The following is a 57671-nucleotide window of genomic DNA, read 5'->3' on the forward strand; positions in this document are numbered from 1 at the left end:
GACAAATCGAGATCGCACATACCTTCGGAAACATATATTCACGACCATTCGCAAATACTGAACTCTCTTTCGTCATGACAATTTCTCCTTGTTCTCCGCCACGGGCGGATCGTTGTCGGTTTCCATTCGCGGCAATTGTGGGTGGTTATTTGGCCCGGTTGACGGCGCTACGCAGCCAGCCCGAGATGAATTCGGCAATCAGTACCATTGCGATGATCGACAGGATGATTGCACCAACACGCAGGTTTTCAAGTTGCTGGACGTTGCGTTTGAGATACCAGCCCATGCCGCCACCACCGAAGAAGCCCACAACCGTTGCCGCCCGGAAGGCGACATCCCAGGTGTAGATCGCGATGCCCGTGAAGGCGACGCGCACCTGCGGCACGACCGCGTAGAGGAACACCTGAAACGGGTTGGCGCCGGCGGCCCGCATCGCATCGACCGGTCCCATGTCGATGGCCTCGATCTCGTCCGAGAAAAGTTTGCCCGCGAAGCCGATGCAGAACATGGTCAGCGCGCTGACACCGGCCAGCATGCCAAAGCCGAGCACCGAGACAAAGAGGATGGTCCAGATTGTTTCATGAATGGCCCGGCAGGAGATCACGCCAAACCGTCCGAGCGGGAAGAATAATCTGCGGTTCGGCGTCACGTTCCAGGCCGAAAACCAGGCCAGCGGAATGGCCAGAAACACCCCGGCGATGCCGCCCAGAAACGACATTTGCAATGTATCCAGGATCGAAGCCAGGTAGCCGGGATCGGTGATATAGGCCAGATCCGGCGGGTAGAAACGGTCGGCGACCACACCGACAAGCTTGCCCAGGGCGCCCAGCATCATCAGCACGTCGATGTTGAGGAAATAGAGAGAATAGGTCAGGAACACGAGCACGGCGAGCAGTGTGCCAAAGCTCCAGAGGGATTCAGGAAAGCTGTAGCGCGACCATGTTCTGAGCGGTTTTTGCGGGGAGAGGGATGTCTGTTCACTCATCGTCATCTCCTCAGATCACGGCTTTGCGCAGGTAGTGTGAAATCACCTCACCCAGCACGATCAGCAGCAGGATTGCCAGAATGACCATGGTGACGCCGCCGTAGTTGAAACTGTTCATCTGCCGGAAGAACAAAAGGCCAAGCCCGCCAGCCCCCACCAGCCCCATCACCGCCGAGCGGCGGATGTTGATGTCCCACTCGAAGATGACAGTGGCCAGCACGACCGGGTAAATCTGCGGCAGGATGCCGTAATACATCACCTGAAACTCGTTGCCGCCGGTGGCGCGAATGGCCTCGACCGGTTTGGCGTCGATATTTTCGATCGCTTCGGCGGTGATTTTCGAAATGAAGCCGACCGATCGCATCGCGATCGCCAATATCCCCGGCAGAGCGCCCAGGCCCACGGCGCTGACAAAAATCAGCGCCCAGACGATTTCATGTACGCTGCGGCTGAGAACCATCAAGAAACGGCCCACGGGGTAGAGGATCGTCTTGCTGGGGGTGACGTTTGCCGCGCCCAGCCAGGCGACCGGCAGCGAGAAGAAACAGCCCAGGACCGTGCCAACCGATGCCATCATGAAGGTTTCAATCGTCGGCACCAGCAATTCGGGCAAAAGGCCCCAGTCGATCTGGATATAACGGCCGATCGAAGCCCAGACACCGCTGCGCCCACCAATACGGGACCAATCGGTGTCTTCGATGATCGTGCCCTGAACGCACCATGCGGCGAAGGCCAGAAATACCCCCCAGAACAGCAGCATCTTAAACTGGCGCTTTCGGCGCAGCTCGGTCTGAACGGACAGGCTGGCGATATGGGTGTCAGAGACAGCCATGCTCAGAGCACCTCCATCGCGTAGATGTCTTCGAGATCGCTGTCGCGGAGCGTTTTTGTGTCGCCGTCAAACTTTTTGTACCCGTCCTGAAGGCCGATGATCCGGTTGCAGAACTCCTTGGCCAGTTGCACATCGTGGATATTGCAAAGTGCGGGCACGCCAAGTTCCTTTGCGATGCTCATGATCAGGGCCATCACTTCGCGTGAGATCTTGGGATCGAGGGCTGACGTGGGTTCATCCAGCAGCAAAAGCTTGGGCTGCTGCATCAGGGCGCGGGCAATGCCGACCCTTTGTCGCTGCCCGCCGGACAGTTCATCCGCGCGTTTGTTGACATGATCGCTCAGGCCGACCCGGTCGAGATAGTCGAGTGCGCGGTGAACATCTTCCTTGGGAAAATGACGAAACAGGCTGCGTATATTGCCGGTATACCCAAGGCGCCCCGACAGCACGTTATCCATGACGGACATGCGGTTGATCAGGTTGAATTCCTGAAAAATCATACCGACATTGCGGCGCAGTCCGCGCAATTCCCGTGCGCTGAGGGTCCGCACGTCCTGACCCAGAAGCGTAATCTGCCCATCTGTCGGTTCTACCAGCCGGTTCACGCAGCGGATCAGGGTGGATTTACCCGCACCGCTGGGGCCGATCATGGCGAGGAAATCATCGCTTTCGACGTCGAAGTCGATCCCTTTCAGGATTTCCGGCCCCTTGGCCGAATAGCGTACTCTCAGGTTTCTTACGGAAAGGACGGACATCGAAATACTCTCCCTTTGCGCTTGCCCTCGCTTTCACGAAGGCAAGTCGCGTTGGACGCTATTACTTCTTGGCGTCTTTGGCAGCTTTGAGGTCACGAATGATGTCGTAATCTGCATCGGTCATTGCCACGAACTTGCTGGCGTTGACGTTCTCCAGATACTGTCTGCCTTCCTCGCTTTCGCTCAGATTAAGGAATGCATTTTGGATCTGGTCAATGATCTCGGGGCAGAGGCGACCATTCACCACGAACGGGTCCTGCGGGATCACCGGCGATGACCACAAAACGGTATAGTCTTCCATCTTGGCGATACCGCGATCCAGCACGTTGTCCAGACGGTGAGTGGCGACAAAGGCCGCATCTACCTGGCCTTCAAACACGGCAACCGCCGACAGATCGTGCCCGCCTGTGTAGACAACGCGCGAGAAGTAATCCTCTAGCTCGGCGCCAATCACCTTGGTGAAGGACACGCGCGGCAGGAGGTTGCCCGAGGTGCTGGCCGGGTCCGTCAATCCGATGACGACACCCTTCAGGTCCTCAACGGATTTGTAACCAGAGTCGGCCCGCGCCACCAGCACGGCCTTGTAACCGGGGCCTTCTTCCTGAAAGTGACCCTTGTGTTTGGCGTAGGTTGCCACCACCCGCAATTCAGGATCCTTGTCCTGGGCAATGACATAGGAGTAGGGGCCGTGCATGCCCAGATCGACAAACCCGCCCAGCATCGCCTCGACGACCGAGGCATAGGATGTTGGCAGGAAAAACTCGACGTTCTTGCCGGTGGCTGATTTGATCTCATTGACCAGTGGTTCGTAGAGCGTAAGCTCTTGCGTTGTTTCCTCGGTCGGGATCATCGAGAAGCGGATAACCTCGGGGTCTTTGCATTCCTGTGCCTGCGCCGCCCCCATGAGTGACAGAGACCCAAGCAGTGCTGCGCCTATTGTTCTTGTTGTTTTAGTCCAGATTTTCATGTCGTTCCTCCGTTGGTAAATTGAATACACCCCAATGTATTCACAGCCTTATTTGTTATGCAGGTGACAGGCTGATGACGCCTGACCGGGTGGCTGCTTCTAAGAAGTTCTCTTTTGTGCCGACAAAATTCTTGCCGCGTTCACCCGCGAATGCCTCGTCTATGATGGTCTTGCAGGCGGCGTCGGGCACGCCGTGGTCGGTAAACTTGCTGCCAACGCCAAGCTCGCCCAGAAACGCAGTTAGCTCGTCCGCGCCCTTGTTCAGATCGTCGCCGAAAATCTGTTTCAGCGCGGTCTCTCGGAACCCGCCCAGCCCTGCGACAGACCGCAATACTGTTGGCAATGTGAACGAACAGGCGATGCCGTGCTGAACACCCCAGCCCAGCGTGATCGGATAGGACAGGTTATGTGCGATGGCAGTTTTCGTGTTTGAAAAGGCAAGGCCCGCGTTCAGCGACGCCTCGGCAATCCGGCTGCGCCGATCAAGATCGCCAAGATTGCGCAAAAGGCCTGGTAAATCGGCAAGGATGGCGCGTGCCGAGGCGACCGCGTGGCGGGCGGAAACCGGATTTGCGTTGACGTTCCAGATGCTTTCGACCGAATGCGACAGAGCATCAAGCCCGGTTGCAAGGGTCAGCCCATAGGGCTTTTCTAGCATCAGCATCGGGTCGACTACGGCGGTTTCGGGATAAAGGTTTTCCCGCGCCAGTGAGTATTTACGCCCGCTTTCTTCGTCCCAGACCGTGGCCCAGCAGGTGACCTCGCTGCCCGTGCCCGCGGTCGTTGGCACCGCGATGATCGGAATGGCGGAAAGTGCGGCCTCGCCTTCCTTGGTTTCAAGAAAACGCCTGACTTTGCTGAAATCACCGGCGGCGGCGGCAAAGACCTTTGCGGAATCGATGACTGACCCGCCACCCAACGCGACGATGACCTCGGGTTGCGCGGTCAGGGTGGCAAAGCGGGCGGCCTGGCCATCCAGCAACCGGCAATCGGGATTGGGTGCGATATCTTCAATGACCAGAAGCGGCGCTCCTGCCGCCTCGATCAGCTTTTGGGACAATGCCTGAAACGGCGCGTCCGGGTAGGTAACAAGCGCATAGGAACGACCTGCAATCAGCGCCGCAAGGGATGCAAAACGGCCATTGCCGAATAGAATTCTGACGGGATTTTTATATTCCCACATGCCGGTACCCCCTCCAACTCCATTGGACCAGTCGTTATCGGTCAGATCATGTGGTAGAGATTTCCATATAACAAATTGATTATTTAGATCATATCTATAGGCTGTATGAATGCTTTCTACTGCTCTGCGCTCTTTCCATGCTGTTGCGCGTCATGGTGGTTTCTCTGCCGCTGCCCGCGCCCTGAACATCAGCCAGCCAACGCTTTCAACTCAGGTCAAGGCGTTGGAATCTCGCTATGACGTCGAGTTGTTCAACCGCATCGGGCGGCAGGTTCGCCTTACGCTTGCCGGGGCGGAGCTTTACAAGGCAACGATGCGGTTGCACCAAAGCGAGACCGAAGCGGAGGATCTGCTGAATGCTTTCAAGGGGCTGCATTCCGGGTCCCTCAAAATCGCGGCGGTCGGACCGTTTCACGCAACGGACATGATCGTCGCGTTCAAATCGCGCCACCCGAAGATCGATATCAGCGTCCAGTTCGGCAATTCGCAGCGCAGCTTTGAACGGCTGCTGGCCTATGAGGCGGATGTCGGTCTGATTGCCGAAGTGAATGCCGATCCAAGGGTGATCACAGAGCCCTACAGTACCCATGATGTCGTGGTTTTCGCCAATGCCCGGCATCCGTTTTTCAATCGCAAGAGCATTTCGATCACCGAACTACAGGGCCAGAAGGTGGTGCAACGCGAAAGCGGGTCGACCACCCGCACCGCGATGGAACAGGCGCTGGCACGGTACGACATTTCCATTGATGTTGTTCTTGATATTGGCAGCCGCGAAGGCATCTGGAAAGCGGTCGAGCAGGGGTTGGGCATCGGTTTCGTCGCTGATTTCGAGTTTGTCCCACATCCGAACCTACGCGCTGTCCCGATCCGGGACGCAACCGTGAGCACACAATACTATCTTGCGTATCTTGAAGAGCGAAAACATTCCCGGCTGGTGCGTGCCTTTTGCGATGTCGCCCATACGCCCAAGAATGAGTTTGAGTGACAACTGATCGAGCATTCCCAACCGCCTTTTTTGAAAGCAACCGATCCTTTGGCTGACCTATTTTGCGGTCGCGATAGCGCGGATCAGCCGGTCAATATCGTCATCGCTTGTCGACCAGTTTGATACGCTTATCCGAAACCCGGAATGCCCTTGCCAGGTGGCTGCGCCGAACCAGGCTGCACCAGAGGTTTGAATTTTCTGGACGATCGCGGCAGCCCGGTCACCACCCTCGGGTAGGGTTGCAAACACCTGGTTGAAATGAATTTCGTGGGGCACGAGAAAGCCCATGTCCTGAAGCTCTTGCGAAATTCGGATGGCGTGATGATGAAAACGGTCTACCAGATCACGAACACCGCTTCCTCCCAGCGACAAAAGCGCGGCCCAGGTTTCTGCGCCACGGGCCGAACGGCTAAATTCTGGCGCAAAGTCTGCCGGGCTGGGATCAGTTGCGGGCAGATAGGAGGCCCCGATCGCCATCGACGCGCGGAATTCATCGGGATGGCGACAAAGGGCCAGCCCGGAATCGTAGGGGGCGTTCAGCGTCTTGTGCGCGTCCACGACCCAACTGTCGGCTAATTCAATTCCCTTGGTGGCCCGGGACGTTTCTGTTCCTGCCCGCATCCATAATCCGAATGCCCCGTCGACGTGAAGCCACGCTCCGGCCTCTTTGCTTCGACGCGCGATTTCGCCAATGGGATCGACCGCACCGGTGCATACATTTCCGGCCTGCGCGATCACCAATGTACGTTGGTCGAGTGTAGGCACATCATCAAGTCGCATCCGGCCCTGACCGTCGGTGTCGACATATTCGATGTTGGCCGTTCCCAGACCAGCCATCCTGAGCGATTTAAGCACGGTGGCATGTATTTCCTTGCTGGCGACCACCCTGATGGGTGGCGCGCCGATCAGGCCAAGACCTCGTGCATGACCTTGCCTTTCAAGAAGTACGTCACGCGCTGTTACCAGAAGTGACATGTTCGCCATTGTCGCGCCACTTGTGAAAGCGCCCTGGGTTTCATCCGGCAGGTTCAGAAGGTCCACGACCCACCGGATGGCGACGTCCTCTAACTTGAGGACGGACGGGCCTGTCAACGCATCGGCAACTTGGTCCCAGGCCGATAACATCGCCCGCGCGCCCGACGCTGCCGGAAGCGCCCCACCTATGACATACCCGAAATACCGCCCGGCAGCAGAAGCAACAGTCGCGTCGCGCCCGGCGTCGTCCAGCAATTCCAGAACGTCTGATGCGCTAAGGCCAGTATCAGGCAACGGGAAATCCAGATCCCCCAACTTATTGGTGTTTGCATGGACATTTCGGCTGGACAGCGATCTTAAATAATCCGCACCTCTTTTTGCGCCCGCTTCAAAGGCTTCACTCTGGATATGCAGGGGATCGGAAGGTATTGTCATGACAGGGTCCATATAGAAGAGAATCTATATAGATGATTGACAATATAGATGAAGAGTCAAGTGTGCCCGCATTGGTCGCGCTTGCCAGCCCCGTCAGGTTGCGCATTTTGATGTGGTTGCTTGATCCGAGGGCCCATTTCTCCGAGCAACGGGATGGCGATCTGGTCGATGATGGTGTGTGCGTGGGGTTCATTACGGAGAAGGCGGGGCTGAGCCAGCCGACAATCAGTTCGCATATGAAGAAATTATCCGATGCGGGATTGGTCCGTGGTAAGCGGATCGGGAATTGGATGTTCTACAAACCGGTCCGCGAGGTGCTTGCCTCGGTCGGTGAGGGGCTTGCGTCTGTGGCGCGCATCGAACCTTCGCAACCTTCGAACCCAGAGGTCTGATCAACCCGGCTGAGTATGGGCCAATTCGAAATTTACGACCTAAAAAATTGCCCTTATCCTGAAAGGCACTTTTGGCGGCCCGAACCGCGCAAAACGATGGGCCAGGCCAGTGGGTGCGTCCAAGGTTTTGATTTGTTCTCTGGCGAAGAACGTCGGGCATTTGGACCTGTGTGGTCGAACACCGGCTTTGGGCGGTCGACCACTGGACGTTTTTCATCGTGTATAACTCAGCCGTGCGATTTTTCGGGCACGGTGTTATGCCTCGCGACGCAGCGCCTGGGCCATGCAATGAATGCCGCCGCCGGTCTTCGAGATTTCGGCAGTGTCGACGGCGGCGACTTCGAAGCCACGGGCGCGGAGTTGGTCGATCAGGACCGTGGACGACGATGGTGCGATCACCTTGTCGTTGCCCAGCGACATCATGTTGCAGCCAAGCGCCATCGTGTCCTGGAACGGCACGTCGATGATCTCGTGGCCTTTCGCGCGCAGCCAGTCGACGATCGCGGGGTCGGTACAGGCCAGGCAGACCGCCGTCAGCTTGTCGGCCACGGGCACGACCATCAGGTCGATATGCACGTAATATTCGTCGATATAGGCGATACGCACCTCCCAGCCCTCGGCCTCGAACCAGCCGGCGACCTGCCTGGCGCCGGCCTCGTTGGTGCGGGCCTCGCCGCAGCCGATCAGCACGCAGCCTTCCTCGATCACGTTGAAATCGCCACCTTCGAAGGTGCCGGCGGTGACCATGTCATAGATCGGGATGCCCAGCTTCTCGTAGGCGCGGATGGCGGCGTAATTCTCGCCGCGCCGCCACCATTGCGACATGGCGGTGATGAAGGCGCCATAGGGGGTCATGCAGGAGCTGTCGCGGGAATAGACCTGCATGGTCAATTCCGGCTCGGCCTCTAGCATGTGAACCTTGACGTTGAAATGGCGGTAGGCATCGACCAGTTCGGCGTGCTGGGCCTGGGCGGTCTGGATGTTGCAGGGGGCTTCGCGCAGGTGTTTGCGCGACAGGCTTGACGTGGCGCGGTGAAAAAGATGCGCGGGCGAGCCGAGCAGAACATCGGTCAGCGGGTCGGTTTCATTGCGAAAGCCCCAACCGGTCAGCGGCGCGGTGCCGCCCTTGGGGTTGCGGCGTTGCAGGGTGAAGGAGTCGGTCGATTTATCAAGAGCCATGGAGGGGGTCCTTTCAGTTTCAGGCGCCGGGCAGGGCGGAGGGAATCCACCAGTCGCGCCCACGGGGTGTGGTTACATATTCCGGCCAGCGGAAATGGATTGGTGGGTCGTAATCGCAGAGCGGTGGGATCATCGCCTCCTCTGCGGCTCGGGTCTTGAATTCCGTCATTGCGGCCGCGCGGGCGGCTTCATCCTCGAGCAGGCGCAGGGCCGAGGCGGCGAGGGTCTTGGCGGCGCAGCGGATCATCGGGTCGATGGTGGCGGGGATGCCGCCAAGCGCGTTCATCACCCAAGGCGGATAGGGGCCACCGCGCAGGGCCGGGCGGGCGATGTAGAACCGCGCCGTGGGGGCGTGCCAGCACATGTCGGTATAGTCGTCCGAAGTGGAATTGAGCTGGCTGGACGGCAGGTCGCGGCGCAGGATTTCTTCGGCCTCCTGCGGCGGGACCAGCCGGGTGAGTTCATCGATAAAGGGCTTTTCCATCGGCTCGGTGCCCGCATTGCGCTGGATCTCGCGGGCGATGTTGTCTGCCGCCTCGTCCCAGTGCGGCGCGCCGACCGCCTGCAGCGCGTCCCAGACCACGTTCGCCATGGCATGATTGGCAAGGCCGGGGCGGGATTTGCAGACCCAGTGACGTTCCACCCGGCAGCCGGTCATCGCGGCGGCGGCCTCGGCATTGCGATCGAGAACGGCGGTGATCCGGTCGGACATCGCAAGGGTCGGCACGCGCATCATGTACTGGATTTCGGCCAGACCGGCGGGCAGGTTGTCGGCGGTGGCCTGCCCGGCGGTCAGGATCGCCTCGGAGATCGACCAGCCGCCCTGATGCGGCAGCATGGCTTCGCGCAGCGCCTTGGACGATTGGTACATTGTCATCAGCGCGTCATTGGCGCCGGGCGCGCGCACGTCGGAATGGCTTTGCGGAATGGGCGCGTTATCGGTGGCGCCCCAGGTCTCGGGCGCATCGCAGATGAACCGGTAGATCATCGCGTAGGCCGCACCGCAATGGGTGTTCCAGCGGACGGTATTGCACATCGGCAGCATGTAGAAAGGGTGGAAGGACAGCATCGCCGCCAGCCCGTCATAGTAGCCTTTGGCGGCATGAATCGGCTTGGAACCACGCACCTTCTCGGCCGGTTCGCCGGTATAGCGCAGCCCGCCCTTTATCCCATGTTTTTCCATCGCGGCCTTGGTGGCCAACAGCCCGCCCAGGGTGCTGATGCCCAGCCCCGAATGCGGGTCGGTATGGCCGCCGGCCTGAAACCCAAGGCCCTTGCGCGGTTCGCGCCGGGTGCCGGCCGCCTGGCAGTTTCCGGGCACCGCGTCATATTCGGCATACATGCCGATCACCGGCCCGTCGCCATTGGACCATTCCGCGCAGAAGGCGGTGGGCATGCCGCCGGAGCCTTCTTCGACGGTGAACCCCTCGGCGCGCAGGCGGGATACATACCATTCCGCCGAGCGGTATTCGCGCCAGGCGGTTTCACCAAAGTCGAAGATGGTCGAACACCAGACCGAAAGCTCGGGCATCCGGGCATCGACGATGTTCAGCGCATCGGACTGGGCGTTTGTCAGCGGCATCAGGGTCTCCTTGGCGGATATTTAGACAGTGCAGGGCGTGCCGGGAAAGTGAAACATTTTCTTTTGCTTGGGTAATTTCCTTCACCTTTTGCCGGAATTGCGCAAAACTGGCTGCGACAAGGGTATCTGAAGGGAGCCGGGGCTGATGTCGCGCATTCCGACAACGCAGGCGCTGCGCGCGCTGGAGAGCTTTGCGCGCCACGGGGTCGTGTGGAAAGCGGCGGAGGAGCTGAACCTGACGCGCAGTGCGGTCAGCCATCAATTGCGCCTGCTGGAACGCGACCTGGGGTTCACGCTGTTCAACCGCGTCGGCACGGGGATCGAGCTGACCAGCCGGGGCCGGGCTTATGCGGGTGACGTGCGTGAGGCGTTGTCCGTGATCAGCCGGTCGGCCTCGCGCCATGCGGGGGGCGGGCTAACGGGGCAGCTGATTGTCAGCGCGACGCCGGGTTTCGCGGCCAATTGGTTGAACACCAAGATCTCGCGTTTCCGGGCGATGTGCCCGGATGTCGCGCTGTCGGTCGTGCTGCCGGCGGCGCTGGATGATATGTCGAACCCCGAGGTCGATGTGTTTATTTCCTTTGGCGATCCGGCGCAGATCGGTGCCGGGGTCGAGGTGCTGCGCGAGGTCGAGTTCACGCCGCTGGTCAGCCCGGTGCTGCTGAATCGGTTGGGCGGGCTGACCCGGCCCGAGGACGTACTGCAGGGGGACCTGCTGCATCTGGCGGATCGCTGCGACTGGTCGGCGTGGCTGCGCCAGGCCGGGGTGAGGGATGTGCCCGAGGCCACCGGGATCGTCTATGCGGATATGACGCTGGTCTATTCGGCGGCGATCAACGCGCAAGGGATCGCCATGGGGGACGAGTTCATCTGCCATGACGCGATGGCGGCGGGCCACCTGATCCGGCCCTTCGACCTTGCGGTCAAACCGGCAAAATCCTACTATCTGTGGGTGCCGCCCGCAAAGCAGGACATGGCCAGCGTAACGGCCTTCCGGAACTGGATTCTGGCCGAGCTGCCCAGCCCGGCATCGCCACGCGCCGGGTGATTGGCAAATCTTATTTGTCTAATTGGCAAGAATAATTCCATTGTTGCCGCGCAATTGACCCTCTTAAGTTGAAGCGCGAGTGTCACCTGCTGTTGGTCAGAACCATAGCGGCGGGCGCGATCCACTTGCAGCAACGTGGGAGGAAGAAATGAACGTCTTTGATATCGAACAGCTGAAAATGAGGTTTGCCGGTGGCGGCATGAGCCGGCGCGGGTTCATGCGATCTTTGCTGGCCACGGGGATGACGGCCTCGGCGGCGACCATGATCGCGGATCAGGCGCGCGCGGCGACGCCCAATCGCGGCGGCACGCTACGGCTGGGCAAGGGCCACGGCCAGACCACCGACACGATGAACCCGGGCACCGCCGAAAATGGCTATATGGTCAACCTGCTGCAATCGTTCCACGGCTACATGACCGAAGTGGCGCCCGATGGCAGCCTTGCTGCCGGGGTTGCCGAAAGCTGGGACGCGTCGCCAGATGGCAAGACCTGGAGCTTTAACCTGCGCCAAGGTGTCACGTTCCATGACGGCAAGCCGCTGACGCCTGAGGATGTGATCGCGTCGATCAATCATCACCGGGGCGATGACTCGACCTCGGCCGCGAAACCGCTTCTGGCGGCCATCATGGACGTCAAGGCCGACGGCACGAATGCCGTGGTGTTCGAGCTGGACGCGGGCAATGCTGATTTCCCGTTCACGCTGAGCGATTATCACATTCCCATCGGGGCTTCGGCGGACGGCGCGGTGGACTGGACCACGGGCAATGGCTGTGGCGCCTACCGACTGGACAATTTCGAACCCGGTGTGCGCGCGGACCTGTCGCGCAATGACGGCCACTGGGACCTGGCCAACCGCGCGTTTTTCGACAGCGCGGAAATGCTGGCGATCACCGATACCAATGCGCGCACATCGGCGATGGTGGCGGGCGATCTGGATGCAATCGACCGGCTGGACCTGAAAACCGTCGAGCGAATCAAGCAGGTGCCGGGCATCAACGTGCATTCGATCCCCGGCACGCAGCATTTCACCTTTGAAATGATGTGCGACACCGACCCTTACACCGACCTGAACCTGCGGCTGGCGCTGAAATACGCGATTGACCGGCAAGAGTTGGTCGACAAGATCCTATTCGGCTATGGCGTCATCGGCAACGATCACCCGATCGGGCAGGGGCAGCGCTATTTCAACAAGGACCTACCGCAGCGCGAGTATGATCCGGACAAGGCCAAGTTCCACCTGAAAGAGGCCGGGTTCGAGTCGATTGACATCGACCTGTCGGCGGCAGATGCGGCCTTTGCCGGATCGGTGGACGCGGCGGTCCTCTATCAGAATTCGGCGTCCAAGGCCGGGATCAACATCAAGCCGATCCGCGAGCCGAATGACGGCTACTGGACCGATGTGTGGAACGTCAAACCCTTTGTCGCTGTCTATTGGGGCGGGCGACCCGTCGAAGACCAGATGTTTTCGACCGCATATCAGAGCGGTGTGCCCTGGAATGGCACGAAATGGTCCAATGCGCGGTTTGACGAACTGCTGATCAAAGCCCGGGCCGAGCTGCAAGACGACAAGCGCCGGGCGATGTATTACGAGATGCAGGAAATTCTGAGCAACGATGGCGGGCTGATCGCGCCGATGTTTGCCTCGTACGTGTTTGGCACCCGCGACAATGTGGTGACCCCGGCGCAGATGGGATCGAACTGGGATATGGATGGCGAACGCTGCATCGAGCGCTGGTGGTTCGCGTAAAACCGGTCACGCCCTGAAACGAAAAAAAGCCCTGCGCCGGTGATTGCGCAGGGCTTTTTACAATGCGGTGCCGATCAGGGCAGTGACCGACGCAAATACCTTAGTGGTAGATGCCGATACGGTCGATGTCGCTGCGACTCAGCCCGATATCGTCCAGCTCGCGGTCGCTGAGCTGCGACAGGGCCCTGCGGGTGGCGCGGGCTTCGAACCATGCGGTGACTGCGGCGCCGATTTTCGCCACGGTGTGACCAATGAAGCCGGTTGCGGCATGGGAGCGGGTGGTGTCGATGACGGCCATGATATTCTTCCTTCTTTCCGGGGTGTTGGCCCGGCTTTGTAACAGTTCTGTGTCTGTGGCTCAGGTAGTCCTGCGGCGGCAAAACGACAAGCAGCGAAAACTGCATATTCCCTATGCAAAAATTGCATGGGTGCAGCTTGAATGCTCGGCTGCGAAGGGGTGCATGACACCCGCCGGTCGCCTCTGCCGTGCAGGCCCCGCGGGTCCGGCCGGAACCTTGGGAGTGGTCGCCTGCATTGGTCTTGCCGGGGGCGATGCGATCAGGATGGGCCGTGATTTGCGCGGCATATCTGCGCATTCCGCTTGGTGTTTGTTCTCGTTTCGTGCTAATGCTTGGCAAAACAGAAAAGAGCAGGGCAGAATTCATGCGTGTATTGGGTATCGACCCCGGGTTGCGGAACCTCGGATGGGGCGTGATTGACGTGGATGGCAGCCGGCTGAGCCATGTGGCCAATGGCGTATGCAAATCGCGTGGCGATGACATGGCGGCGCGGCTTTTGTCGCTGCATCAACAACTTACCGCGGTGTTTACCGCCTATGCGCCGGATACGGCGGCGGTGGAGCAGACTTTCGTCAACAAGGACGGGGCGGGGACGCTGAAGCTGGGCCAGGCGCGGGGCATTGCGGTGCTGGTGCCGGCGCAGTTCGGGCTGAGCGTCGGAGAATACGCGCCGAACCGGGTGAAAAAGACGGTTGTGGGCGTGGGCCATGCCGACAAGGCGCAGATCGGACATATGGTGAAAGTGCAGTTGCCGGGCTGTGATCCTACCGGCCCGGATGCGGCGGATGCGCTGGCGATCGCGATCTGTCATGCGCATCACGCGCGGTCGGCGCAGGTCATGGTGGAAAAGGTGCGCGCATGATCGGGCGGATCGCAGGCCGGGTGGATTACCGCGCCGAGGATCACGTGCTGATCGACGTGCGCGGCGTGGGTTATCTGGTCTATTGCAATGATCGCACCCTGCAGGCGCTGCCCGCTGTGGGCGAACATACGGCACTTTATACCGACCTGCTGGTGCGCGAGGATAATCTGCAGCTTTTCGGTTTTACCTCGCTGGTGGAAAAGGAGTGGCACCGCCTGCTGATGAGCGTTCAGGGGGTCGGGGCCAAGGCGTCGATGGCGATCCTTGGCACGCTGGGGCCCGATGGCGCGGGCCGTGCGATTGCGCTGGGCGACTGGAATTCGGTGAAGGCGGCCAAGGGGATCGGCCCCAAGACGGCGCAGCGGGTGGTGAACGAGTTGAAAGACAAGGCGCCGCAGGTGATGGCGATGGGCGCGAGCCCGGCCCCGGTTGTTGATCTCGGTGGCGATGAGGTGATCGAGGCAACTGTGCCTGCCGCCCCCGTGGCCGGGTCCGGCGCGCAGGCCGAGGCGCTGTCGGCCCTGAGCAATCTGGGGTATGCCCCGGGCGAGGCGGCCGGCGCCGTGGCGCAGGCGGCAGGCGACGCGCCCGAGGCGGAGACGCCCGCATTGATCCGCGCCGCGCTAAAATTGCTGGCACCGAAAGGGTAGGCACAGATGGCTTTGCATCTTTGCATGTTGCTGAAGGCCGAAGGACTGGATCCGGCAGATGTCTCGCTGGTATTCCACAAGACTAAATTACAGCCGTTTCGTCGGATGCTGCCGTGGCTGGTCCGGCAAAGGGCAGATCTTTTCGAAGCGTATCAGGCGGTTCATTCGACACCGGCGGAGAATACGCTGAAGAAGCGCCGGTTCTGTGCGAGTTTCGTGCCGTTGGATGAACATTTGATGATGTTCGTGGGTGTGTACTGCATCGCCGGGTTTAAGGAATTACCCACCTCGTTCATCTATGCCGATCGGCGTTACAGCGAACTTGAAGAAACCTACGGCGCTACCGATACAGGACCAACAGCCAATCTTGCGCGACAGGCCACACAACTTCGCTTCGATCTCGAATGCTCGGGATATCTTGCGGATTTCTGCGGGCGGCTCATCGTGAAATCCCCGATGGGGCGGGCCTATATTCGCCGGGCCGATAAACTGAATCCTGAAATTTCGGAGCTCTTGGCCGAGCCACAGTTTGAGCCGACTTGTCCGGACTGGCGGGAACTTGTGCTGGATGGGCTGGAAGTGCGGAATCTGCCGGAGAGCTGGAGGGCACGGCTCAGGGAATGGCGCGGGATTTACCTGATCATCGACCGCGCCGGTGGCGCGCGCTATGTTGGGTCCGCCTATGGCCTGGAGAATATTCTTGGCCGTTGGCTTGCGCATGTTGCCGGCGATGTTGGCGTGACGCGCGAGCTGAAAAAACGCAGCGCCAAGGATTTTCGCTTCTCGATTCTGGAGAGGGTTTCTCCGGATGAGGTTGTTGAAGAGGTTGTCGCGTTGGAACATGGTTGGATGAATCGATTGGGCACGAGGGAATGGGGTCTGAATGCATGAGTGAGCCTGATCCCAACCTGCGCCCCGAGCAACTGCCCGACGATCAGGACCGGTCGCTCAGGCCGCAGGCGCTGAGCGAGTTCATTGGTCAAGCCGAGGCGCGGGCCAATTTGCGCGTCTTCATCCAGTCCGCCCGGCAGCGCGGCGAGGCCATGGACCATACGCTGTTTCATGGCCCCCCCGGTCTGGGCAAGACGACGCTGGCGCAGATCCTGTCGAAGGAGCTGGGCGTCGGGTTCCGGATGACATCGGGCCCGGTGCTGGCCAAGGCGGGGGATCTGGCGGCGATCCTGACCAATCTGGAGCGCAACGATGTGCTCTTCATCGACGAAATTCACCGACTGAACCCGGCGGTGGAAGAAGTGCTCTATCCCGCGCTGGAAGATTTCGAACTGGACCTGGTGATCGGCGAAGGACCGGCGGCGCGCACGGTGCGGATCGAATTGCAGCCTTTTACGCTGGTGGGCGCGACGACCCGGTTGGGGTTGCTGACCACGCCGCTGCGCGATCGTTTCGGCATCCCGGTGCGGTTGCAGTTCTATACTGAGGACGAACTGTACGAGATTGTCCGCCGCAATGCCGATCTGCTGGGCGCACCGGCGGATGCCGACGGCGCGCGCGAGATTGCCCGCCGGGCGCGCGGTACGCCCCGGATCGCCGGGCGACTGTTGCGCCGGGTGGTGGATTTTGCGCTGGTCGAGGGCGATGGGCATGTGACCCGCGCGCTGGCAGATCATGCGCTGACCCGCCTGGGCGTGGATCAGCTGGGCTGTGACGGGGCTGACCGGCGGTATCTGACGCTGATCGCCGAGGCCTATCAGGGCGGGCCGGTGGGGATCGAGACGATCAGCGCGGCGCTGTCGGAATCCCGCGATGCGCTGGAAGAGGTGATCGAGCCGTTCCTGCTGCAGCAGGGGCTGATCCAGCGCACCCCGCGCGGGCGCATGCTGGCGCAGCGGGGGTGGCGGCATCTGGGGCTGGCTGTGCCCGAGGGCAAGGCGCAATCCGATCTCTTCGGGAAATAGCCCAGCGTCGTGCAATGTGAGTATTTTGACCAAGAAGAAGGGGCGCGCGCGTTGACCCCCGGCAGGGTTTTGGTATGTCGGGCCGGGGTTTGAGCAAAAGGACCGTTGGCGATGCAACCGGACGAGATTGAGGCGCATTTCACCCGCAGCGACGGGTCGTTTCTCTTTGCCCGCTGGGGCCGGCCGATCGTGCCAATTGTGTTTGGCGTCGACGACGCCACGCTGGCGGTGGTCAAGGGCGCGGTCGAGGCGGTTGTCGCCCTGGCCGGCCACGAGATGGCCGAGACCGATCCGGAACTGGGCGCCAACCTGATGTTCTTTTTCTTCCGTGACTGGGATGAACTGCCGCAGGTGCCCGACCTGGACCGGATGGTTCCCGATCTGGAGCCTTTGGTGGAGCGTCTCAAGGCGACGGATGCCAACCAGTACCGCATCTTTCGGTTCGACGAAGATGGCGCGATCCGGGCGAGTTTCGTGTTCCTGCGGATGGATGACAACCTGAGCACCGTTCCGGCCGAGACACTGGCGCTGAGCCAAATGGTGCAGACCATCCTGCTGTGGTCGGACGAGGCCTTTACCGAGCGGTCGCCGCTGGCAGTCATGCCCGACAGCGACGCGGTGATCCTGCGGCCCGAGATCGGCGATCTGATCCGGGTGAGCTATGACCCGGTGCTGCCGCCGGTTTCGCATGACAGCAGCCATGCCCTGCGGCTGAGCGCGCGATTGCAAGCGAGTGGGGCACTGTCACATTGAGGGCGCTTGCGCGCACGCTTGATCTCTCGTCATCCGCTTCCGGCGTCTTTCTCAAGCCGCCTGTGGCACGCGGTGCGCACTTACTGCGCGCGGGGGTTTGGGGTTTAACCCCAAGGGCTTCGTGCCCTGAACGAAGACTAAAATGCGTGAGCGGTAGCGAACTCTTTTTGGGAGCGGTTGCCTGTGAGAAAAGCAAGTCTTAGGGTCCGCTGCATGAGCCATACATTCCCGATCCGCGTCTATTATGAAGATACCGACATGGGCGGGATCGTCTATTATGCCAACTACCTGAAATTTATCGAACGGGCCCGCAGTGACTGGGTGAGAGAGATTGGTATCGACCAGAACGTGATGCGCGATGGTGACGGTGTTGTCTTTGCGGTGCGGCGGGTGGAGGCCGAGTATCTGGCGCCTGCGCGGTTCGACGATTATCTGCAGGTTGAAACAATCACCCAGGCGGTGACCGGCGCGCGGCTGGTGCTGGAGCAGAAAGTCAGCCGTGGCGACGACCTGCTGTTCACCGCAAACGTGACCATTGTCTGTATCAACGAGGCTGGGCAACCCGCGCGCCTTCCGGCGAATATCCGCTTGATGCTGCACTGAACCCTGAAAATTTCCGCCTTTGACGCGTTGTGATTGGCATTCCCCTTTAAAATCGGCTAGCTTGCCCCTCAATAAGGCCGGAACAACCGGGCCGTATAAAAAAGAGCAGGCAGATGGAAGCAGAAACCCTGGCAATGGCACAGGAGATTGATTTCTCCATGTGGGCGCTATTCGCACGCGCAACCTTTATCGTAAAAGTCGTCATGCTGATGCTGATCGTGGCCTCGTTCTGGGCGTGGTCGATCATCATCCAGAAACATATCATGTACCGCCAGGCGCATCGCGAGGCTGACGTGTTCGACCGCCGTTTCTGGTCGGGTGAGCCGCTGGATCAGCTGTTTGACGAGATCGGCGCTGAACCTGCCGGGCAGTCGGAGAAGATCTTTGCCGCCGGGATGATGGAATGGCGGCGCAGTCATCGCAATGATGGCGGGCTGATCGCCGGGGCCACGGCGCGGATCGACCGCAGCATGGATGTGGCGATCGCCAAGGAAAGCGAGGGCCTGCAGAGCGGGTTACCGGTGCTGGCCACGGTGGGGTCGACGGCGCCGTTCGTAGGGTTGTTTGGCACCGTTTGGGGCATCATGAACGCCTTTATAGAGATTGCCGAGCAGCAAAGCACCAACCTGGCCGTGGTGGCGCCGGGGATCGCCGAGGCGCTTCTGGCCACGGGCCTTGGCCTGCTGGCGGCGATTCCGGCGGTGGTTTTCTACAACAAGCTGAGCGCCGACAGTGACCGGATCGTTGCAGGATACGAGGCGTTTGCCGATGAGTTCGCCACCATCCTCAGCCGCCAGCTGGACAGCTGAGCGATGGCGGGTGGCGTAATCCAGAAAACCGGAGATGGCGGGCGCAGGCGGCGGGGTCGGGGGCGGTCTCGTCCGATGTCCGAGATCAACGTGACGCCCTTTGTCGACGTGATGCTGGTGCTATTGATCATCTTCATGGTGGCAGCACCGCTGATGACCGTCGGCGTGCCGGTGGAACTGCCCAAGACCGCCGCCGCCGCCCTGCCGGGCGAGCAGGAGGAACCCTTGACCGTGACCGTCACCGCCGAGGGGGTGGTGATGATCCAGACCACCGAGGTCAACCGCGAGGAACTGGTGGCGAAGCTGCTGGCCATAGCCGCCGAACGCGACAGTACGCGGATTTACCTGCGGGCCGATGGCGCGGTGCCTTATGCGGATGTCGTTCAAGTGATGGGTGCGCTTAATCGTGGCGGGTTCAACGATATCGGGTTGGTGACGGATACCGGCGGTCCGACGCTGGACGGCCGGGACGGCTGACGCAGAGAGATGAATACCGGGCAGATCATATCCGGGGCGGGGCATCTGGCTCTGATCGGCTGGGCCTTGCTGGGGGGCGTGTTCAAATCCGAACCGCTGCCCTTTGAGGTGACCGAGGTAACGGCGATTTCCGGGGAGGAATACGCCGCCCTGATCGCCCCGCAGGAGGCCCCCGAGACCGCGATGGACGTGACCACGCCCGAGGCCCCGGAGGTCGAGGACACGGCGCCTGATCTGGGGTCCGAGGCCGATGCCTCGCCCGAGGTCAGCCAGCCCGATGTGGCCGAGACGACCTCGCCCGATGAAAGCCCGGAGGTGACCGAGGTCATGCCCCCCGCCGAGGCGGAGGTGAGCGATGAAGCGCCCGAGCTGACGCCGCCGTCGGAAGATGTTGCCGTGATGGTGCCGGAGCCGGCTGAGAAACCCAAGCCGCGCCCGGTCGAGCGGGTGGCGCCGGAGCCGGTGGCGCAGCCCGAGCCCGATACCCAAGTTGATGATGTCGCCCAGCCCGAAACCGTGCCGGACGAGACCTCCGAGACCCCGCGTGAGGAAACCGACGCCACCGCGCCCGAAGAGGCCGCGACCGAAATCGTGACGGAGGCAGACGAACCTGAACAGGCCGCCCCTAGCACATCGCGGCGTCCGAAATCACGCCCGCCACGTTCGGAACCGGTAGAAACAGTTGACACCGCACAAGAAGAGCCAGCGCCCCAAGAGCCTAAGACCGATAACAGTTCGGTCAATGATGCGCTGGCCGAAGCCTTGGGCGGGGGCGGTACGGGGGCTGCGGCGCCCAGCGGGCCACCCATGACCCGCGGCGAGAAGGATGCCCTGCGCGTGGCGGTCAAACAGTGCTGGAACGTGGGCAGCCTGAGCACCGATGCGTTGCAGGTCACGGTGGTGGTGACCGTCAAAATGGGTGAGGATGGCAAGCCTATCTCGGTCAATCAGCTAAGTGCTACGGGTGGGTCGGGCGCTGCCGTGAACAAAGCCTACGAAGCAGCGCGCCGGGCCGTCTTGCGTTGTGGTGCCAAAGGTTTTGATTTGCCACGCGACAAATACGATCACTGGCGTGATATTGAAATGACGTTTAATCCGGAGAAAATGAGGATCAAATGATGAAACAGTTTCTGACCCTCCTGATGGCCCTTGCGATATGGGCTGGACCGCTGAGCGCACAAAGCACAGGGCCACTTCGGATCGAGATTGATGAGGGGGTGATAGAACCCTTGCCCTACGCGGTGCCGGATTTCGTCTCGGAGAATGGCGCGGGGGCTGAATTTGGCCGCAACCTGGCCCGGGTTATCGCGGCGGATCTGAGCGGTACGGGCCTGTTTCGCGAACTCCCACAAGAGGCGTTCATCAGCCAGATCACCAGCTTTGCCAGTCCGGTACAGTTTGCCGATTGGAAGGCAATCAATGCGCAGGCGCTGATCACCGGGTCAGTCAGCGTGGATGCGCAGGGCAAGCTGGTGGTGCGTTTTCGGGTCTACGACGTGTTCGCCGGGCAGGAACTGGGGCAGGGGCAACAACTGGTCGGTACCCAGGAAGGCTGGCGCCGGATGGCCCACAAGATCGCTGATCAGGTGTATAGCCGGATCACCGGTGAAGGCGGGTATTTCGACAGCCGGGTAGTTTTCGTTTCAGAAACCGGCCCCAAGGACCAACGCGCCAAGCGGTTGGCGATCATGGACTATGACGGGGCTAATCTGAAATACCTGACCGACAGTTCGGCCATTGTGCTGGCACCGCGCTTTTCGCCCACGGGTGACCGCATTCTTTACACCAGCTACGAAACCGGCGAGCCGCGTATCTATGTGTTGGACATCGCCAGTGTTGGCCGCCGCGTGCTGGAAAGCCAGGCAGGCACGATGAGTTTTGCGCCCCGTTTCGGCCCGGATGGGCAGACTGTGGTTTATTCACAATCGCAAGGGGGTAACACTGACCTATTCGCGATGAATATCGGAACTGGCGCCAGTAACCGGCTGACCAGCGCTCCCTCGATCGAGACTGCGCCCAGTTTCAGCCCCGATGGCAGCCAGATCGTTTTCGAAAGTGACCGGTCGGGAACGCCGCAACTATATATTATGCCTGCCAGCGGTGGAGAACCGCGGCGGATCAGCTTTGGTCAGGGGCGGTACGGTACACCGGTTTGGTCGCCACGCGGTGATTTGGTGGCCTTTACCAAGCAATCGAAGGGGCGGTTTCATATCGGTGTGATGCGAACCGATGGCAGTGAAGAACGTTTGCTTACAGCGTCGTTTTTAGATGAAGGGCCGACATGGGCCCCGAACGGTCGGGTGATTATGTTTACCCGTGAAACCCAGGGCGCAGCAGGCAAGGCAAGTCTCTACTCCGTCGATATCAGTGGCCGGAACCTGAAGCCGGTTATGACGGATAGCGGGGCCAGTGATCCGGCCTGGTCGCCGCTGCAAAACTAGGAATATCACGCGCGTTTTCATGCCGTGCGGGCTGTGGTAGAAGACATAAGGGCAATGAAACAAATGAATGGGGCAGAGCAATGACCTATCTGAGCAAGACGATAATACTGTGCGCCGGTCTGGCGCTGACGGCCTGTACCAATGCGGACAGGTTTGGTGGTGCTGGCGCTGATGGTGCCGGTGGTGCTGGCAGCGGGGCCTATGCCGAAGGCAGCGCGCAAGATCCCAGATCGCCGCTTTATTTCCAGCAAACGGTCGGTGACCGGGTGCTGTTCGTGGTCGATCAGTCGACACTTTCACCCGAGGCGCAGACCACCTTGGACGGTCAAGCGCAGTGGCTGATGGCGAACCCCGAATTCAATGCCACGATCGAAGGCCATGCCGACGAGCAGGGAACGCGTGAATACAACGTTGCGCTTGGTGCGCGTCGGTCGAACTCGGTTCAGGAATACCTGGTCAGCCGGGGCGTGGCTGCGAACCGGTTGAAGGTCGTGAGCTTTGGCAAGGAGCGCCCGATCGAGATTTGCAGTGAAGAAGCCTGTTATGCCAAGAACCGTCGGGCGGTGACCGTTGTTTCGGTCGTGCCTGTGAGCTAAGCGCGGAGGAAAATATGCGCCGATTTGTTGCTGTTCTGGCCTTGGTGGCCGTTGTTTGCCCTGCCGGGGCGTGGGCGCAGAATGATGAGACCCTGGCGGATATCCGTCAGGAATTGTCGATTCTATACGTGGAAATTCAGCGGCTTAAGCGAGAGTTGAGCACCACTGGCGCGACCGGCGACGCGACTGTCGGCGGTTCGGCCTTGGACCGGCTGGGCGCGATTGAAAGCGAATTGCAGCGTCTGACCTCAAAAACCGAGCAACTGGAGTTTCGTATCGACAAGGTGGTGACCGATGGCACCAACCGTGTGGGTGATCTTGAATTCCGCCTGTGCGAGTTGGAAAGCGGTTGCGATGTCGCAACGCTGGAACCCGGCAGCACGCTGGGTGGGATTGCACTCTCTACCAACACGGGCACTGACGCAACGCTTGATCCGGTCGAGGATGGACCGGAACTGGCTGTGGGTGAAAAGGCTGATTTCGACGCGGCAGAGGCGGCGATGACTTCTGGCAACTATGCCGATGCTGCTGCGCGTTTTGAGGCGTTTCAACAGGCCTATCCGGGCAGTCCTTTGTCTGACAAGGTGGGGCTGATGCGCGGCGAGGCGCTTGAAAAATCTGGCGATCTGAAACAGGCGGGCCGCGCGTATCTTGATCTCTTCAGCACCAATGAGGCCGGACCGGCCGCGCCCGAAGCACTTTACCGCGTGGGTTCAATTCTGGGTCAGCTTGGGCAGAACGATCAGGCCTGCGTGACCTTGGGCGAAGTTGGTGTGCGGTTTCCGCAGGATGCAGCGGTCGCTCAGGCCCAAACGAAGATGGCGCAACTGGGCTGTCAGTGAATTCCGGACCCAACAAGCTGTTATGCCAGCGGATTGCTGGCGAGTTTTTACCGAATCCTCCGAAGCAATTGGGTGTAGCGGTCTCGGGCGGAAGCGATTCGCTGGCCCTGATGTATCTTTTGCGGGTCTGGGCCGATCACGGTGGCCCCAAATTGCACGCTGTGACGGTCGATCATGGGTTGCGCGTGGAATCAGCAGAGGAAGCGCGCCAGGTGGCCGAACACGCCGCCCGGTTGGGGATCAGCCATGATTGCCTGATCTGGGAAGGTTGGGATGGTCGTGGCAATCTGCCGGATCAGGCGCGCCGTGCGCGGTACCGGCTGATGCAGAACTGGGCGCAAGAGCGCGGAATTACCCATGTCGCTTTGGGTCATACGGCGGATGATCAGGCTGAGACTTTTCTGATGCGTTTGGCGCGCGAAGCGGGTGTTGACGGGTTGTCGGCGATGTCGGCAACACGCCGCCTTGGGAAGGTAGTCTTTTGCCGCCCGGCGCTGCGCCTGACCCGCGAAGAACTGCGGGATGAATTACGCAAGCGCGACGTGCGCTGGATTGATGATCCGACCAACGACGATGATGCTTATGAACGGGTGCGCGTTCGAAAAGCCCTCAAATTGTTGGCACCTCTGGGGATCTCGGCAAGCACCTTGGCGGCAGTGTCCCGCCACATGTCCGAAGTACGCGGCACGCTTTATTGGTATGTTTTTCTGGCTGCGCGCGAGATGGTGAGTTTCCAGGCGGGGGATTTGTTGATTGCGCGCAAGGAATTTCGGGTGCTGCAGCGCGAAGTCTCGCGCCGATTGATGCAATCCGCCCTGAGATGGGTCAGTAACGCCGAATATTCGCCACGAGGGCGGGCGATGGAACTGTTGATGGAATCCATTCGGGGCGGAACGGGCATGACCTTGCACGGTTGCCAGGTGATGGTTGAGCCTGATCATTTGCGGATCGTCCGGGAACATAAAGCGGTGGCAAATTCACGCGTTTCCGTGGGCGAATTATGGGACGAACGCTGGAAGTTGACGGGTTTGGTCAATGGCCATCAACTGGAGATCGGAGCCCTTGGCCCGGAGGGGCTACGCCAGTGCCCTGATTGGCGGGCGGCAGGGTTGCCGGAGGCATCGCAACTGTCAGGACCAGCGGTTTGGCGTGGTTCGGAGTTGATCGCGGCACCGCTTGCGCAGCTTGAAAATGGCTGGGTGGCGGATATGGTTTGTGACCAAGAAGATTATTTTGCCTCATTATTATCGCAATGAAGTATTATAAAATGACGTTGAAGATCGAGCGATGATCTCTATTTAAGACAGGCAGGCCTTGTGCTAGACGCGGGCGTATCCGAATTCATGGGAGAGTTTCCTTGGGCAACGCGAGAAATATCGCCTTTTGGCTTGTCTTGTTCCTGCTGATCCTGGCGCTGTTCAATTTGTTCAGTGGCTCGGGAAACACGCTGCAAAGCAAGTCGATGAAGTATTCTGAATTCATCACAGCGTTGGAGGGTGGCAATGTCAGCCAAGTGACGCTGGATGGTGAAACTGTCCGCTTCCGCGATTCGGATGGCAAGGAATACGTCACGGTCAAGCCGCAGGATGCGGAAGTCACCCAGCTTCTGATCGAAAAAGGCATTCCGGTTTCCGCCGAAAGCCAGGAGCAATCGGGCTTCCAGACTTTCCTTCTGTCGCTGCTGCCTTTTGCGCTGCTGATCGGGGTGTGGATCTATTTCATGAACCGCATGCAGGGTGGCGGCAAGGGCGGCGCCATGGGGTTTGGCAAGTCCAAGGCGAAGATGCTGACCGAAAAGCAGGGCCGCGTCACCTTTGACGATGTTGCCGGTATCGACGAGGCCAAGGAAGAGCTGCAGGAGATCGTCGAATTCCTGCGTCATCCGCAAAAATTTTCACGTCTGGGCGGGCAGATCCCGAAAGGCGCACTGTTGGTGGGCCCTCCGGGGACCGGTAAGACACTGCTGGCGCGCGCCATCGCCGGCGAGGCCGGTGTGCCGTTCTTCACCATCTCGGGCTCGGATTTCGTGGAAATGTTCGTGGGTGTCGGCGCAAGCCGTGTCCGTGACATGTTCGAACAGGCCAAAAAGAACGCGCCCTGCATCGTCTTTATTGACGAGATTGACGCCGTGGGCCGTCACCGGGGTGCCGGGTATGGCGGTGGCAACGACGAGCGTGAACAGACACTGAACCAATTGCTAGTGGAAATGGACGGTTTTGAGGCCAATGAAGGCGTGATCATCATCGCCGCCACCAACCGCAAGGACGTGCTGGATCCGGCGCTGCTGCGTCCGGGTCGCTTTGACCGGCAGGTCACGGTGCCCAACCCCGATATCAAGGGACGTGAAAAAATTCTGGCTGTGCATGCGCGCAAGACGCCGCTGGGTCCGGATGTAGACTTGCGCATCATTGCCCGCGGTACGCCCGGTTTCTCGGGGGCCGATCTGGCCAACCTGGTGAACGAAGCGGCGCTGACTGCCGCGCGCGTTGGTCGCCGCTTTGTCACGATGGATGACTTCGAGAACGCCAAGGACAAGGTGATGATGGGGGCCGAGCGACGCTCGATGGTGCTGACCGACGAGCAGAAAGAACATACAGCCTATCACGAAGCGGGACACGCTGTTGTGGGGATGGCTTTGGAAAAATGCGACCCCGTTTACAAAGCGACGATCATTCCGCGCGGTGGTGCGTTGGGGATGGTTGTTTCGCTGCCCGAAATTGACCGGCTGAACTGGCATCGTGATCAGTGCGAACAGAACCTTGCCATGACGATGGCGGGCAAGGCGGCTGAAATCAAGAAATGGGGCGAGGACTCAGTCTCAAACGGACCGTCGGGCGATATTCAGCAGGCCAGCGGCCTAGCGCGTGCAATGGTTATGCGTTGGGGTATGTCTGACAAGGTAGGTAATATCGACTATCAGCAGGCGCACGAAGGTTACATGGGTAATTCTGCGGGCGGCTTCTCGATCTCGGCGGCGACAAAAGAGCTGATCGAAGATGAGGTGAAGCGACTGATCGACGAAGCCTATGAGCGTGCCTTCAAAATCCTGACGGAAAAAGAAGAAGAATGGGAGCGTCTGGCCAAGGGTTTGCTGGAATATGAAACGCTGACTGGTGAGCAGATCGTGCGTGTGGTCAAGGGCGAACCTCCGGAAGCAGATGATGATGGGGATGCGGCTGATGACGGCACAGCACCATCGGTTACGGCCATTCCCAAGACCAAGCCCAAATCCCGCCCCGGCGGAGATGGCGGGCTGGAGCCCGAGCCGTCAACGTGAGTGGTACCACCCGATCTTCTGACTGGAACCCCGGTGCTTATGCCCGGTTCCACGACCTGCGCCTAAGGCCCGGTCTCGATCTGCTGAATGCCGTCGGACGGATGGGCGCGGGGGATGTGGTTGATCTGGGCTGCGGTAACGGAGCACTGGGCGAAGCCCTTTCGGCGCGCGCGGCGGGTCGGCAGGTGATTGGTGTGGATGCATCTCCGGCGATGCTGACCAAGGCCCGCCAATCCAAGGGCTATACCAACCTGCAACAAGCCGACATTCGTGATTGGCACCCGCGTAGCGCGCCCGGGCTGATTTTTTCCAATGCTGCGCTGCATTGGGTGGGCGAGCACGAAAAGCTTCTGCCTCGATTGGCGCGGATGTTGGGCAAAGGTGGCACATTGGCAGTGCAGATGCCACACCAGAACAAGTCGCCATCGCATCGTGTCTGGTTGAGCCTTGCCGAAGAAATGTATCCTGATCGGGTTGAAAAGATGGGGACGCCCGGTGTCATGGCACCGGTGAAATACGAAGAGCTTTTGGCGCCGATGGGGCAATTCCGTCTGTGGGAAACAGAATATTTTCAACGTCTTGGTGCCGAAGCAGAAAGTCATCCGGTGCGGCGGTTTACAGAAAGCACCTATGCCCGCCCGGTCCTTGAAGCCCTGAATGCCGAGGAAAAAGCGGATATGATCACCCGATACGAAGAGGTGATGCACGCCGCTTATCCAGTGCGTAAGGATGGTTCAGTCCTTTTCCCATTTCGTCGGATGTTCTTTACCCTGACAGTCTGAGGCCGATTATCTGAAGGGCTGACATCTGCCTTCACAATTTGTCATTTGACGATGGTGACGTTGGCGGGGAAAGTGCGCAGAACTTTGACCCGGAGACCACACAGATGCCTGCACTTTTACCTACAGAATTCGTTGCGAAGATCACTTGGCTGGGGCGAGTTGAAAAGGGCGGTGAAGGTATTCGGTCGGTCCCGCTGGAAGCTGTTGAGGTCACCTATGGCGGGGTTGAGGGTGAGATTCACGCAGGAGTGACGCGCGCGGCCTGTGTAAGGGTGCGAGATCAACATCCGGAAGGTACTGAAATTCGAAATGTAAGGCAGTTCTCGGTGCTATCGGCCGAAGAAATGGCGGCGATCGCTGCGGAAATTGGCGTTGACGCGTTAGAGCCGGAATGGCTGGGTGCCTCGATTGTCATTGAGGGGATTCCGGATTTCAGCCACGTGCCACCTTCGTCGCGCTTGCAGAGTACCGCTGGTACAACATTGGTAGTCGACATGCAGAACCGGCCGTGCATTTACCCGGCCAAGGAGATCGAAAAAGACCGACCCGGGCATGGCAAGGCTTTCAAACCGGCTGCAACAGGCAGGCGTGGAGTGACGGCATGGGTCGAGCGTGAGGGTCCATTGCGAGTTGGGGACGAATTACGTTTGCATATTCCCGATCAGCGGGAGTGGGCGCATTTGGCACCCAATCTGGATCGCGCTGAGTAATCAGCCTTTTCGCTGTATTGCCCTGTATTTTCAGGGGAAGAATGTTTCCGATCAGAAACTTTACCAAAGCTTGCCGACGCAAGAGGTGTGGGATATGTCGGATTTGCATTCTGTATACCACGGAAGACTCGATACACCCGCACAGAGAAATCAGCCCGGCTGCCCAAACGAGGACCAATTATGAGCTATAAATCCGACATCGAGATTGCGCGCGAAGCAACGAAAAAACCGATCCAAGAAATCGGCGACAAGCTGGGAATTCCTACCGAGCACCTGCTGCCCTATGGTCATGACAAGGCGAAGGTTAGCCAAGACTACATCAACTCGGTACAGGGTAACAAAAGCGGCAAGCTGATCCTGGTGACAGCGATCAACCCGACCCCGGCGGGTGAAGGTAAGACGACCACAACGGTGGGGTTGGGCGACGGTCTGAACCGGATCGGCAAAAAGGCGATGATCTGCATTCGCGAAGCGTCGCTTGGTCCTAATTTTGGCATGAAGGGCGGGGCTGCCGGGGGTGGTTACGCGCAGGTCGTTCCGATGGAGGACATGAACCTGCACTTCACCGGAGACTTCCACGCCATCACCAGCGCGCATTCCCTGCTATCAGCGATGATCGACAACCACATCTACTGGGGCAACGAGCTTGAGATCGACGTGCGCCGGGTGCAATGGCGCCGTGTCGTCGACATGAACGACCGCGCGCTGCGCCAGATCAATGTCAGCCTGGGTGGTGTTGCCAATGGCTTCCCGCGCGAAGGCGGGTTCGACATCACCGTGGCATCCGAGGTCATGGCGATCCTGTGCCTGGCCAAAGATCTGGCCGATCTGGAAAAACGTCTGGGCGATATGATCGTGGCTTACCGCCGCGACCGCAGCCCGGTTTTCTGCCGTGATATCAAGGCAGAAGGTGCGATGACTGTATTGCTGAAAGATGCGATGCAGCCTAACCTGGTGCAGACGCTGGAGAACAACCCGGCCTTCGTACATGGCGGCCCGTTCGCCAATATCGCGCATGGCTGCAATTCGGTCACGGCGACCACGACGGCGCTGAAGATTGCCGATTACGTGGTCACCGAAGCCGGTTTCGGAGCCGATCTGGGCGCCGAGAAATTCATGAACATCAAGTGCCGCAAGGCCGGTTTGGCGCCAGATTGTGTGGTGCTGGTGGCAACCGTGCGCGCGATGAAGATGAACGGTGGCGTGGCCAAGGCCGATCTGGGAGAGGAAAACGTTGAAGCTGTCAAGAATGGATGTTCCAATCTGGGCCGCCACATCGGCAACCTGAAATCTTTCGGCGTGCCTGTTGTTGTCGCGGTTAACCATTTTGTGACCGATACCGATGCTGAGGTCGAAGCTGTTCGTGAATATGCGGCAAGCCAGGGTTCAGAGGCGATCGTCAGCCGCCACTGGGAACTGGGAGGTGAAGGTGCCGAGGCATTGGCGCAGCGTGTCGCAGAAGTAGCAGATAGCGGTGTCAGCCAGTTTGCTCCGATCTATCGCGATGACATGCCCTTGATGGACAAGATCGATCGTATTGCCAAGTCAATCTACCGCGCCGATAAAGTGCTTGCCGACAAGAAAATCCGGGATCAGTTGAAGCTGTGGGAAGAACAGGGTTATGGCAATCTGCCGATCTGTATGGCCAAGACGCAGTATAGCTTCTCTACCGACCCCAACCTGCGCGGCGCGCCCACGGGCCATTCGGTTCCGGTACGTGAAGTTCGGCTGAGTGCGGGTGCCGGATTTGTGGTGGTGGTCTGCGGTGAGATCATGACCATGCCGGGCCTGCCGCGGACACCAGCGGCAGAAAATATCCACCTAAACGAAGGCGGTCAAATCGAAGGCCTGTTCTGATTGGTTTGGCTGGGCGACGCTCGACCCTTGCGGTCCATCGCCCCGCGCGCCATCCCGTAGGGTGCATAGACGTAAAGGAAGATGTGATGACGGCGCAGATTATTGACGGCAAAGCCTTTGCTGCAACTGTACGCGAAAAGGTGGCCGGCCACGTTACCCGGTTGAAAGAGGAAAACGGGATCACGCCAGGGCTGGCTGTGGTGTTGGTTGGTGAGGACCCGGCGAGCCAGGTCTATGTCCGTTCCAAGGGCAAACAGACCGTTGAGGTGGGGATGAATTCGTTCGAGCACAAGCTTGATGCGGATACATCCGAGGCCGATCTGCTGGCGCTTGTCGACCAGTTGAATAATGATCCAACAGTGCATGGTATCTTGGTACAGCTGCCATTGCCGAAACATTTGAACGAAGATCTGGTGATCAATTCCATCAGTCCGGAAAAGGACGTAGATGGTTTCCACATTTCGAATGTGGGCCTGCTGGGCACCGGACAGAAAAGCATGGTGCCCTGTACGCCGTTGGGCAGCCTGATGATGCTGCGCGATCATCATGGGTCGCTTAGCGGCTTGGATGCGGTTGTCATCGGTCGCTCGAACATCGTGGGTAAACCAATGGCGCAGTTGTTGCTGGGCGATAGCTGCACCGTGACCATTGCGCATAGCCGTACCAAGGATCTGGCAGATGTGGTGCGCCGCGCCGATATCGTCGTGGCCGCTGTGGGTCGCCCAGAGATGGTGCCAGGCGATTGGATCAAACCTGGTGCTACGGTTATTGATGTGGGCATCAATCGGATTGAGCGCGAAGGTAAGAACGTTCTGGTCGGGGACGTAGATTTTGCCAGTGCCAAAGATGTCGCCGGTGCCATTACGCCAGTGCCTGGTGGGGTGGGTCCGATGACTATTGCCTGTCTGTTGGCAAATACCGTGACGGCGTGCTGTCGTGCCAATGGGTTGTCCGAACCTGAAGGTTTGACAGCATAAAACCACGTCCGTCTTGATCTGTCGGGTCCCGATATCCCATCGGGGCCCTTTTTATGTCGAGCTAATCGGAATCATCGTACCGGTTAGTAAGGCAACGTGAATTTCGCTGCCGTTTTCGACAGCAAAAACATCGGCTTGAACGATTATCAGTCTGCGACCTGGCTTGATGACCCGTCCGCGTGCAATCAGGTATTCGCCTTTTGCAGGGGCTAGAAGATTGATTTTCATTTCAGTTGTCAGCACCTCGTGCTTGTCGGGCATGACCGACAACGCAGCGTAACCGGCAGCACTATCTCCGATTGCGAATGTCAGACCGGCATGAGCAAATCCATGTTGTTGGCGGCTTCCGGGCAGGATAGGCGCGCGAATTTCCACCTTACCCGACTCGACGGTTTCCAACACCGCGCCGAGGGTCTGCATCATCGACTGAGCGGCGAAGCTTTCATGGATGCATATCGAATTCTGGGGGGACATTTTTCGTTTGTTTCCCATTTCTTACGTAACGTTAATCAAGCAACAGTAGGACCCGTAGGGGCTTGTGTGAATAGGCGCTTGGGGGGAAAGTTGACACCAATTACACGTAAAAAGAGTGGATGCGATGACGGCATGCCTTTGAAGTCCCGAATAATCAACAGTTTTTCTGAAACGTTCCGGACACTTCTCTCGCCTTTGACAGTATTCATTTGGCTGGCCTCGATCATTTTGGCCACGATCGCTGGTCCGTTTGAGACATATTTGATTATGGATTGGCCAGCACGGGCGCAATACTGGTTGCTTGTCGTCAGCGTTTCGATCGTGGTCGGGTATGGCGTGCGCGCGACATCATTGGTGTTGATCGGACCGGAAAAACCGCTTTTGCTTGATAGTGTCATGGTGACGCTGATGACATTGGTTTTCACGCCAATCGTATGGCTGATCACTCGAACAGCTCAGATTTCATCCGCTGCGAACCTCCCGACACTGCCAAGCATTGCGGGCTACGTGATGCTATGTACCGCTGTCATTGTTATCGGCCGCAGGGTTACCCCAGGGTTTGAGGCGCGGGAATATGATTTTTTTCCAGAGATAGAAGTTGAACCACCTCAGGAGGATGAACCTGTCGGGCAACCGCGGCTGTTGCGCAGGTTGGCGGTTGAGAACCGGGGCAAAATCCTCAGACTCACGGCGAACGATCACTTTGTTGAGGTCGCAACTGAAAATGGGGCTGAGTCCTTGCGGATGAGGTTGATCGACGCGATCGACGAGATGGAACCGGTGCGTGGATATTGCGTACACCGATCGCACTGGGTGGCACACAAGGCGATCATTCGGGTTGAACGCGAAAGTAATCATAAGATTTTTGTCCTATTGGCGAACAACGACCGCATTCCAGTCAGCCGAAAATACCGGGAAAATGTAGAAGAGGCGGGTTTGATCTAGCGCGGCATCGGTACCGGGCGCGGCACCGGACCGGTGAGGATGGCAAGCGTGTCTGCCTGCATCAGCGATTGAAGCATTGCGCTGTTGCTGCGCAACCCACCGGTATAGGTGCCATAAGCGGGCAGAATTACACGGTCCTTATCCACCAGAAAGACCTTGCGGGTAACGCTACGACCACGCGTCGAAAGGGTAAGCTTTGGGTGATAATGGCCTGATAATTCACCTTTTTCCGCAGGGTCAGCGATATGCTGGAATATAAGAGGCAGGATTTGCAGCCTGGTAAGATGCGTGCCGCCCAGATCAACCGGACCGGGATCATGATTGCCTTCAATCCAGATCCACTTGCGACCCGCTTGCAATTGAGCGATCCACAACCTTTCCGGCTCTGGCAAGGCGGTGGCTGCAGCAAGATCATCAAAACTGTCACCCAGACAAATCACCGTGGTGGCCTTGGTGGTACGCAAGTCATGCTCAAGCCGTGAAAGGGTGTCGCGTGTTTCGTAAGGCGGTAAAACAGCGTCACCTATACGCGCGCGGCGCTCTGACTTTCCAAGATGGAGATCGGAGACGCAAAGTAATTTTTGCGCAGGCCAAAAAAGTGCACCTGAGCCAAGCGCAGTCAGAGTAATATTCGAAAAGGTGAAACAGTACCCGTTCATGGTCTGTTCTTTTTGCGCGCCTAAGTCATAATGGCAAGAGCTAATTTACCAACCCTGCGGCTTGCATGAGGCGTTCGGTTTCCTCTGCCAAAAGGCGTTCCGGTGCCGCGCCGTCAACAGGTGTGCGCCCGGCCTCAAGAAATAACGGCGCGGCTAGGGGAGTGACGCGAGGAAGGCGGCGCAAATCTATCCGTCCTCTAATCCGAGTGATCATCTCTTCGATCCGACCAAAATCGATCAGACCGCGCATCGCTTCTTCTCGGGTGATCTGTAACAACAGGTGGTCGGGGTCATATTTAGCCAAAGTGTCATATAGAATATCCGAGGAGAATGCCGCCTGTCGTCCGGATTTTCGAGCCTGTGGTGTGTTGCGCGTAATCAGCCCGGCGATGGTGGCAGAGGCACGGAATGTGCGTTTCATCATGGTATTTCCGGTAAGCCAGCTATCCAATCCCTGACGCATTGCATCAGGAGTGAACAAGGGCGCTGCATCTGTCAGTGGCTCCAACCCCCAGATCATTGTCGCATAATCGGTCGAAACAAACCCAAGAGGATCCAAATCAAGTTCTTCCATCCGTTTGGATATGATCAGGCCCAATGATTGTTGGGCATTACGTCCAGCGAAACCATAAATTACCGTGTGTTCGCGCCCATCATGAGGGAAACTTTCGATCAACAGGCGACCTTCTTGGGGCAGTTGTGACATCTGGGTTTGAAGATGTAGCCAGTCACGGGTGTGATCTGGAAGGTTGGGCCAATTGTCCAGTGCAAAGAGGCGCAGAATGCGATGACTGAGTTGGGTAGAAGTCGCAAATTTGGTGCCCGAGAACACTGCAACTTTGGGTTTGCGACCTCGGTCGCGACTCACTTCGACCGTCATCTCACGCAGCCCCTCGTAGCGCACGATCTGACCGCCGATCAGGAATGTATCTCCGGGGGTTAGAGAGGCGGCAAAGCCCTCTTCAACTTCGCCCAGTGGCTTACCGCCACGGCTCCGTTTTAGACGTACTTTGAGCTTGTCGCTGTCTTGTATGGTGCCGATATTCATGCGGATCAGTTGTGTTGCGCGGGGGTCGCGTAACTGCCATTTACAGTCTGGCCGTTGTATCAGGCGTTGCCACTGGTCATATGCGCGAAGGGCGTAGCCTCCGGTTGCACAAAATTCGAGACAGTCGTCAAAATGCGTGCGCTCAAGTTCGGCGTAGGCGCCTGACGTGATGATTTCTGCATAAAGTTCATCGGCATCGAACGGCCCGGCACAGGCACGGATCAGGATGTGTTGGCAGAGCACATCTCGTGGGCCGGGCCCACGAGGGTCACCATCCAGATCATGCTCTTTCACCGCTTGAAGAGCCGCGAGGCATTCCACAACTTCAAACCGATTGGCGGGTACTAGTAATGCCTTTGAGGGGGCATTGTAGCGATGGTTTGCGCGTCCGATTCTCTGGACCAGTCGTTTGACGTTTTTTGGCGCTCCGATCTGAATGACCAGATCAACATCGCCCCAATCGATGCCAAGGTCTAGGCTTCCGGTGCAAACGATGGCACGCAATTCGCCGCGCTGCATGGCGCCCTCGACCCGTTCACGCTGAATGCGGTCAAGGCTACCGTGATGGATGCCGATCGGTAAACTGTCAGTATTGGCAAGCCATAGATTATGAAAGAAAATTTCTGCCTGGGCGCGTGTGTTATGGAAGATGAGTGTGGTGTTGTGTTGACGAATTTCATCTAGTACCGACGGGATCGCATAGGCGGCTCCACCCCCGGACCATGGGGGTGGTTCATCGGTTTCAAGCATCGCAATATCCGGATCGGGGCCGGGATCAGCCATTAGGATTTCGCAAAGGTCGGGATGGCAGGCCAGATAGTTGGCAATGGCTGCGGGATCTTCGACCGTGGCCGAAAGGCCAACGCGTCGAAGGTTGGGACACATGGCCTGCAGCCGAGACAGGGCCAGCATCAACTGATCGCCGCGTTTCGATTCCGCCAACGCATGTATCTCATCTATGACAACCCGTTGGAGGCCAGAAAACATCCGCGGCGCGTCTTCGTAAGAGGTGAGCAAGGCGAGACTTTCAGGCGTTGTAAGTAGAATATGGGGGGGATCGGCGCGTTGGCGTTTTTTGCGGTTGGCGGGTGTGTCGCCGGTGCGATCCTCGATCCGAATCGGCAGACCTAATTCTTCGACGGGGGTTCGCAGGTTGCGTTTGATATCCGCAGCCAGTGCTTTGAGAGGGGATATGTATAACGTATGTATCCCGTCGGTATTCCGTCGGTGCGTGGCCAGATCCACGAGGGTTGGTAGAAAACCGGCCAGGGTTTTGCCGCCGCCTGTAGGTGCAATGAGGAGCAGCGTGGCATCACTCGCGCGCACGAGCATCTCAAGCTGATGCGGATGTACCGACCAGCCGCGCGCGGCGAACCATTCCGAAAAGTTCGGGGGGAGCAATGACATGCCGACAGGTTAGGGTGACGACAGTCCAAAGAAAACCCATTAGGATCAGCCTTGATGTCTCGTGGACCAGGGCGTGAACTTGCCGCGCCAGATATCGCCGTCAGTGAACGATTTTTTCCTGTTTTACGAACATGTTAGCCCAGGCCCGGTCTATTAGATCAGGCGTCATCTGGTAAGGTATTCCCTCGAATTCGCAAATCGAGATCATCTGATCAATCAAGAAGATCGGCTGGTAGTTCGCATAGACGTTTTCGATGGTCGGATACTTCTTTTTCAACAAATGCACCAATGCGGACTCTTCCAGCGGCATCTTACGCTTGCGAGCAACCATCGCGAAGATTTTCAAGAAATCCTCCTGATTTGGGCCGTCAATCTTGATCTTGAAGAAAATCCTACGCAGGGCCGCGTTATCAAAAATCTCATTCGGGTGGAAGTTCGTCGAAAAGATTACCAACGTGTCAAAGGGTACTTCGAATTTTTCACCCGATTGAAGCGCAAGAATATCCTTTGATTCCTCCAAGGGAACGATCCAACGGTTGACCAGTGCCTGCGGCGGTTCTGCCTGACGGCCAAGGTCGTCCACGATGAAGATACCGCCGGTGGATTTCAATTGTAGCGGCGCCTGATAGGTGCGTGCGGTGGGGTTATACACCAGATCAAGCATGTTCAAGCTGAGTTCACCACCGGTGATCACGGTTGGGCGCTCGCATTTGACATAGCGGGCGTCAAACGTGCGGCGGCGGCGGAGCGAGTTGGGGTCGTCGGCCTCTTCTTCGGCTTTGGAGTGCACGATCGGGTCGTAGACTGTGATCACCTGCCCTGAATATTCGATGGCGCGGGGAACATAGATTTTGTCGCCCATTGCATCGCGAATGCCATTGGAAATACTGGATTTACCGTTCCCTGGGGGGCCATACATCAGGATCGAACGTCCGGCTCCAACAGCGGGGCCAAGATGGTCTAGCAATTCTTTGGGTAGGATCAGGTGGCCCATTGCACTGGTCAGTTGATCGCGGGTGATCTGGATGTTGCGGATCGATTGGCGTTTGACCTGTTCGCGATAGACTTCAAGCGGAACCGGCATGGCGCCGAAATATTCGGATTGTGCGAGAGCATCCAATGCACGCGCCTTGCCTGCGTCCGTCAGTTGGTATCCCATTTCGCCACCGTTATTGGCGTTAAGCGTGCCGGTCGCCTCAAGCAATTTTTGCCCGCGCGCCTGATCTACCAACTCCTGTGTGACAGCTCGAGGCAAGCAAATCGCCTGAGCCAGATCGGAAACCATATCAATGTTCTTCCGAAACATCGTCTTAATCAGGATGTCGCGCATCATGACGATGGGCAATCGCATATCTTCGAGACTGACAGGAGGCGGCGGTGGCTGGACGCCCGGGGTCACTTGCATATTCATCTGGTTCGGCCTGCAATTGGTTACACGACGATGGCACCGTGCAACATGCGCGGGCACAGGGATGACTATGAAGATGAAAGGTGCAGAAATTGTGGAGATGATTGGGCAAGGGCACGCCAAATTGTGCCTGAAAATTTAGATGTTTTTGAAGGAAATCTCTTTAAGCGCCGTAGGTTACGCCCAAAATCAGATAGATCGCCAATGTGCCACCAAGTGAGAAACCCATCGGGAATTTTTTCTCTCGCGACCAGCTTACCCATCCTGGCGCCAGGTTGCGCAGGGGCGTGTGTTTTGCAATCCGATGCGTTGTATAACCTGCCAGCAAGTTGGCCGCGAAAATCAGGCAAAGCAAGAAAGCATCACCCGGGTCGATGAAGGGAGCCGCGGCGGCGATGAACTTGGCATCACCAGCGCCAACAAGCCCAGCGGCATTGATCACCATTCCTATTACCAGGGCGACCACCATTGTTGCCAACCTCCAGGGGTATTCGGGTAGCGGCAGGGCGATAAATCCGATCACCAAAAACACCACTGCCAGCGTAACAACCGCCTTATTGCGGATCAGCATCAGACTGAGGTCACTCCACGCGACCCAAATGCAGATTGGCAGCACGAAAGGTAGAAACCAAAGCGCCTCGGCGGAGGTAATTTGCAGCGGCATCCAGGATATCCGTCAGGTCAGTTGCTTAGCTCTCTTCAAGTGCCCGAAGGCTGCGAACGGCTGCCTCGAAATGTTGGGGATGCGTGTCGATCGCGTCCCGCAACAGGCCCTTACCAATCGTCGTATCCCCTTGTTTTATAGCGGATAATCCTAACGTGTATAGAAGTTGCGCCCGTTCGACCTGTGTCATCTGCAAGACCGGTAGGGTATATTTCCCTTGTGCTCCACGCGAGAGGATCAGGTTATTTTTGGCTGTAAAGAGCGTCTGGTCCTGCCGGATTGCATCCGAAAAAAGACGTTCGGCTGCAGGGAAATCACCGCGACTGAGTTTCGAGTATCCCCAGTTGTTCATCACGCCTGCGGGCCTTGTTGTTAGCCCAACTGCGATTTCGTAGAAACTGTCGGCTTTTTTCCATTCTTGATTACTGTCTGCGATCATTGCTTCAAGCCGATAACGCTTGAACGTCTCGAAGGTGGGAGGGATCTGATCCAGCGTTTTGTCGGCTTCTTCCCATTCGTTACTTCGGATCAGCGCATCCGCAAGATCTACACGGTCATCATTTGTCGCCTTCTTGTGAGTAACAACTTTCTTCCAGGCTGAAACGCCTTCGGTGCTGCGTTTTGCACGCACAAGCGACTTGGCCAGACCGCGCTGGAGGTCAATCCGATCTGGTTTTTGCGCTACTGCACGTTGGAAATAGGCGACCGCCTCATTCGGGTCCGCAGAACTCAGCATGACATCGTTCAGGTCTGACTCGTCAACAACATTGAGATCCTGAAATGCCCGGTCGACATCCTGTGAGGATTTCTTTTCGCATGCGGAAAGCACAAATGCGCCTGTCACGCATAAAGTAAGGAGGATAGGGTGGCGCATTTTTGCGTCCTTTTACTGTCTCGGCCTCGGTCATGGTAACTTACGGATGACAAAGTCGCTGCTGCCCCGCCGTACCAATTTATAATCCTGTTCTTGAACTTCACCATAAGCGGAATCTTCCGTTTTTGCGAGTGCTAAGCGTAAATTATCGCGAATTGAGTCACTTTCGCCATTATCGAGCGCATAGGCACGGCGAAAAAACTGCTCGGCTTCAGAATTTTTGCCCTGTTCGATCAAAACGACACCCAGATTGTTCCAGATTTCCGGGGACCTCTCGTCCTTCTCAAGGGCTTGTCGAAGCAGATCTTCAGCTTGCCCCAATCGGCCTAGGCCCAGATTGGCGGTGCCAAGCCCGGCCAAAACGTCGGAACTCATACCATGGGTCAATGCAGCGCGTGTAAAGGCATCCAGGGCTAGATCGTATTCACCTGCGGCCATCAGTCTATTGCCAACGATCAGACCGTCCACGGCCTCACCGCTCTTCTTCACGCCCGGTGCGTAGGGATTATCAGGCGAAGATCCCTGACTGCAGGCAGTCAAGGTCAGAAAAATTGCCAGAAGCGCCCCCGTGTGCTTCATGTCGCCTCGTTATTAGTTCACGCCCATTGTGAACAATTTCATGATGCCTAGAATTGACGGGCCAACCAGAATGATCAGCAGTGGTGGAACTGTAAGCATCATCGTGGCCAATGTCATCTTGGTCGGCAGTTTGTTTGCCTTTTCTTCGGCACGCATGACCCGTTTGTCACGCATTTCGCCAGCATAAACTCTAAGGGCATCTGCGATCGACGTACCAAAAGTTTGGGATTGGACCAGAACAGTCACAAAGCTTGAGATATCTGGCACGCCGCACCGTTCCGCCATCTCGTTGAGAACCGAAGGCTTGTCGCGGCCTGCTTTGATCTGGTGTGCAACGATTTCGTATTCTTCGGCCAGCGCGGGATAAGAGGCACGGATTTCACCGGCGACGCGAATGATCGACTGGTCCATTGACTGACCTGCTTCGATACAGACAAGCATCATGTCGAGTGAATCCGGGAAGCCATCGGTGATTTCTTCTTGGCGTTGTTGCTGACGTTTGGTGACCCAATATTTGGGCAGCATGTAGCCAACGCCGCCAGGGCCCAAAATATATAGCAATACTTGCTGGGTGGTCGTTTCCTGTTCCCCTGATTTGAACAACAGGAAATAAATCACGCCAAGGATCAAGAAACCGATACCAAGCGCCATCTGCGCGAAATGAAAGAAGCGGACCGCGTCGCGATGACGATAGCCTGCCTGTACCAGCGTCAGTTTTATCTGGGAATAAGCCTTGGCATCCTGCGGTTCCAGAAAGCTGGCATATTTGTCCAGCTTTTCATTGCGCGACCCGGTTCGAAGGCGTTTCTTTTTCTCGGGCTCTTCGACGACACCTGAACGCGATGCCTTTTTTAGTTTTTCTAAAGGATCCTGCCGCTCTTTCAGCAGCATAGGAATGGTCACAAGGATCATCAGCACACCAAGTGTGCCGACCAGGATCAAAGGTCCAAACGGCCCCAAGGCTTCGATGATCTGAGCAGTGAATTTCATGGTGATTTCCTTCTCAGACCTTGATGTTCACAAGGGCGCGCATGACGAATAGATTAAGAACCAAGAAGGCACCCACCGCCAGACATGCCGGGATGAACCAAGGGTGTTCCATCGCCTCGTCATAATAATCAGGTTTGATCAACTGAATGCCGATAAGGGCCATGATCGGGAAACCCGACAGAAATTTACCTGACCATTTTGCCTCTGCGGTGATGGCTTTTACCCGGCGGAACAGACGGAATCGGGCCCTGATCACCTTGGCCAGACCAGCAAGGATCTCGGCCAAGTTACCACCAGATTGCTGTTGGATCGTCACGGCGACCGCAAGGAAACGCATATCCTGCATGTCCAGCCGTTCGGCCATATCCTTGAGCGCCTCGCCTACGTCGCGGCCATAGGCAGCCTCGTCCGAGATAATACCAAATTCGGTGCCAAGCGGATCGGGTACTTCGCTGGCAACAATTTGAATTGCCGACGAAAACGGATGTCCAACTTTGAGCGAACGAACCATCAATTCGATCGCATCTGGCAATTGTTCTTCTAGCATGGCCATGCGTTTGCCGGCCTTCATGTTAATCCAAGTGAATACACCCCCAACACCCATCGCGACCGAAACCAGCGCACGCACCGGCAGCGATGTAGAGGTGCCGACCGACAGGCCCAGAAACGCCAATACACTGACGCCAATCATCAGCAAGATAAGCTGCTTTGGCGTGAAGGCGATTGCCGCCTTCTGCGCTTTGTTCGACAGGATTGAGTAAAGCGGGATTCGGCGTGCTTTGAGGTGTTGCTGCATTTCCTTGCGCAGCGTCTCCATCACTTCTTCGCGGTTGCCGGTCTTGTCGAGCATTTCCAACCGGCGATTGACCCGATTGTTCAGGCTGATGGAACGGCCGAAAACGGTAAGATAAAGGCCCTCGACGAGGACAAGAACCCCAACGAAGATAAGACCGTAGATAATTGGTTCTGCACTGATGGTCATATCGCTTACTCCGCTGCGATGGGTTCAAAGATGGCCGGTGGCAAATCGTAGCCCCAAAGGCGGAAACGTTCGCTGTAATTGGTACGGACGCCGGTGCCTGTAAAGTGGCCGATAATTTTGTTATCCGAGGTCAGGCCAACCCGCTGGAAGCGGAAGATTTCCTGCATTGAAATCACCTCGCCTTCCATGCCGGTGATTTCCGTGATCGAGGTCATCCGGCGCGAACCGTCTTGCAGGCGGCTGGCCTGCACGATCAGGTTCACCGCCGACGAGATTTGCGAACGCACTGCCTTGAGCGGCATTTCGATCCCAGCCATGGCGACCATGTTTTCCAGACGACTGATGCCATCACGCGGATTGTTGGCGTGGATCGTGGTCATCGAGCCGTCGTGGCCGGTGTTCATGGCCTGCAGCATGTCGATCACTTCCTCGCCGCGCGTCTCACCCACGATGATGCGGTCGGGGCGCATCCGCAGGGCGTTTTTCAGACAGTCACGGGGTGAAACCTCGCCCTTGCCTTCAACGTTGGGCGGGCGGCTTTCCATCCGACCAACATGAATCTGCTGGAGCTGAAGTTCCGCCGTATCCTCGATCGTGAGGATGCGTTCAGCATTGTCGATAAAGCTGGAAAGTGCGTTCAGCGTTGTGGTTTTACCCGAGCCGGTACCGCCCGAGACGATGATGTTCAGGCGCGTGGCCACGGCGGCCTGAAGATAGGCGGCCATTTCCTCGGAAAATGCGCCGAATTTCACCAGATCGTCGATACCCAGTTTGTCTTTTTTGAACTTCCGGATCGAGACCAGGCTGCCATCCACGGCAATTGGTGGAACCATTGCGTTAAAACGTGATCCATCCTGCAAACGAGCGTCAACATAAGGGTTGGATTCGTCGACACGTCGTCCGACTGCCGAAACGATCTTGTCAATAATCCGGAGCAGGTGTTTTTCATCTTTGAAGGTGATGTCGCTGAGTTCCAGCTTGCCCGCACGTTCAACGAAGATTTGTTGTGGCCCGTTGACCAGAATATCGTTGACGGTGTCGTCCTTCAGCAGGGTTTCCAGCGGGCCAAGACCGCGAACCTCGTCATAAAGCTCCTGGGTCAGGATGGCACGATCTTCGCGGTTCAGAACAATACTTTGTTCTTCTAATACTTCACCGGCAATGGCACTGATTTCAGCACGCAGATCCGATTCGGTCGCGGTGTCCAAGGCGGAAAGATTAAGATTATCGAGCAAGGAGCGGTGCAGATCGAGTTTGATTTCTGCCAAGCGTTCCTTGCGTTTACGTTCCTTGTCCGCCGGCGCGGCCTTGCCCGGTTTTACCGGTACAGGACGCCGCAAAGATGCAGCCGCCGATTGCTCGACGGACTTGGTCTTCACTTCCTGTTCTTGCGCCTCGGCGGGTTTAGAGTCCGGTTTAGCGGCACCGGCAGAGGGTTTTTTGTAACGTGAGAACATTCAATAATACCTTTTTACGCGGCCTCAGCTTCACTTTTTCCCAATTCATGAAGCGATGCGGCCAACTTTGCGATTTCCTTGCGCAATGGGTTCTTTGCAGCCGAAGATGCCAGCGGCAGACCGTGATCTCCGCTCTGGCTGACGGGACGACCACCATCGGGCAAGTGAATCTCGATGCTGATTTCCAGGCTCTCTCCCATGCGTTTCACGCGCGATTTGCCGCTTAGATCGGTGAATTTCGGGGCGCGATTCACGCAAAAACGCAGTTTTTCCAGGGGCAATTCTTCTGCCCTGAGCGCCCTTTTCAGACGCATCACATTTTGCGCTGAACGCATGTCCAGCTCGAGCGTGGCAAAATAGATTTGCGATGAGGTCAACACCGTTTCGGTCCATTGAACAAGGGTCGATGGCATGTCAACAATCACGTAGTCAAACTTGCTGCGCGCCAGTTCGATTACGCGGCCCACATCCTCCGGGGTGATCATGTCAAGCGGCAGCATGTCAGGCGGTGAAGTCAACACCCACATTTTTTCTTCAAAAGAAACAAGGGCTTGCTTGAGAATATCTTCGTCCATCGTTTCCGTGTCAGACCACATCTCGTAGACGACTTCGCGGCGTGGCAAATCGAGGTATGTCGCAACCGAGCCGAACTGCAAATCCAGGTCAATCAAGCAGACACGCGGGGCGTCGGTCTTGCTGACTGTTGCCAGTTCCCACGCAAGGTTGACGGCAAGGGTTGTCGATCCGGTGCCCCCGGCCATCCCATGTGTGGCTAAAACCACGCCATCGGTGTCAGAGCTTGAGGTATTGAAAGGTGTGTGTTCGGGTTCGGGGACGGGTTCAGGCTTTTGCAGGCGTTCAATCGCCGCCTGTAATTCGTTTTCCGGAAGCGGGTAGGGGACAAACTCGTCGGCACCCTGGCGCAGTAGCTGGTGCAGCGCGGCGGGGCTGACATCTTCGGCAATGAGAATCACTTTAATCTTGCGGGATTTTGCAAGGGTGATGACCTCACCCAGCATCACCAGATCTTCTTCGTCGGTCTCGTCCACGGCAATCGCGACGAATTCGAGCGTTTCAGCTTCAGGTTGGTTGAAAAATGCCAATGCTTCGGCAAAGCCGAGATCGCCCCAGGCTTCACCAAGGGCTTCTTCCATGTCCTCAATCAAAAGATCAAAATTCTGCACGTCCCTACTAATCGTGCATGCAACGATCGGGCTGGGATCAGGTTGTTTCATCGCGCTGCTCGTCATCGTACCAAAAGTCCTATTCCTGTAAGCGCTGCGCGAGGATTTAACGGCGTGTATTTCATCAGTTATCTACCGTTTCCAAAGCACAACGACCCCTTTTTCAACGGGGAACGCAGATGCGTTGTACAGAGATTGGTTTAAAATCTAGGCAACATTTGGGCCAAAAGATCGTAATTGTGCGATTTTGAGATACAAAAAAAACCCGCCAAAGGGCGGGTTTTTCAGGTGGCCCGACACATGTCGGGCAGGGAGATGTCGTATTGTGGCGCGGTTATTCGCCTCCGCCCACAACTGTTTCGTCGTCCTTGACAATCGACAGATCGGTCGCAGGTTTGGCACTGTCGACATACTCTCGGTAGACAACCTGTGCGTATTTTCCGTCCATGACGATCGGATGTGTGCCTACGAAACCGGAAACATCCGTCACGGTCCGGCGATTGCGGCGCTCGCGACCCTGGGTGACGATCAGCGGTTGGGTTTCTCCAAAGGAAACAACCGCCTCAAGCCGTGAACGGCTGATACCCTGTGTTGTCAGATAGGAAACGACCGTCTGGGCACGACGCAGGCCGAGACGTTTGTTATAGGCGTTTGAGCCGACCGCATCGGTGTGCCCGTAGACCCGGAAGCGTACTTCGGGGAATTGGCGAATCCACCGTGCCTGTTCACGCAATGTTGTTTGTGCCGTGGCATCCAGCCGCGCCGAGTTGAAGGCGAAGTTGACGGTGCTCAACACTTCGTTCGAGAACCGGTTTGACAGGTTTTCGACATAGCTTCGTTGCCCCGTCATCACGAGGTGGTTGTTCATGTTGGCATTGCCGAAATTACCGCCATCCAATACTGATCCCGCCTCTGAGAAGTAGGAACGGTATACCTGACCCTGTTGGGAACAGGCGGAAAGTGCGACAAGTCCTGCAGTTGCGATAAGTAGTTTCATGTGCCCCTGCCTTTCTATCATTCCATGACGTAGCCGTAGGAACCGGTGAAGTCCTGCTTTGCAACTTCTCCGACCGAGTTACGGTTCTTGACGTCTTTTGCCACACGGCCGTTCAGGAACAGATCCTTTTCGGTCGGCAATTTTACCCGATCGGTGGGCAGGGCGTAGGCCTCGCCATTGGTCGGGGACACCAGATGTGCGGTGACGATAATGACCAGCTCGGTCTGAGACCGCTGATAATCTGCACTGCGGAACAGCGCGCCAAGAATTGGCACGTCCCCGAGCCAGGGTACCTGGGCGTTGTTGTCGCGGAAATCATCTTGAAGCAATCCTGCGATCGCAAAGCTTTGCCCGTCACGCATTGATACCGTCGACGAGGCGTCCCGGCGGCGGAAAGCAGGAAGTTCCAGACCCGCAACGGTGATACCATTTGTCGGGTCGATCGACGAAACCGCTGCGGCGAGTTCCAGGTTGATTATCCCTTCGTCGACAACACGTGGAACGAAGTTGAGTTCAACGCCGAAAGGCTTAAACTCGATGTCGATTCCATCATCCCCATTATCCACCGGAATGGGCACTTCGCCACCTGCAAGGAATTTTGCTTCCTGACCTGAAAGTGCGGTCAGGTTCGGTTCAGCCAGCGTTCTGACAATCCCTTTATTTTCAAGGGCTTCAATCAAGACACCCAACTGAACAGAGCCAAGATCCAAATTGAGGCCTAGAGCACCCAAAGTGCCCTCTTTGACGGTTGTGCCGTTGACTGTGCCTCCGGCGACACCGTTATTTGCAGGGTTCAAAAACGTACCTGTCTGCGAAACGCCACTAACTCTGCCCGAGGGTGACAGCAAATTCAAAGAAGTGCCCAGTGATTTCGAAACACTGCGCTGCATCTCTGCAAAGCGCACTTTGAGCATAACCTGCTGTTGGCCGGAAACGACCATAAGATTTGAAACCCGTTCTGGCGCATAACGTTCCGCCAGATCAAGGGCACGTTGAAGGCGAGCAACGCTTGAAACACTGCCTGAAAGTACGATGCCATCATTGGCCGAGCGTACTTCGATCTTTTCTTTTGGAAGGACCTGACGCAGACGTTCCTTGAATTCGGAAACGTCGGGGGTAACGTGCACTTCGACATTCGTAATCAGCCGACCGGTTGCATCCAGCAAGGTAAGAGTCGTGCGTCCTGGGGTTTTACCCAGCACATAAATCGTCCTGTCCGAAAGCGTCGAGAAATCAGCGATCGACGGATTGGCGATGCTGAGTTCGGCAAAAGGTGTATCGCTCTCAACGACGACAGCGCGGTTCATCGCGACATTCAGATCGCGCCCGGCGCCTTTCCTTACGACAGTGATGTTTTCTGCCTGCACTGCAACGGCGAATGGCCCAACTGCCACCGCCAGCCCCAATAGGGCAGCTTTAAAGAAGCCTAGATTTTTCATGTGACCTGCCTTTCCGATCACGCCTCATTTTTGGGGTCTTGATGCCCCGGATTGGCTGCACTGTGCTGCAATTCGGATTTTTTTTCAAGAATCAATGGGTTTCGGGGTGATATTATTGTGGCTTGCCTGCAATAGTTTCCAAAATGCAACGGGGCACCGATTGCGCGATGCCCCGTATATTCCTGAGATTTGCTGCAATTTAGTTAGTGCAGGGGATCTCCGAGATGATCGTTTCGCCGCCGCGGCGGGTCTTGATCGTGCAAATTTCCTCTTCGACCGCCGCCTGTTTGACAGGAGCATCCATCAAACCCAGAAGACTGCGCTGATCCACTTCGATGGCTTCTGCAACGGTGTCATCCTCGGCGCCAACCAGCGACAGGGCCAACCGGCCGGTCGTCTGTGCCTGCGCCAAGGCAGCCACCTGCTGCGGGAGAACTGCAACAGTGACGGTGCGGGCGATGATGGCGCCGGTGGTGTCGCCATTGGCAACCTGATCGACGGCAATAAGTCTAACGCCAGTTTCAATCAGTTTCGTTACATCACCAGTTGAATTTCCTTCAGTCCGCGCCCCTTTGCCCGAAATTTTACCAGTCCAGTAGACATCGACGCGGTCACCGGGGCGTAAAAATCCTGAAACACCGCTTGAAACGTCTACCTTGATGGCAAATGCGCGCATCCCGCGTTCCAGCTGAGATGTGAGGCCGGCATCTTCGCCAGGAGCTGTCACTTTCACGGCCAGGATGGCTTCGTTCTTTTCCATCGCACGAATAACTGTACGAGGCTCATCGTTACCCTCAGGGAAAAGAGCCTCCATCGTCTCATAGACACCTTCAGGCAAGGATTGCTTGGGGAAGCTTGTGACCCGAACACTGTCCTCGCGCAGCACTTCACCATATTTCAGCGGCTTGTCCGCTACGTAAATCTCGACAGTTTCGATGGCCGGCATGCGCTGAGCACGCTCGTTTGCCAACTGTGTCTGGTATCCCTGAATATAGTTCTTGGCCATGTAAACGGCAAAACCGGCCAGCCCGAGACCCACAATCAATACCAGTCCAAAAACCAACCTCATGGCTAAGTCCTTTCCAGGTTACTACTTCGTCGCGTTACCAGCTTGGTACACGCATATCGTTTCATATTGCTTTCGAATGTGGCAAAAACTTGGTGGGGTGGTGATTGTTTCGCGACAGAAAACGATGAATTTTGCAATTCGAACAGTTCCGAAAATTTGTCTCAAAGGCAGCTTGTTTCAAAACAAAGTATTGCTTTGTGTTGTTGCTGAGACCGATCGCTAACCATAGCGTTTTAATTTTGACGCTCGCTATGATCCGACTTGAAGCAGCGGTTCAAACCACCAATGCGACGCAATTTTTTGTATCGCGGGCTCTTATGAAAAGATGCGGATTTGCATTTGATGATACAAAAACCGTGCACAACCCGGACATTCGCAGCGTCGTTGATAGCTGGCCGTTTGCGTCCGGGGCGATGCTTTGGCGTTCACCCGCATCGCGCTAGCCGTTTTTCAATGACCGAAGCATTGTAAGCAACGGACATTGAATGGTTTCATCAGCTAAAACGACGGTTACGGAGTACCTGTCTGCGCGCCGCCGACATCGGTTTCGATGGTAGAGGCCAGCGAACTTACACCGCTCAGAACCGAAAGATATCCGGCCAGGGCCAGGCCTATTACCGAGGCTGTTAATACGACCCAGTCCACAGTGACAGCACCGTCTTCTGACTGGGCAAATTTTGCGATTTTATAACGTTTCAGCATCATGAACTCGTCCATTCTACAATTTTGACATTTTGCAATGGCAATGAAACTTCATCTCTGAGTTCAAAGCTGCGCACTTGGCGTCAAGCCGCGTTGCAAGAGCCGGGTAAACAAAAGGCCGCAACTACATGAACTGCGGCCAATTGCATTTTAGAGTTAGGCAGTGCCTAGCTTACGGAGTACCAGTTGTGGTACCGCCAACATCTGTCGAGATGGTGTTCGCCAGCTGGCTTACGCCGCTTTTAACGGTGGTAACACCGGCAACACCCAGGCCAACAACGGCTGCGGTCAGAACGACCCAGTCAACTGTTACGGCGCCGTCTTCGTCTTTCTTGAAGTTTTTGATAAACTTGATCATTTTAGGTCCCTCCAAAGGATCTGTTACTTAGGTTCGCAACCGCTTGAGCAACTCGCTGGGCCGTCTCTCTGTTGGCCCGCTGCCGTTGCGGTATGGAGAGATATAGCCAGCCAAATCAGGCAGGAATTGGGCGGCAATAGTTCCTTTTTTGCACCGCATAGTTTTTTTGCTGAGAAATAATTCAAGTATCTGAAAGTAAACAAATAAAAAAACAAAAAAACACTTTAACGGGAATGCTGCCGGTTAGAATCGGGCACTGTCTGCCGTTTTCCGGTTTCTAAAAAAAAGACAATGCTGGCGGAAAAATCGGACTTTTGCGATACTCGCGCCAACAACAACAAAAAATACTGGCGGGCGAACATGGGCATTTCAAGATTCTTGGTGATCTTAGGGCTGATTGCATATTCAGGGGCGTCTCAGGCCGCTGACCCCCCACCTTTTCCTGAATTCACCTTTAAGATGGGGAAACCTCCCAAAGCAGGGGCGGGCAAGCGCATCACGGTTCAGATCGAACCGCAGGAGGAGGTGCCAGCACCACCTGTACAGGATGCAGCGCCGCAGACCCCTTCAGTATCCTCTCATTATAGCTGGTTCTGGGAAAAGGTATCACCGGACATTGATGTAAACGCCGCGACCCGATTGCGGTCAGCCCTAAAAAGCCTGTCGGCAGGACCCAACGGATCAGGCGTCACCGGTCCGCGGCTGCAATCCATTCAGACGATCGCCAAATCCGAAGGGGCCAACATACTGACGGCCACAATAGGCACCAAAGTCTCCCCCGCACTTGTCCTGGCGATCATTTCAGTCGAGTCAGGCGGCAAGACTGACGCCCTCAGTGGTAAAGGCGCACAAGGGTTGATGCAGCTTATGCCGGATACGGCGAAACGCTTCGGTGTTGCCGATAGCCTCTCAGCGGCGGACAACATCAAAGGCGGTGTCAGCTATCTGAATTGGCTGCTGGAGGAGTTTGACGGCGACGCGATCATGGCCATTGCCGGATATAATGCCGGGGAAAACGCTGTTAAGAAGCACGAAGGCGTGCCGCCCTATGCCGAGACACGTGACTACGTACCCAAAGTGCTTGCTGCGTTTGAAGTGGCGCGGGGGCTATGTAAAACGCGCCCAGAGTTGATCAGCGATGGTTGCGCACTGGAGCTGGCATCTAACTGGTAATGAAAAGAGGGAGGCGCAAATGGCACCTCCCTCAATTTCAGATAAGCGACCGTTTCGACCTCTTAGACGATTTTAGCCTCGGTGGCCGCGATCATGTCGTCGCGTGTGACGTCTGGGGCCAATTCCTGAATATGCAGCCCTTTATGGGTGACATCAAGAACGCCCAGATTGGTGATGATCCGATCAACCACGCCTTGGCCGGTCAATGGCAAGCTGCATTCTTTCAGCAATTTGCTGTCACCATGCTTGTTGGTGTGGTCCATGATCACGATCACACGGCCAACGCCGGCCACTAGATCCATGGCACCGCCCATGCCCTTGACCAGCTTGCCAGGGATCATCCAGTTGGCCAGATCACCCTTCTCGCTGACCTCCATCGCGCCCAGGATCGCCGCCGCAATCTTGCCGCCCCGGATCATGCCAAAACTGGTGGCGCTGTCGAAATAAGAGGTGCGGCGCAATTCCGTGATGGTCTGTTTGCCAGCATTGATCAGATCAGGATCCTCATCACCTTCGAACGGGAACGGGCCCATACCCAGCATGCCGTTCTCCGACTGCAAGGTGATATCCTTGTCGCCCACATAGTTTGCCACCAGCGTCGGGATGCCGATGCCAAGGTTTACATACATGCCGTCTTCAAGCTCCTGCGCGGCCCGTTCGGCCATCTGATTACGATCCCAGGGCATTATGCATCCTCCCGCGTGCGCACGGTGCGCTGTTCGATACGTTTTTCATGTTCGCCTTTGATGATGCGGTGCACATAGATACCGGGCAGGTGGATATGGTCGCCATCCAACGTGCCGGGTTCGACGATCTCTTCGACCTCCATGATACAGATCTTGCCACACATGGCGGCTGGCGGATTAAAGTTGCGCGCGGTCTTGCGGAAGACGGCATTGCCGGTGGTATCGGCCTTCCATGCCTTCACGATCGACAGATCGGCAAAAATCCCGCGCTCAAGGATATAAGTCTCACCGTCGAAGTCTTTGTGTTCCTTGCCCTCGGCAATTACGGTTCCAACGCCGGTCTTGGTATAAAAGCCCGGAATACCGCAGCCGCCAGAGCGCATGCGTTCCGCCAACGTGCCCTGCGGGTTGAATTCCAGCTCCAGTTCACCCGACAGATACTGGCGCATGAACTCGGCATTTTCGCCCACATAAGAGGACATCATTTTTTTGATCTGTTTGGTATCCAGCAATTTGCCCAGACCAAACCCGTCGACGCCGCAATTGTTTGATGCCACGGTCAGGTCTTTCACACCGCTATCGACAATCGCGTCTATCAACAGTTCCGGGATGCCGCACAGACCAAACCCTCCTGCCGCAATGGTCATGCCATCCTGGAGCACACCGTCTAGCGCCTCTGCGGCGCTCCCATAGACCTTTTTCATGGTAACAACCCTCTCCTGCCACGATTGCCACGATATGGGGCGGGCCGAGGGGCAGAGTCAACGTATCCCCGCCCGGAATAGGGCCGGGTAGGGGTTACTACGTATATAAAGGAGTTATTTCCCCGCCGCTGCCTTTTTCTTGGCAGGCGCTTTCTTCTTGGCCGGTGCTTTCTTGCGGCCTTTGCCCTTTTTGGCGGCCTTCTCAGCGATCAGTTCGACGGCCATCTCGATGGTGACATCGGCGGGTTCCACCCCTTTGGGAATTGTCGCATTGACCTTTTCCCATTTGACATAAGGCCCGTACCGGCCATCCATGACATTGATCGCGCCGCCATCTTCAGGATGCTCGCCAAGCTCTTTCAGGGGCTTGGCTGCTGCGCGCCACTGTCCGCGACTGGCAGCCTTTTTTGCCAACTCCTCGACCGCGCGGTTCATACCGATGGTAAAGACCTCGTCGACCTCTTTGAGGTTGGCATAAAGACGTCCATGTTTGACGTAAGGCCCATAGCGCCCGATGCCCGCCTCAATCATCTCGCCATCTTCGGGATGCGGGCCGATTTCGCGCGGCAGGCTCAGCAGGGTCAGCGCCTTTTCAAGATCCATGTCATCCTGCGACCATCCCTTGGGCAGGCTGGCGCGCGGTGGCTTCTTGTTTTCCTCTGTCACTTCGCCACGCTGCACATAAGGGCCAAACCGACCCGAGCGGAGGCTGATCTCGTCCCCCTGATCTTCGCCCAGTACGCGGTCACCGCCTTCTGCGGCATCACCGCCGATCGGTCGGGTGTAGCGGCATTCCGGATAGTTTCCGCAACCGACAAAGCCACCGGATTTCGAGGTTTTTAGATGCAGTTGGCCATTACCACAAAGTGGGCAGACACGCGGATCACTTCCGTCCTCGCGCGCGGGGTAAAGCGTCGGGGCCAACGCCTCGTCCAGAACATTCAGCACTTCGGTGATGCGCAGCTCGGAGGTTTCGGCAATTGCTGCCGAAAAATCCCGCCAGAATTTCGCAAGTGTTTCCTTATAGTCGCCGTCACCGGCGCTGATCACGTCCAGTTCTTCTTCAAGGTTGGCTGTGAATTCGTAACCCACATATTTGCGAAAGAAATTCAGTAGGAAGATCGTAACGATCCGGCCCTTATCCTCGGGGATCAGGCGGTTCTTGTCCTTGCGGACGTATTCACGATCCTGGATGGTGGTGACGATGCTGGCATAGGTCGATGGGCGGCCAATCCCCAACTCTTCCATGCGCTTGACCAGCGTTGCCTCGGTATAGCGCGGCGGCGGCTGGGTGAAATGCTGTTCCGGCGCGACGGACCGTTTCTCGGCCCCTTCACCTTCCATGATCTGCGGCAGGCGCTTGTCATCATCATCCACGACCGCATCGTCGCGGCCTTCTTCGTAGACTTTCATGAATCCTTCAAAAAGCACGACTTGTCCGGTGGCACGCAGGCCCACCTGACCATCAGCGCTTGCAATATCGACGGTGGTCCGTTCCAGACGCGCCGAGGCCATCTGGCAGGCCAGTGTCCGCTTCCAGATCAGATCGTAGAGTTTGCGTTGATCCGCTTCGGTGGTTTTGATCTTGCCAGCATCGCGCGTCATGTCGGTGGGGCGGATGCATTCATGTGCTTCCTGGGCGTTCTTGGCCTTGTTCTTGTACATGCGGGGCGATTTGGAGACATATTCTTCGCCGTAGCGGTCCTTGATCGCATCGCGGGCCGCCATGACCGCCTCCGGCGCCATATCAATACCGTCGGTCCGCATATATGTAATGTACCCCGCCTCATAAAGACGCTGCGCCGCAGACATGGTCTGCCGGGCGCCCATGCCAAATTTGCGGCTGGCCTCCTGCTGCAGTGTCGATGTCATGAACGGTGCTGACGGGTTACGAGCGGCCGGTTTCGCCTCGACCGACTTGACTGTCAGGTCACGGCTTTCGATGGCCTGAACCGCCAGTTCAGCCTGTGTCGCGTTTCCGATATCAAATTTATCAAGCTTCTTGCCTGCCAGCAGGGTTAGCCGCGCCTCGTATTCCTGACCACGCGGGGTGCTCAGGATCGCCTTCACCGACCAGTATTCCTGCGGGTTGAAGGCCTCGATTTCCATCTCGCGCTCGACGATCAGGCGCAGACAGACGGATTGCACGCGGCCAGCGGATTTTGCCCCGGGCAGCTTGCGCCAAAGCACGGGCGACAGATTGAACCCCACCAGGTAGTCAAGCGCACGGCGGGCCAGATAGGCTTCGACCAGCGGCCCATCCACCTCGCGTGGGTTCTGCATCGCTTCGGTCACAGCAGATTTGGTGATGGCGTTGAACACCACGCGGCTGACGGGCGTATCCTTCTTGATCGCCTTGCGTTTACGCAGCGCCTCTTCCAGGTGCCAGCTGATCGCCTCGCCCTCGCGATCCGGGTCCGTTGCCAGGATCAGCGCATTGTCATCTTTTAGGGCGTCGGCGATGGCCTTGACGTGTTTGCGGCTGTCATAGCCGATCTCCCATTTCATGTCGAAATCGTTCTCGGTATCGACCGAGCCATCCTTGGGAGGCAGGTCACGCACATGGCCATACGAGGCCAGAACCGTGTAGTCCGAGCCCAGATATTTGTTGATTGTCTTGGCCTTGGCTGGGGATTCGACAACGACAACAGGCATGGAAATTCCTTTCGACTCGGGACGAGGCTTATGGCGGCGGAACATGTGGGCTGGCAAGAGGAATTGTCAATGCGCCCTTTGGCACCTGACGGGATTTTACGGGTTTGTTCCAATTAGTAGCCTGAGGCAATGTCACCCGGGACAAGCAAATTTATGGGGGTTTTGTGTTGAAAAAACGATTTCGGCATCGGCCTGCGCGGATGCCATACTCAATCGGCAAGCGCCAGCAAGCCACCTGCCTGACGCTTGATGCGCCCTTCCAATTCCAGATCGACCAAGACCGGTGAGACATTGCGGGCGGGGGTCGCCAGATCGCGGATCAGTTGATCTTCGGCAAGCGGGGAGGGGCCAAGCCGGTCAAGAATCTGACTGTGAAGGTCTGCGGTTTCGCCGAGGTCGTGTTTGTCACTGCGCAGGTCTGTTGGTGTTTCCATCGGGAATTCAGCCTGCCGGGCTGTTTCCAGTGCTGGAAGTGCTTCGATTATATCTTCGGCGTTACGGACCAGTCGGGCGCCGTCTCGGATCAGCATGTTACAACCGGCGGCACGCGCATCAAAGGGATGTCCGGGTACCGAAAGCACCTCGCGCCCCTGATCCAGAGCATTCCTTGCCGTAATGAGGCTACCGGATTTCGCGGCTGCTTCGACTACAACAGTCGCTTGCGCGATACCGCTGATAATGCGGTTGCGACGTGGAAAATGCCGCGCCTGCGGGATCAGGCCCATCGGTTGTTCGGCCAAGCGAAGGCCGTTTTCGGCGATATCTTGCGCCAGTTTGGTGTTTTCTGCCGGGTACATCACATCCACGCCGCCGCCCAGCACGGCGATGGTGCCGGAGTCGAGCGCAGCCTGATGTGCGGCCGTATCAATGCCCCGCGCAAGGCCCGAGACGACGACGTAACCGCGCGCACCCAGATCGCCTGCCAGCGCCCGCGCCATGCGCAGCCCCAGAGACGAAGCATTGCGCGCGCCAACCAATGCGATCATCGGCCGGGACAGAATGGAAGGATCGCCAATCGTCCAGATCAATGGCGGTGCATCGGAAATCTCTAACAGGTTTTTGGGATATTCGGCGTCGCCGGCGCAGATAAGATGCGCACCCGCTGCCCTGGCAGCCTTGATTTCAGCAAAGACAACGCCTTCCGGGCAAATCTCGTATTTCTCCACACCAGCGGCACGGGCAACCTCGGGCAATGCCTCAAGCGCCGCCTGGGCGGTGCCATGTTCTTTCAGTAGCCGAAAAAAAGTGGAAGGCCCGACGCGGCGGGAGCGCAATAGACGGAGCCACGATATCCGATCATCTTCCGTGGTGGGTGGGAGTGGGGGGTGAGTGGAAGGATGTTGTAAATCCTCGGTCATCGTAACTCCGCCTGCTTGCAAGACCAGTTGTAAATTCAGTGTGGTTAACGGGGGGTAAACCGATGAAAAAGGTATGGCAGAAAAGAGCAGTTCACGCTGTAAGTATTTATGAATAATAAAGAAAAATCGTGGAATTTTTGAAAGCCTGGGTTCTGACAAGTGTAGCACTTGTCGGCAAACTCGCTATTTCTGGGGAACTCAGCCACGAAAGATTAAGGCATCGCCCTTACCTGTGGCACGCCCGGCTCTGCGAATCTTGTCCGTTGGTTCCGGCGATAGAGCGAATCGGACGCTTAGGTGGCAGAGCCGCCTACGGTCAACCCACCGATCATGACCGTTGGCTGGCCAACCCCGACAGGCACCCATTGACCTTGCTTGCCGCAATTCCCCATGCCGGGATCAAGCGCCATGTCATTTCCAAGTGCGCGGATCTGTTTGAGTGCGGTCGCGCCATCGCCAATCAGAGTGGCACCCTTGACCGGCGCACCAACCTTGCCGTTTTCGACACGGTAAGCCTCGGTACAGGAAAATACGAATTTGCCGTTGGTGATATCGACCTGCCCGCCGCCAAACCCCACCGCATAAATACCATCCTTGAGGTCCGCGACGATATCAGCCGGATCGGTCTCCCCGCCCAGCATGTAGGTGTTTGTCATGCGCGGCATAGGCGCATGGGCATAGCTTTCGCGACGCCCATTGCCGGTAGGGGCGACATTCATCAGGCGGGCATTCTGCCGATCCTGCATGTAGCCGACCAGAACACCGTCTTCGATCAGGACATTCTTGCCCGAAGGTGTACCCTCGTCATCGACGGTGATGCTGCCACGGCGATCGGGGATCGTGCCGTCATCCAGCACGGTCACACCCTTCGCGGCAATCTGCTGACCCATCAGGCCAGCAAAGGCGCTGGAGCCCTTGCGGTTGAAATCGCCCTCCAGCCCATGCCCGATGGCTTCGTGCAGCAGGATGCCTGGCCAACCGGGTCCAAGAACAACGTCCATCACGCCAGCCGGGGCCGGCACGGCATCCAGATTTACAATTGCGATGCGCAATGCTTCGCGCGCCTTGGCCTGCCAGTCGGACGGATCGAGCAAGCCATCAAGGCCGATGCGTCCACCGCCGCTTGCACCGCCCGTTTCGCGACGCCCGTTCTGTTCGACGATGATCGACACGGACACGCGGGTCATCGGGCGGCTGTCGGACACCTCGGTCCCGTCGGGGCGCAGGATCGTCACCTCCTGATGCGACGCGGCGATGGTGGCCGATACCTGCACGACGCGAGGATCGAGGTCACGCGCGAAAGCATCAATCTGGCGCAGCGTTTCCAGCTTGACCGGAAATTCGGCCCCGGCAATCGGATCTGCATCGGTATAAAGCCGCTTGTTGGTGCGGGCAGGGGTATCGGCCAAGGTGCCGCCTCCATCGCCAACCGCAAGGCGCGCCGTTTCAACGGCCCGGGACAGCGCGGCCTCGGAAATCTCGGAGGAATGGGCGTAGCCTGCAACCTCTCCCAGCACCGCGCGCAATCCAAACCCTTCCGATGCGTCATAGCTGGCTGTTTTCACGCGACCGTCGTCAAACACCAATCCTTCGGCACGCTTTCTTTCGACGAAAAGCTCGCCATCATCGGCGCCAATCGTCGCTGCACGGAGGTGCGCCAGCGCCACGTCACGATCAAGCGCGTTATCGAAGGGTCGGAAGGTATTTTCGCTCATGGGGGCCTTTCTGGTGTCGGATTGGGGCAAGTTTTTTGATCTAAATCAAAAAAAGCGTCCGTTTGCCGCAATGGTCTTTCTTGTCTGTCGACCGATAATATGGTTTCTAACGGCGACGAAACAAAGGGATTCCGTGATCCGTTCGGGTTTATCCGTACAGACCAGCCGGAGCCACTTCAACCGATCAGGGTGCAATATGCGATTTACCTCTCATCTGCTGGCCGCACTGGCCGCTTTTTCTGCCCTCCCTGCCAGTGCGCAGGAAAGCCTTGAAATCATTGGCAAACCGGAAAGCGGCGGCGTTGGATTTCAGCCCGCAGTGACCGAGCTGATGCGCGATATTGTGTGGCTCGACAGCATGGTACTGGTCATCATTACGGCGATTTCGCTGTTTGTGACTGCGCTGATGGCCTACGCGATCATCCGCTTCAACCGTCGCGCGAACCCGACCCCGGCGAAATTCACCCACAATTCACCGGTCGAAGTGGCCTGGACGATCATCCCGATCGTGATCCTGGTCTTCATCGGCGCGTTCTCACTGCCGGTTCTGTTCAAGCAGCAGGAAATCCCCGAAGGCGAGATCAACATCAAGGTCACCGGTTACCAATGGTACTGGGGCTATGAATATACCGACCACGAGTTTGGTTTTGAAAGCTTCCTGATAGGCGAAGGCAAAGTGCTGAACGACGAGGTCGTGGCCGAGTTGGAAGCCGCCGGATACACCCGTGACGAGTTTCTGCTGGCCACCGACACTGCCGTCGTCGTGCCGGTGAACAAGGTCGTGGTGATGACAGTAACCGGTGCCGATGTGATCCACAGCTGGACCATCCCCGCCTTTGGTGTGAAACAGGATGCCGTGCCGGGCCGTCTGGCGCAGCTCTGGTTCAAGGCCGAGAAAGAGGGCGTTTATTTCGGCCAATGTTCAGAGCTTTGCGGCAAGGATCACGCCTATATGCCCATCACCGTCAAGGTTGTCAGCGAAGAAGCCTATGACGAATGGCTGCAAGGCGCGATCGACGAATACGCCGGCACACCGCTGGATATCAAGGTGGCCTCGGTCGAGTAACGGCCGCCCCGGGTTCAGAACTCTGCCTGCGCTTTCGGGCGTAGGGCAGGCCTCACCAGCTACCTTTTTTGGAAGTGAACATGAGCGACGCAAGCCTGAATACAAGCACAGCGCAGACCGGTGAAGCCGAGTTTGGCGATTTCTTTGCGCTGCTCAAGCCGC

General features: G+C 57.4%; 56 protein-coding genes (1 of these 56 running past the window's edge). 26 read left to right on the top strand and 30 right to left on the bottom strand.

From position 1 onward, the window contains the following. Positions 1-145: 145 nt before the first annotated feature. The 5 genes from phnE (Q1B27_RS00005) to psrA form a co-directional block, all read right to left on the bottom strand. Positions 146-985, bottom strand: coding sequence for a phosphonate ABC transporter, permease protein PhnE (gene phnE / locus Q1B27_RS00005; protein ID WP_299841762.1), 840 nt, complete (start codon positions 983-985; stop codon positions 146-148). A gap of 10 nt (positions 986-995) precedes the next feature. Further along, the gene (phnE, locus tag Q1B27_RS00010) at positions 996-1817 is read right to left on the bottom strand and encodes a phosphonate ABC transporter, permease protein PhnE (RefSeq protein ID WP_299841765.1); all 822 of its coding nucleotides are present in this window, start codon (positions 1815-1817) and stop codon (positions 996-998) included. A gap of 2 nt (positions 1818-1819) precedes the next feature. After that, positions 1820-2572 (bottom strand): phosphonate ABC transporter ATP-binding protein, encoded by a 753-nt coding sequence (gene phnC, locus Q1B27_RS00015; protein ID WP_299841770.1) that lies wholly within the window; start codon positions 2570-2572, stop codon positions 1820-1822. A gap of 61 nt (positions 2573-2633) precedes the next feature. Continuing rightward, positions 2634-3539, bottom strand: coding sequence for a phosphate/phosphite/phosphonate ABC transporter substrate-binding protein (locus Q1B27_RS00020; RefSeq protein ID WP_299841774.1), 906 nt, complete (start codon positions 3537-3539; stop codon positions 2634-2636). Between the two features lie 55 nt (positions 3540-3594). After that, positions 3595-4722, bottom strand: coding sequence for an iron-containing alcohol dehydrogenase PsrA (gene psrA / locus Q1B27_RS00025; protein ID WP_299841777.1), 1128 nt, complete (start codon positions 4720-4722; stop codon positions 3595-3597). Positions 4723-4831: 109 nt separating this feature from the next. Between psrA and Q1B27_RS00030 the strand changes: the two genes are divergently transcribed. After that, positions 4832-5707: a LysR substrate-binding domain-containing protein gene (locus Q1B27_RS00030; RefSeq protein ID WP_299841780.1), complete on the top strand. Its 876-nt coding sequence runs from the start codon at positions 4832-4834 to the stop codon at positions 5705-5707. A 57-nt stretch (positions 5708-5764) separates the two neighbouring features. Here Q1B27_RS00030 and Q1B27_RS00035 read toward each other — a convergent pair whose 3' ends face one another. Next, positions 5765-7117 (bottom strand): aminotransferase class V-fold PLP-dependent enzyme, encoded by a 1353-nt coding sequence (locus tag Q1B27_RS00035; protein WP_299841783.1) that lies wholly within the window; start codon positions 7115-7117, stop codon positions 5765-5767. A gap of 32 nt (positions 7118-7149) precedes the next feature. On the opposite strand from Q1B27_RS00035, the gene Q1B27_RS00040 reads away from it, so the two are divergent. Beyond that, the gene (locus Q1B27_RS00040) at positions 7150-7509 is read left to right on the top strand and encodes a helix-turn-helix transcriptional regulator (protein ID WP_299841786.1); all 360 of its coding nucleotides are present in this window, start codon (positions 7150-7152) and stop codon (positions 7507-7509) included. 255 nt (positions 7510-7764) lie between these two features. Here the strand turns inward: Q1B27_RS00040 and Q1B27_RS00045 are convergent, their stop codons facing one another. Then, positions 7765-8688: a dimethylarginine dimethylaminohydrolase family protein gene (locus tag Q1B27_RS00045; protein WP_299841789.1), complete on the bottom strand. Its 924-nt coding sequence runs from the start codon at positions 8686-8688 to the stop codon at positions 7765-7767. 19 nt (positions 8689-8707) lie between these two features. Next, positions 8708-10270 carry an amidohydrolase gene (locus tag Q1B27_RS00050; RefSeq protein ID WP_299841792.1) on the bottom strand — a complete coding sequence of 521 codons (1563 nt, stop codon included), beginning with the start codon at positions 10268-10270 and terminating at the stop codon, positions 8708-8710. A gap of 145 nt (positions 10271-10415) precedes the next feature. Between Q1B27_RS00050 and Q1B27_RS00055 the strand changes: the two genes are divergently transcribed. Then, on the top strand, positions 10416-11318 hold the full coding sequence (locus tag Q1B27_RS00055; RefSeq protein WP_299841795.1) for a LysR substrate-binding domain-containing protein: 903 nt from the start codon (positions 10416-10418) through the stop codon (positions 11316-11318). A 148-nt stretch (positions 11319-11466) separates the two neighbouring features. Then, a complete protein-coding gene (locus Q1B27_RS00060; RefSeq protein WP_299841798.1) occupies positions 11467-13065 on the top strand; it encodes an ABC transporter substrate-binding protein in 1599 nt (532 codons plus the stop codon). Positions 13066-13165: 100 nt separating this feature from the next. Here Q1B27_RS00060 and Q1B27_RS00065 read toward each other — a convergent pair whose 3' ends face one another. Further along, complete coding sequence (locus Q1B27_RS00065; protein ID WP_299841801.1) at positions 13166-13363, bottom strand: DUF1127 domain-containing protein; 198 nt, start codon at positions 13361-13363, stop codon at positions 13166-13168. A gap of 365 nt (positions 13364-13728) precedes the next feature. Here Q1B27_RS00065 and ruvC point away from each other — a divergent pair, with 365 nt between their 5' ends. The 18 genes from ruvC (at position 13729) to folD (ending at position 30916) form a co-directional block, all read left to right on the top strand. Next, positions 13729-14226: a crossover junction endodeoxyribonuclease RuvC gene (gene ruvC, locus Q1B27_RS00070; RefSeq protein WP_299841804.1), complete on the top strand. Its 498-nt coding sequence runs from the start codon at positions 13729-13731 to the stop codon at positions 14224-14226. Continuing rightward, the gene (ruvA, locus tag Q1B27_RS00075; RefSeq protein WP_299841807.1) at positions 14223-14876 is read left to right on the top strand and encodes a Holliday junction branch migration protein RuvA; all 654 of its coding nucleotides are present in this window, start codon (positions 14223-14225) and stop codon (positions 14874-14876) included. Before ruvC ends, ruvA begins: the two co-directional genes overlap by 4 nt. A gap of 6 nt (positions 14877-14882) precedes the next feature. Next, positions 14883-15767 (top strand): GIY-YIG nuclease family protein, encoded by an 885-nt coding sequence (locus Q1B27_RS00080; protein ID WP_299841810.1) that lies wholly within the window; start codon positions 14883-14885, stop codon positions 15765-15767. Further along, positions 15764-16792 (top strand): Holliday junction branch migration DNA helicase RuvB, encoded by a 1029-nt coding sequence (gene ruvB / locus Q1B27_RS00085; protein WP_299841813.1) that lies wholly within the window; start codon positions 15764-15766, stop codon positions 16790-16792. Before Q1B27_RS00080 ends, ruvB begins: the two co-directional genes overlap by 4 nt. Positions 16793-16903: 111 nt before the next feature. Beyond that, positions 16904-17545, top strand: a complete 642-nt coding sequence (locus tag Q1B27_RS00090; protein WP_299841816.1) for a hypothetical protein — start codon at positions 16904-16906, stop codon at positions 17543-17545. Between the two features lie 213 nt (positions 17546-17758). Next, positions 17759-18148 carry a tol-pal system-associated acyl-CoA thioesterase gene (gene ybgC / locus Q1B27_RS00095; protein WP_299841819.1) on the top strand — a complete coding sequence of 130 codons (390 nt, stop codon included), beginning with the start codon at positions 17759-17761 and terminating at the stop codon, positions 18146-18148. A 113-nt stretch (positions 18149-18261) separates the two neighbouring features. After that, a complete protein-coding gene (gene tolQ / locus Q1B27_RS00100) occupies positions 18262-18957 on the top strand; it encodes a protein TolQ (RefSeq protein WP_299841822.1) in 696 nt (231 codons plus the stop codon). 3 nt (positions 18958-18960) lie between these two features. Then, positions 18961-19434 (top strand): protein TolR, encoded by a 474-nt coding sequence (tolR, locus tag Q1B27_RS00105; protein ID WP_299841824.1) that lies wholly within the window; start codon positions 18961-18963, stop codon positions 19432-19434. Positions 19435-19443: 9 nt separating this feature from the next. Continuing rightward, positions 19444-20553 (top strand): energy transducer TonB, encoded by a 1110-nt coding sequence (locus tag Q1B27_RS00110; RefSeq protein ID WP_299841827.1) that lies wholly within the window; start codon positions 19444-19446, stop codon positions 20551-20553. Beyond that, positions 20550-21875, top strand: coding sequence for a Tol-Pal system beta propeller repeat protein TolB (gene tolB, locus Q1B27_RS00115; RefSeq protein ID WP_299841830.1), 1326 nt, complete (start codon positions 20550-20552; stop codon positions 21873-21875). Before Q1B27_RS00110 ends, tolB begins: the two co-directional genes overlap by 4 nt. An 80-nt stretch (positions 21876-21955) precedes the next feature. Beyond that, entirely contained in the window at positions 21956-22471 is a 516-nt protein-coding gene (pal, locus tag Q1B27_RS00120; protein WP_299841833.1) for a peptidoglycan-associated lipoprotein Pal, read from the top strand. A gap of 14 nt (positions 22472-22485) precedes the next feature. Further along, on the top strand, positions 22486-23313 hold the full coding sequence (gene ybgF, locus Q1B27_RS00125) for a tol-pal system protein YbgF (RefSeq protein WP_299841836.1): 828 nt from the start codon (positions 22486-22488) through the stop codon (positions 23311-23313). After that, positions 23310-24569 (top strand): tRNA lysidine(34) synthetase TilS, encoded by a 1260-nt coding sequence (gene tilS, locus Q1B27_RS00130; protein ID WP_367181310.1) that lies wholly within the window; start codon positions 23310-23312, stop codon positions 24567-24569. The genes ybgF and tilS overlap by 4 nt, the downstream gene beginning before the upstream one ends. Before the next feature lie 101 nt (positions 24570-24670). Continuing rightward, positions 24671-26590 carry an ATP-dependent zinc metalloprotease FtsH gene (ftsH, locus tag Q1B27_RS00135; RefSeq protein WP_299841839.1) on the top strand — a complete coding sequence of 640 codons (1920 nt, stop codon included), beginning with the start codon at positions 24671-24673 and terminating at the stop codon, positions 26588-26590. A gap of 101 nt (positions 26591-26691) precedes the next feature. Further along, a complete protein-coding gene (locus Q1B27_RS00140; protein ID WP_299844801.1) occupies positions 26692-27372 on the top strand; it encodes a methyltransferase domain-containing protein in 681 nt (226 codons plus the stop codon). Between the two features lie 104 nt (positions 27373-27476). After that, the gene (locus Q1B27_RS00145) at positions 27477-28082 is read left to right on the top strand and encodes an MOSC domain-containing protein (protein WP_299841842.1); all 606 of its coding nucleotides are present in this window, start codon (positions 27477-27479) and stop codon (positions 28080-28082) included. Between the two features lie 180 nt (positions 28083-28262). Further along, on the top strand, positions 28263-29939 hold the full coding sequence (locus Q1B27_RS00150; protein WP_299841845.1) for a formate--tetrahydrofolate ligase: 1677 nt from the start codon (positions 28263-28265) through the stop codon (positions 29937-29939). Positions 29940-30025: 86 nt separating this feature from the next. Further along, positions 30026-30916, top strand: coding sequence for a bifunctional methylenetetrahydrofolate dehydrogenase/methenyltetrahydrofolate cyclohydrolase FolD (folD, locus tag Q1B27_RS00155; protein WP_299841847.1), 891 nt, complete (start codon positions 30026-30028; stop codon positions 30914-30916). Positions 30917-30967: 51 nt separating this feature from the next. Here the strand turns inward: folD and Q1B27_RS00160 are convergent, their stop codons facing one another. Further along, positions 30968-31390: a PaaI family thioesterase gene (locus Q1B27_RS00160; RefSeq protein ID WP_299841850.1), complete on the bottom strand. Its 423-nt coding sequence runs from the start codon at positions 31388-31390 to the stop codon at positions 30968-30970. Between Q1B27_RS00160 and Q1B27_RS00165 the strand changes: the two genes are divergently transcribed. Continuing rightward, positions 31361-32335 carry a LytTR family DNA-binding domain-containing protein gene (locus tag Q1B27_RS00165; protein WP_299841853.1) on the top strand — a complete coding sequence of 325 codons (975 nt, stop codon included), beginning with the start codon at positions 31361-31363 and terminating at the stop codon, positions 32333-32335. The genes Q1B27_RS00160 and Q1B27_RS00165 overlap by 30 nt on opposite strands. Here the strand turns inward: Q1B27_RS00165 and pdeM are convergent. The 15 genes from pdeM to Q1B27_RS00240 all read right to left on the bottom strand — a co-directional run bounded on the left by pdeM (position 32332) and on the right by Q1B27_RS00240 (position 48152). After that, complete coding sequence (pdeM, locus tag Q1B27_RS00170; protein WP_299841856.1) at positions 32332-32994, bottom strand: ligase-associated DNA damage response endonuclease PdeM; 663 nt, start codon at positions 32992-32994, stop codon at positions 32332-32334. The genes Q1B27_RS00165 and pdeM overlap by 4 nt on opposite strands. A 40-nt stretch (positions 32995-33034) precedes the next feature. After that, positions 33035-35449, bottom strand: coding sequence for a ligase-associated DNA damage response DEXH box helicase (locus tag Q1B27_RS00175; protein WP_299841859.1), 2415 nt, complete (start codon positions 35447-35449; stop codon positions 33035-33037). Between the two features lie 100 nt (positions 35450-35549). Continuing rightward, on the bottom strand, positions 35550-36860 hold the full coding sequence (locus tag Q1B27_RS00180; protein WP_299841862.1) for an ATPase: 1311 nt from the start codon (positions 36858-36860) through the stop codon (positions 35550-35552). A gap of 160 nt (positions 36861-37020) precedes the next feature. Beyond that, entirely contained in the window at positions 37021-37521 is a 501-nt protein-coding gene (locus Q1B27_RS00185) for a prepilin peptidase (RefSeq protein WP_299841865.1), read from the bottom strand. A 25-nt stretch (positions 37522-37546) separates the two neighbouring features. Then, positions 37547-38395, bottom strand: coding sequence for a tetratricopeptide repeat protein (locus Q1B27_RS00190; protein ID WP_299841868.1), 849 nt, complete (start codon positions 38393-38395; stop codon positions 37547-37549). A 30-nt stretch (positions 38396-38425) separates the two neighbouring features. Next, positions 38426-38974, bottom strand: coding sequence for a tetratricopeptide repeat protein (locus tag Q1B27_RS00195; protein ID WP_299841871.1), 549 nt, complete (start codon positions 38972-38974; stop codon positions 38426-38428). A gap of 12 nt (positions 38975-38986) precedes the next feature. Then, positions 38987-39964 (bottom strand): type II secretion system F family protein, encoded by a 978-nt coding sequence (locus tag Q1B27_RS00200; RefSeq protein ID WP_299841874.1) that lies wholly within the window; start codon positions 39962-39964, stop codon positions 38987-38989. Positions 39965-39977: 13 nt separating this feature from the next. Then, entirely contained in the window at positions 39978-40946 is a 969-nt protein-coding gene (locus Q1B27_RS00205) for a type II secretion system F family protein (protein ID WP_299841877.1), read from the bottom strand. A gap of 5 nt (positions 40947-40951) precedes the next feature. Continuing rightward, a complete protein-coding gene (locus Q1B27_RS00210; RefSeq protein WP_299841880.1) occupies positions 40952-42403 on the bottom strand; it encodes an ATPase, T2SS/T4P/T4SS family in 1452 nt (483 codons plus the stop codon). Positions 42404-42417: 14 nt separating this feature from the next. Next, on the bottom strand, positions 42418-43638 hold the full coding sequence (locus Q1B27_RS00215; RefSeq protein ID WP_367181311.1) for a CpaE family protein: 1221 nt from the start codon (positions 43636-43638) through the stop codon (positions 42418-42420). A 283-nt stretch (positions 43639-43921) separates the two neighbouring features. Beyond that, on the bottom strand, positions 43922-44584 hold the full coding sequence (locus Q1B27_RS00220) for an OmpA family protein (RefSeq protein WP_299841886.1): 663 nt from the start codon (positions 44582-44584) through the stop codon (positions 43922-43924). 17 nt (positions 44585-44601) lie between these two features. Next, the gene (locus Q1B27_RS00225; protein ID WP_299841889.1) at positions 44602-46023 is read right to left on the bottom strand and encodes a type II and III secretion system protein family protein; all 1422 of its coding nucleotides are present in this window, start codon (positions 46021-46023) and stop codon (positions 44602-44604) included. Positions 46024-46222: 199 nt separating this feature from the next. Further along, the gene (cpaB, locus tag Q1B27_RS00230; protein ID WP_299841892.1) at positions 46223-47092 is read right to left on the bottom strand and encodes a Flp pilus assembly protein CpaB; all 870 of its coding nucleotides are present in this window, start codon (positions 47090-47092) and stop codon (positions 46223-46225) included. A gap of 510 nt (positions 47093-47602) precedes the next feature. Continuing rightward, positions 47603-47797: a hypothetical protein gene (locus Q1B27_RS00235; protein WP_367181312.1), complete on the bottom strand. Its 195-nt coding sequence runs from the start codon at positions 47795-47797 to the stop codon at positions 47603-47605. Between the two features lie 169 nt (positions 47798-47966). After that, the gene (locus Q1B27_RS00240; RefSeq protein WP_299841895.1) at positions 47967-48152 is read right to left on the bottom strand and encodes a hypothetical protein; all 186 of its coding nucleotides are present in this window, start codon (positions 48150-48152) and stop codon (positions 47967-47969) included. Between the two features lie 459 nt (positions 48153-48611). Between Q1B27_RS00240 and Q1B27_RS00245 the strand changes: the two genes are divergently transcribed. Then, complete coding sequence (locus Q1B27_RS00245) at positions 48612-49325, top strand: lytic transglycosylase domain-containing protein (protein ID WP_367181313.1); 714 nt, start codon at positions 48612-48614, stop codon at positions 49323-49325. 62 nt (positions 49326-49387) lie between these two features. On the opposite strand, the gene Q1B27_RS00250 is transcribed toward Q1B27_RS00245, so the two are convergent. The 5 genes from Q1B27_RS00250 to tldD form a co-directional block, all read right to left on the bottom strand. Next, the gene (locus Q1B27_RS00250) at positions 49388-50011 is read right to left on the bottom strand and encodes a 3-oxoacid CoA-transferase subunit B (RefSeq protein WP_299841900.1); all 624 of its coding nucleotides are present in this window, start codon (positions 50009-50011) and stop codon (positions 49388-49390) included. Beyond that, a complete protein-coding gene (locus Q1B27_RS00255; RefSeq protein WP_299841903.1) occupies positions 50011-50715 on the bottom strand; it encodes a CoA transferase subunit A in 705 nt (234 codons plus the stop codon). Before Q1B27_RS00255 ends, Q1B27_RS00250 begins: the two co-directional genes overlap by 1 nt. A gap of 114 nt (positions 50716-50829) precedes the next feature. Next, complete coding sequence (topA, locus tag Q1B27_RS00260; RefSeq protein ID WP_299841906.1) at positions 50830-53370, bottom strand: type I DNA topoisomerase; 2541 nt, start codon at positions 53368-53370, stop codon at positions 50830-50832. 209 nt (positions 53371-53579) lie between these two features. Next, a complete protein-coding gene (dprA, locus tag Q1B27_RS00265) occupies positions 53580-54728 on the bottom strand; it encodes a DNA-processing protein DprA (protein WP_299841909.1) in 1149 nt (382 codons plus the stop codon). Positions 54729-55021: 293 nt separating this feature from the next. After that, positions 55022-56443 (bottom strand): metalloprotease TldD, encoded by a 1422-nt coding sequence (gene tldD, locus Q1B27_RS00270; RefSeq protein WP_299841912.1) that lies wholly within the window; start codon positions 56441-56443, stop codon positions 55022-55024. A gap of 196 nt (positions 56444-56639) precedes the next feature. On the opposite strand from tldD, the gene coxB reads away from it, so the two are divergent. Together coxB and cyoE are read left to right on the top strand one after the other, a co-directional pair. Further along, positions 56640-57509: a cytochrome c oxidase subunit II gene (gene coxB / locus Q1B27_RS00275; RefSeq protein ID WP_299841914.1), complete on the top strand. Its 870-nt coding sequence runs from the start codon at positions 56640-56642 to the stop codon at positions 57507-57509. An 80-nt stretch (positions 57510-57589) separates the two neighbouring features. Next, positions 57590-57671, top strand: partial view of a heme o synthase gene (cyoE, locus tag Q1B27_RS00280; RefSeq protein WP_299841917.1) — the 5' end (the start) only. 863 nt of this gene lie beyond the right edge of the window; 82 of the gene's 945 nt are visible here — the first part of the coding sequence; its start codon is at positions 57590-57592; its stop codon lies beyond the right edge, outside the window.

It is taken from the genome of uncultured Roseovarius sp. (assembly GCF_947489715.1).
Taxonomy (GTDB): domain Bacteria; phylum Pseudomonadota; class Alphaproteobacteria; order Rhodobacterales; family Rhodobacteraceae; genus Roseovarius.

Coding starts and splice junctions, on each gene's coding strand:
- Q1B27_RS00240 (WP_299841895.1), bottom strand. CDS start 48,152: ATGATCAAGTTTATCAAAAACTTCAAGAAAGACGAAGACGGCGCCGTA.
- coxB (WP_299841914.1), top strand. CDS start 56,640: ATGCGATTTACCTCTCATCTGCTGGCCGCACTGGCCGCTTTTTCTGCC.
- cpaB (WP_299841892.1), bottom strand. CDS start 47,092: ATGAGGTTGGTTTTTGGACTGGTATTGATTGTGGGTCTCGGGCTGGCC.
- tolB (WP_299841830.1), top strand. CDS start 20,550: ATGATGAAACAGTTTCTGACCCTCCTGATGGCCCTTGCGATATGGGCT.
- Q1B27_RS00190 (WP_299841868.1), bottom strand. CDS start 38,395: ATGCGCCACCCTATCCTCCTTACTTTATGCGTGACAGGCGCATTTGTG.
- phnE (WP_299841765.1), bottom strand. CDS start 1,817: ATGGCTGTCTCTGACACCCATATCGCCAGCCTGTCCGTTCAGACCGAG.
- ybgF (WP_299841836.1), top strand. CDS start 22,486: ATGCGCCGATTTGTTGCTGTTCTGGCCTTGGTGGCCGTTGTTTGCCCT.
- ybgC (WP_299841819.1), top strand. CDS start 17,759: ATGAGCCATACATTCCCGATCCGCGTCTATTATGAAGATACCGACATG.
- Q1B27_RS00235 (WP_367181312.1), bottom strand. CDS start 47,797: ATGATGCTGAAACGTTATAAAATCGCAAAATTTGCCCAGTCAGAAGAC.
- Q1B27_RS00060 (WP_299841798.1), top strand. CDS start 11,467: ATGAACGTCTTTGATATCGAACAGCTGAAAATGAGGTTTGCCGGTGGC.
- Q1B27_RS00045 (WP_299841789.1), bottom strand. CDS start 8,688: ATGGCTCTTGATAAATCGACCGACTCCTTCACCCTGCAACGCCGCAAC.
- ruvA (WP_299841807.1), top strand. CDS start 14,223: ATGATCGGGCGGATCGCAGGCCGGGTGGATTACCGCGCCGAGGATCAC.
- Q1B27_RS00040 (WP_299841786.1), top strand. CDS start 7,150: ATGATTGACAATATAGATGAAGAGTCAAGTGTGCCCGCATTGGTCGCG.
- ruvB (WP_299841813.1), top strand. CDS start 15,764: ATGAGTGAGCCTGATCCCAACCTGCGCCCCGAGCAACTGCCCGACGAT.
- Q1B27_RS00160 (WP_299841850.1), bottom strand. CDS start 31,390: ATGTCCCCCCAGAATTCGATATGCATCCATGAAAGCTTCGCCGCTCAG.
- Q1B27_RS00030 (WP_299841780.1), top strand. CDS start 4,832: ATGCTTTCTACTGCTCTGCGCTCTTTCCATGCTGTTGCGCGTCATGGT.
- Q1B27_RS00200 (WP_299841874.1), bottom strand. CDS start 39,964: ATGAAATTCACTGCTCAGATCATCGAAGCCTTGGGGCCGTTTGGACCT.
- Q1B27_RS00035 (WP_299841783.1), bottom strand. CDS start 7,117: ATGACAATACCTTCCGATCCCCTGCATATCCAGAGTGAAGCCTTTGAA.
- Q1B27_RS00180 (WP_299841862.1), bottom strand. CDS start 36,860: ATGAATATGCAAGTGACCCCGGGCGTCCAGCCACCGCCGCCTCCTGTC.
- Q1B27_RS00210 (WP_299841880.1), bottom strand. CDS start 42,403: ATGTTCTCACGTTACAAAAAACCCTCTGCCGGTGCCGCTAAACCGGAC.
- tolR (WP_299841824.1), top strand. CDS start 18,961: ATGGCGGGTGGCGTAATCCAGAAAACCGGAGATGGCGGGCGCAGGCGG.
- dprA (WP_299841909.1), bottom strand. CDS start 54,728: ATGACCGAGGATTTACAACATCCTTCCACTCACCCCCCACTCCCACCC.
- phnE (WP_299841762.1), bottom strand. CDS start 985: ATGAGTGAACAGACATCCCTCTCCCCGCAAAAACCGCTCAGAACATGG.
- Q1B27_RS00140 (WP_299844801.1), top strand. CDS start 26,692: ATGGGCGCGGGGGATGTGGTTGATCTGGGCTGCGGTAACGGAGCACTG.
- Q1B27_RS00195 (WP_299841871.1), bottom strand. CDS start 38,974: ATGAAGCACACGGGGGCGCTTCTGGCAATTTTTCTGACCTTGACTGCC.
- Q1B27_RS00225 (WP_299841889.1), bottom strand. CDS start 46,023: ATGAAAAATCTAGGCTTCTTTAAAGCTGCCCTATTGGGGCTGGCGGTG.
- Q1B27_RS00185 (WP_299841865.1), bottom strand. CDS start 37,521: ATGCCGCTGCAAATTACCTCCGCCGAGGCGCTTTGGTTTCTACCTTTC.
- pdeM (WP_299841856.1), bottom strand. CDS start 32,994: ATGAACGGGTACTGTTTCACCTTTTCGAATATTACTCTGACTGCGCTT.
- Q1B27_RS00050 (WP_299841792.1), bottom strand. CDS start 10,270: ATGCCGCTGACAAACGCCCAGTCCGATGCGCTGAACATCGTCGATGCC.
- Q1B27_RS00205 (WP_299841877.1), bottom strand. CDS start 40,946: ATGACCATCAGTGCAGAACCAATTATCTACGGTCTTATCTTCGTTGGG.
- Q1B27_RS00220 (WP_299841886.1), bottom strand. CDS start 44,584: ATGAAACTACTTATCGCAACTGCAGGACTTGTCGCACTTTCCGCCTGT.
- topA (WP_299841906.1), bottom strand. CDS start 53,370: ATGCCTGTTGTCGTTGTCGAATCCCCAGCCAAGGCCAAGACAATCAAC.
- Q1B27_RS00245 (WP_367181313.1), top strand. CDS start 48,612: ATGGGGAAACCTCCCAAAGCAGGGGCGGGCAAGCGCATCACGGTTCAG.
- folD (WP_299841847.1), top strand. CDS start 30,026: ATGACGGCGCAGATTATTGACGGCAAAGCCTTTGCTGCAACTGTACGC.
- Q1B27_RS00215 (WP_367181311.1), bottom strand. CDS start 43,638: ATGAAACAACCTGATCCCAGCCCGATCGTTGCATGCACGATTAGTAGG.
- Q1B27_RS00065 (WP_299841801.1), bottom strand. CDS start 13,363: ATGGCCGTCATCGACACCACCCGCTCCCATGCCGCAACCGGCTTCATT.
- Q1B27_RS00080 (WP_299841810.1), top strand. CDS start 14,883: ATGGCTTTGCATCTTTGCATGTTGCTGAAGGCCGAAGGACTGGATCCG.
- Q1B27_RS00150 (WP_299841845.1), top strand. CDS start 28,263: ATGAGCTATAAATCCGACATCGAGATTGCGCGCGAAGCAACGAAAAAA.
- pal (WP_299841833.1), top strand. CDS start 21,956: ATGACCTATCTGAGCAAGACGATAATACTGTGCGCCGGTCTGGCGCTG.
- Q1B27_RS00145 (WP_299841842.1), top strand. CDS start 27,477: ATGCCTGCACTTTTACCTACAGAATTCGTTGCGAAGATCACTTGGCTG.
- Q1B27_RS00250 (WP_299841900.1), bottom strand. CDS start 50,011: ATGCCCTGGGATCGTAATCAGATGGCCGAACGGGCCGCGCAGGAGCTT.
- Q1B27_RS00175 (WP_299841859.1), bottom strand. CDS start 35,449: ATGTCATTGCTCCCCCCGAACTTTTCGGAATGGTTCGCCGCGCGCGGC.
- psrA (WP_299841777.1), bottom strand. CDS start 4,722: ATGTGGGAATATAAAAATCCCGTCAGAATTCTATTCGGCAATGGCCGT.
- Q1B27_RS00020 (WP_299841774.1), bottom strand. CDS start 3,539: ATGAAAATCTGGACTAAAACAACAAGAACAATAGGCGCAGCACTGCTT.
- Q1B27_RS00165 (WP_299841853.1), top strand. CDS start 31,361: ATGGATGCATATCGAATTCTGGGGGGACATTTTTCGTTTGTTTCCCAT.
- Q1B27_RS00090 (WP_299841816.1), top strand. CDS start 16,904: ATGCAACCGGACGAGATTGAGGCGCATTTCACCCGCAGCGACGGGTCG.
- Q1B27_RS00110 (WP_299841827.1), top strand. CDS start 19,444: ATGAATACCGGGCAGATCATATCCGGGGCGGGGCATCTGGCTCTGATC.
- phnC (WP_299841770.1), bottom strand. CDS start 2,572: ATGTCCGTCCTTTCCGTAAGAAACCTGAGAGTACGCTATTCGGCCAAG.
- Q1B27_RS00255 (WP_299841903.1), bottom strand. CDS start 50,715: ATGAAAAAGGTCTATGGGAGCGCCGCAGAGGCGCTAGACGGTGTGCTC.
- tldD (WP_299841912.1), bottom strand. CDS start 56,443: ATGAGCGAAAATACCTTCCGACCCTTCGATAACGCGCTTGATCGTGAC.
- Q1B27_RS00055 (WP_299841795.1), top strand. CDS start 10,416: ATGTCGCGCATTCCGACAACGCAGGCGCTGCGCGCGCTGGAGAGCTTT.
- ruvC (WP_299841804.1), top strand. CDS start 13,729: ATGCGTGTATTGGGTATCGACCCCGGGTTGCGGAACCTCGGATGGGGC.
- tolQ (WP_299841822.1), top strand. CDS start 18,262: ATGGAAGCAGAAACCCTGGCAATGGCACAGGAGATTGATTTCTCCATG.